The sequence below is a fragment of the Paenibacillus rigui genome, assembly GCF_002234615.1.
Lineage (GTDB): Bacteria > Bacillota > Bacilli > Paenibacillales > NBRC-103111 > Paenibacillus_S > Paenibacillus_S rigui.
Window position 1 is genome coordinate 1 of record NZ_NMQW01000053.1, and the last position, 57,671, is coordinate 57,671.

Annotated in this window: 54 protein-coding genes and 1 pseudogene (1 of these 55 running past the window's edge); 36 read left to right on the forward strand and 19 right to left on the reverse strand. The window is 49.3% G+C overall.

The window, feature by feature from the left end; all coding sequences use genetic code 11:
• Positions 1-127: 127 nt before the first annotated feature.
• On the reverse strand, positions 128-1,195 hold the full coding sequence (locus CF651_RS28125; protein WP_094018186.1) for an RNA-directed DNA polymerase: 1,068 nt from the start codon (positions 1,193-1,195) through the stop codon (positions 128-130).
• 266 nt (positions 1,196-1,461) lie between these two features.
• On the opposite strand from CF651_RS28125, the gene CF651_RS28130 reads away from it, so the two are divergent.
• From CF651_RS28130 to CF651_RS28140, 3 genes are all read left to right on the forward strand, one after another.
• Positions 1,462-2,850 carry a P-loop NTPase family protein gene (locus CF651_RS28130; protein WP_094018187.1) on the forward strand — a complete coding sequence of 463 codons (1,389 nt, stop codon included), beginning with the start codon at positions 1,462-1,464 and terminating at the stop codon, positions 2,848-2,850.
• Positions 2,851-3,041: 191 nt separating this feature from the next.
• Positions 3,042-3,875 carry a helix-turn-helix transcriptional regulator gene (locus CF651_RS28135; protein WP_094018188.1) on the forward strand — a complete coding sequence of 278 codons (834 nt, stop codon included), beginning with the start codon at positions 3,042-3,044 and terminating at the stop codon, positions 3,873-3,875.
• A 93-nt stretch (positions 3,876-3,968) separates the two neighbouring features.
• Positions 3,969-4,958 (forward strand): quinone oxidoreductase family protein, encoded by a 990-nt coding sequence (locus CF651_RS28140; protein ID WP_094018189.1) that lies wholly within the window; start codon positions 3,969-3,971, stop codon positions 4,956-4,958.
• A gap of 337 nt (positions 4,959-5,295) precedes the next feature.
• Here the strand turns inward: CF651_RS28140 and CF651_RS28145 are convergent, their stop codons facing one another.
• Both CF651_RS28145 and CF651_RS28150 read right to left on the reverse strand, forming a co-directional pair.
• Positions 5,296-5,832 (reverse strand): MOSC domain-containing protein, encoded by a 537-nt coding sequence (locus CF651_RS28145; protein ID WP_094018190.1) that lies wholly within the window; start codon positions 5,830-5,832, stop codon positions 5,296-5,298.
• Positions 5,829-6,302, reverse strand: coding sequence for a MarR family winged helix-turn-helix transcriptional regulator (locus tag CF651_RS28150; RefSeq protein WP_094018191.1), 474 nt, complete (start codon positions 6,300-6,302; stop codon positions 5,829-5,831). Before CF651_RS28150 ends, CF651_RS28145 begins: the two co-directional genes overlap by 4 nt.
• Positions 6,303-6,454: 152 nt before the next feature.
• Here CF651_RS28150 and CF651_RS28155 point away from each other — a divergent pair, with 152 nt between their 5' ends.
• A complete protein-coding gene (locus tag CF651_RS28155) occupies positions 6,455-6,877 on the forward strand; it encodes a DoxX family protein (protein WP_094018192.1) in 423 nt (140 codons plus the stop codon).
• Positions 6,870-7,070: a CDGSH iron-sulfur domain-containing protein gene (locus CF651_RS28160; protein WP_094018193.1), complete on the forward strand. Its 201-nt coding sequence runs from the start codon at positions 6,870-6,872 to the stop codon at positions 7,068-7,070. The genes CF651_RS28155 and CF651_RS28160 overlap by 8 nt, the downstream gene beginning before the upstream one ends.
• Before the next feature lie 442 nt (positions 7,071-7,512).
• On the opposite strand, the gene CF651_RS28170 is transcribed toward CF651_RS28160, so the two are convergent.
• Both CF651_RS28170 and CF651_RS28175 read right to left on the reverse strand, forming a co-directional pair.
• Positions 7,513-8,250, reverse strand: coding sequence for an SDR family oxidoreductase (locus tag CF651_RS28170; RefSeq protein ID WP_094018195.1), 738 nt, complete (start codon positions 8,248-8,250; stop codon positions 7,513-7,515).
• Between the two features lie 73 nt (positions 8,251-8,323).
• The gene (locus CF651_RS28175; protein ID WP_094018196.1) at positions 8,324-8,590 is read right to left on the reverse strand and encodes an Atu4866 domain-containing protein; all 267 of its coding nucleotides are present in this window, start codon (positions 8,588-8,590) and stop codon (positions 8,324-8,326) included.
• A gap of 216 nt (positions 8,591-8,806) precedes the next feature.
• On the opposite strand from CF651_RS28175, the gene CF651_RS28180 reads away from it, so the two are divergent.
• Positions 8,807-9,709 carry an AraC family transcriptional regulator gene (locus tag CF651_RS28180; protein ID WP_094018197.1) on the forward strand — a complete coding sequence of 301 codons (903 nt, stop codon included), beginning with the start codon at positions 8,807-8,809 and terminating at the stop codon, positions 9,707-9,709.
• A gap of 345 nt (positions 9,710-10,054) precedes the next feature.
• Here the strand turns inward: CF651_RS28180 and srtB are convergent, their stop codons facing one another.
• The 6 genes from srtB to CF651_RS28210 form a co-directional block, all read right to left on the reverse strand.
• Positions 10,055-10,834 carry a class B sortase gene (gene srtB, locus CF651_RS28185; protein WP_094018198.1) on the reverse strand — a complete coding sequence of 260 codons (780 nt, stop codon included), beginning with the start codon at positions 10,832-10,834 and terminating at the stop codon, positions 10,055-10,057.
• A 21-nt stretch (positions 10,835-10,855) separates the two neighbouring features.
• Positions 10,856-17,458, reverse strand: a complete 6,603-nt coding sequence (locus CF651_RS28190; protein WP_094018199.1) for a DUF7601 domain-containing protein — start codon at positions 17,456-17,458, stop codon at positions 10,856-10,858.
• Positions 17,459-17,868: 410 nt separating this feature from the next.
• Positions 17,869-18,204 carry a hypothetical protein gene (locus tag CF651_RS28195; protein WP_094018200.1) on the reverse strand — a complete coding sequence of 112 codons (336 nt, stop codon included), beginning with the start codon at positions 18,202-18,204 and terminating at the stop codon, positions 17,869-17,871.
• Positions 18,205-18,319: 115 nt separating this feature from the next.
• The gene (locus CF651_RS28200) at positions 18,320-18,547 is read right to left on the reverse strand and encodes an FtsX-like permease family protein (RefSeq protein ID WP_179233030.1); all 228 of its coding nucleotides are present in this window, start codon (positions 18,545-18,547) and stop codon (positions 18,320-18,322) included.
• A 307-nt stretch (positions 18,548-18,854) separates the two neighbouring features.
• Complete coding sequence (locus tag CF651_RS28205) at positions 18,855-19,841, reverse strand: alpha/beta hydrolase (RefSeq protein ID WP_245856190.1); 987 nt, start codon at positions 19,839-19,841, stop codon at positions 18,855-18,857.
• Positions 19,842-19,879: 38 nt separating this feature from the next.
• Positions 19,880-20,773 (reverse strand): MBL fold metallo-hydrolase, encoded by an 894-nt coding sequence (locus CF651_RS28210; RefSeq protein ID WP_094018201.1) that lies wholly within the window; start codon positions 20,771-20,773, stop codon positions 19,880-19,882.
• Between the two features lie 344 nt (positions 20,774-21,117).
• Between CF651_RS28210 and CF651_RS28215 the strand changes: the two genes are divergently transcribed.
• Both CF651_RS28215 and CF651_RS28220 read left to right on the forward strand, forming a co-directional pair.
• Entirely contained in the window at positions 21,118-21,660 is a 543-nt protein-coding gene (locus CF651_RS28215; protein ID WP_094018202.1) for a helix-turn-helix domain-containing protein, read from the forward strand.
• Positions 21,661-22,047: 387 nt separating this feature from the next.
• Positions 22,048-23,718 carry a histidine kinase N-terminal 7TM domain-containing diguanylate cyclase gene (locus CF651_RS28220; RefSeq protein ID WP_094018203.1) on the forward strand — a complete coding sequence of 557 codons (1,671 nt, stop codon included), beginning with the start codon at positions 22,048-22,050 and terminating at the stop codon, positions 23,716-23,718.
• Positions 23,719-24,052: 334 nt separating this feature from the next.
• On the opposite strand, the gene CF651_RS28225 is transcribed toward CF651_RS28220, so the two are convergent.
• Positions 24,053-24,436 carry a RidA family protein gene (locus CF651_RS28225; RefSeq protein WP_094018204.1) on the reverse strand — a complete coding sequence of 128 codons (384 nt, stop codon included), beginning with the start codon at positions 24,434-24,436 and terminating at the stop codon, positions 24,053-24,055.
• Between the two features lie 106 nt (positions 24,437-24,542).
• Between CF651_RS28225 and CF651_RS28230 the strand changes: the two genes are divergently transcribed.
• From CF651_RS28230 to CF651_RS28260, 7 genes are all read left to right on the forward strand, one after another.
• A complete protein-coding gene (locus CF651_RS28230; protein WP_094018205.1) occupies positions 24,543-24,884 on the forward strand; it encodes a winged helix-turn-helix transcriptional regulator in 342 nt (113 codons plus the stop codon).
• A 208-nt stretch (positions 24,885-25,092) separates the two neighbouring features.
• Positions 25,093-25,422 carry an ArsR/SmtB family transcription factor gene (locus CF651_RS28235; RefSeq protein WP_094018206.1) on the forward strand — a complete coding sequence of 110 codons (330 nt, stop codon included), beginning with the start codon at positions 25,093-25,095 and terminating at the stop codon, positions 25,420-25,422.
• The gene (locus tag CF651_RS28240; protein ID WP_094018207.1) at positions 25,419-25,838 is read left to right on the forward strand and encodes an SRPBCC family protein; all 420 of its coding nucleotides are present in this window, start codon (positions 25,419-25,421) and stop codon (positions 25,836-25,838) included. Before CF651_RS28235 ends, CF651_RS28240 begins: the two co-directional genes overlap by 4 nt.
• 73 nt (positions 25,839-25,911) lie before the next feature.
• Entirely contained in the window at positions 25,912-26,373 is a 462-nt protein-coding gene (locus tag CF651_RS28245; RefSeq protein ID WP_094018208.1) for a phage tail protein, read from the forward strand.
• Between the two features lie 146 nt (positions 26,374-26,519).
• Complete coding sequence (locus CF651_RS28250; RefSeq protein ID WP_094018209.1) at positions 26,520-26,861, forward strand: Na-translocating system protein MpsC family protein; 342 nt, start codon at positions 26,520-26,522, stop codon at positions 26,859-26,861.
• Between the two features lie 279 nt (positions 26,862-27,140).
• Positions 27,141-28,124, forward strand: coding sequence for an aromatic ring-hydroxylating oxygenase subunit alpha (locus tag CF651_RS28255; protein ID WP_094018210.1), 984 nt, complete (start codon positions 27,141-27,143; stop codon positions 28,122-28,124).
• 65 nt (positions 28,125-28,189) lie between these two features.
• Positions 28,190-29,209 carry an ABC transporter substrate-binding protein gene (locus tag CF651_RS28260; protein WP_179233032.1) on the forward strand — a complete coding sequence of 340 codons (1,020 nt, stop codon included), beginning with the start codon at positions 28,190-28,192 and terminating at the stop codon, positions 29,207-29,209.
• Between the two features lie 123 nt (positions 29,210-29,332).
• Here CF651_RS28260 and CF651_RS28265 read toward each other — a convergent pair whose 3' ends face one another.
• Positions 29,333-30,076 carry a LytR/AlgR family response regulator transcription factor gene (locus tag CF651_RS28265; RefSeq protein WP_094018212.1) on the reverse strand — a complete coding sequence of 248 codons (744 nt, stop codon included), beginning with the start codon at positions 30,074-30,076 and terminating at the stop codon, positions 29,333-29,335.
• Between the two features lie 18 nt (positions 30,077-30,094).
• On the reverse strand, positions 30,095-31,765 hold the full coding sequence (locus tag CF651_RS28270) for a LytS/YhcK type 5TM receptor domain-containing protein (RefSeq protein ID WP_094018213.1): 1,671 nt from the start codon (positions 31,763-31,765) through the stop codon (positions 30,095-30,097).
• 317 nt (positions 31,766-32,082) lie between these two features.
• Between CF651_RS28270 and CF651_RS28275 the strand changes: the two genes are divergently transcribed.
• The 5 genes and pseudogenes from CF651_RS28275 (at position 32,083) to CF651_RS28295 (ending at position 36,281) form a co-directional block, all read left to right on the forward strand.
• Positions 32,083-33,396, forward strand: coding sequence for an MFS transporter (locus CF651_RS28275; protein ID WP_094018214.1), 1,314 nt, complete (start codon positions 32,083-32,085; stop codon positions 33,394-33,396).
• 207 nt (positions 33,397-33,603) lie between these two features.
• Entirely contained in the window at positions 33,604-34,470 is an 867-nt protein-coding gene (locus CF651_RS28280) for an FRG domain-containing protein (protein WP_179233033.1), read from the forward strand.
• A 297-nt stretch (positions 34,471-34,767) separates the two neighbouring features.
• Entirely contained in the window at positions 34,768-35,562 is a 795-nt protein-coding gene (locus CF651_RS28285; RefSeq protein WP_094018216.1) for a nucleotidyltransferase domain-containing protein, read from the forward strand.
• Positions 35,563-35,603: 41 nt separating this feature from the next.
• A pseudogene (locus CF651_RS33025) lies at positions 35,604-35,774 on the forward strand (N-acyl homoserine lactonase family protein); the annotation flags it as partial.
• A 252-nt stretch (positions 35,775-36,026) separates the two neighbouring features.
• Positions 36,027-36,281, forward strand: coding sequence for an S-layer homology domain-containing protein (locus CF651_RS28295; protein WP_094018217.1), 255 nt, complete (start codon positions 36,027-36,029; stop codon positions 36,279-36,281).
• A gap of 72 nt (positions 36,282-36,353) precedes the next feature.
• Here the strand turns inward: CF651_RS28295 and CF651_RS28300 are convergent, their stop codons facing one another.
• Entirely contained in the window at positions 36,354-36,830 is a 477-nt protein-coding gene (locus CF651_RS28300) for a VOC family protein (RefSeq protein WP_094018218.1), read from the reverse strand.
• A 149-nt stretch (positions 36,831-36,979) separates the two neighbouring features.
• Here CF651_RS28300 and CF651_RS28305 point away from each other — a divergent pair, with 149 nt between their 5' ends.
• The gene (locus CF651_RS28305) at positions 36,980-37,414 is read left to right on the forward strand and encodes an Lrp/AsnC family transcriptional regulator (RefSeq protein ID WP_094018283.1); all 435 of its coding nucleotides are present in this window, start codon (positions 36,980-36,982) and stop codon (positions 37,412-37,414) included.
• Between the two features lie 48 nt (positions 37,415-37,462).
• Here the strand turns inward: CF651_RS28305 and CF651_RS28310 are convergent, their stop codons facing one another.
• Complete coding sequence (locus CF651_RS28310) at positions 37,463-38,185, reverse strand: G1 family glutamic endopeptidase (RefSeq protein WP_179233034.1); 723 nt, start codon at positions 38,183-38,185, stop codon at positions 37,463-37,465.
• 367 nt (positions 38,186-38,552) lie between these two features.
• Between CF651_RS28310 and CF651_RS28315 the strand changes: the two genes are divergently transcribed.
• Positions 38,553-38,828 carry a TM2 domain-containing protein gene (locus CF651_RS28315; RefSeq protein WP_281254525.1) on the forward strand — a complete coding sequence of 92 codons (276 nt, stop codon included), beginning with the start codon at positions 38,553-38,555 and terminating at the stop codon, positions 38,826-38,828.
• A 13-nt stretch (positions 38,829-38,841) separates the two neighbouring features.
• Positions 38,842-39,237, forward strand: a complete 396-nt coding sequence (locus tag CF651_RS28320; RefSeq protein WP_094018220.1) for an NINE protein — start codon at positions 38,842-38,844, stop codon at positions 39,235-39,237.
• A 129-nt stretch (positions 39,238-39,366) separates the two neighbouring features.
• On the opposite strand, the gene CF651_RS28325 is transcribed toward CF651_RS28320, so the two are convergent.
• Positions 39,367-40,638: an MFS transporter gene (locus CF651_RS28325; protein ID WP_094018221.1), complete on the reverse strand. Its 1,272-nt coding sequence runs from the start codon at positions 40,636-40,638 to the stop codon at positions 39,367-39,369.
• A gap of 146 nt (positions 40,639-40,784) precedes the next feature.
• On the opposite strand from CF651_RS28325, the gene CF651_RS28330 reads away from it, so the two are divergent.
• Positions 40,785-41,378: a TetR/AcrR family transcriptional regulator gene (locus CF651_RS28330; protein WP_094018222.1), complete on the forward strand. Its 594-nt coding sequence runs from the start codon at positions 40,785-40,787 to the stop codon at positions 41,376-41,378.
• A gap of 96 nt (positions 41,379-41,474) precedes the next feature.
• Here the strand turns inward: CF651_RS28330 and CF651_RS28335 are convergent, their stop codons facing one another.
• On the reverse strand, positions 41,475-44,504 hold the full coding sequence (locus CF651_RS28335) for a hybrid sensor histidine kinase/response regulator (RefSeq protein WP_245856191.1): 3,030 nt from the start codon (positions 44,502-44,504) through the stop codon (positions 41,475-41,477).
• Between the two features lie 265 nt (positions 44,505-44,769).
• Between CF651_RS28335 and CF651_RS28340 the strand changes: the two genes are divergently transcribed.
• Genes CF651_RS28340 through CF651_RS28365 form a run of 6 tightly spaced genes read left to right on the forward strand, consistent with a single transcriptional unit; the run spans position 44,770 to position 51,433 of the window.
• Positions 44,770-45,762: a beta-ketoacyl-ACP synthase III gene (locus CF651_RS28340; RefSeq protein ID WP_094018285.1), complete on the forward strand. Its 993-nt coding sequence runs from the start codon at positions 44,770-44,772 to the stop codon at positions 45,760-45,762.
• Positions 45,752-47,062, forward strand: coding sequence for an ATP-grasp domain-containing protein (locus CF651_RS28345; protein ID WP_094018224.1), 1,311 nt, complete (start codon positions 45,752-45,754; stop codon positions 47,060-47,062). Before CF651_RS28340 ends, CF651_RS28345 begins: the two co-directional genes overlap by 11 nt.
• Positions 47,059-48,060, forward strand: a complete 1,002-nt coding sequence (locus tag CF651_RS28350) for an NAD-dependent epimerase/dehydratase family protein (RefSeq protein WP_094018225.1) — start codon at positions 47,059-47,061, stop codon at positions 48,058-48,060. The genes CF651_RS28345 and CF651_RS28350 overlap by 4 nt, the downstream gene beginning before the upstream one ends.
• Complete coding sequence (locus tag CF651_RS28355) at positions 48,050-48,916, forward strand: MBL fold metallo-hydrolase (protein WP_094018226.1); 867 nt, start codon at positions 48,050-48,052, stop codon at positions 48,914-48,916. Before CF651_RS28350 ends, CF651_RS28355 begins: the two co-directional genes overlap by 11 nt.
• A complete protein-coding gene (locus CF651_RS28360) occupies positions 48,913-50,298 on the forward strand; it encodes a F390 synthetase-related protein (protein WP_342746624.1) in 1,386 nt (461 codons plus the stop codon). The genes CF651_RS28355 and CF651_RS28360 overlap by 4 nt, the downstream gene beginning before the upstream one ends.
• On the forward strand, positions 50,237-51,433 hold the full coding sequence (locus tag CF651_RS28365) for a GNAT family N-acetyltransferase (protein ID WP_245856192.1): 1,197 nt from the start codon (positions 50,237-50,239) through the stop codon (positions 51,431-51,433). The genes CF651_RS28360 and CF651_RS28365 overlap by 62 nt, the downstream gene beginning before the upstream one ends.
• An 80-nt stretch (positions 51,434-51,513) precedes the next feature.
• Here CF651_RS28365 and CF651_RS32050 read toward each other — a convergent pair whose 3' ends face one another.
• A complete protein-coding gene (locus CF651_RS32050) occupies positions 51,514-51,747 on the reverse strand; it encodes a hypothetical protein (protein WP_144029122.1) in 234 nt (77 codons plus the stop codon).
• A gap of 40 nt (positions 51,748-51,787) precedes the next feature.
• Here CF651_RS32050 and CF651_RS28370 point away from each other — a divergent pair, with 40 nt between their 5' ends.
• The 6 genes from CF651_RS28370 to CF651_RS28395 all read left to right on the forward strand — a co-directional run.
• Complete coding sequence (locus tag CF651_RS28370) at positions 51,788-52,630, forward strand: SDR family oxidoreductase (protein WP_094018227.1); 843 nt, start codon at positions 51,788-51,790, stop codon at positions 52,628-52,630.
• A gap of 481 nt (positions 52,631-53,111) precedes the next feature.
• The gene (locus CF651_RS28375) at positions 53,112-54,146 is read left to right on the forward strand and encodes a LacI family DNA-binding transcriptional regulator (RefSeq protein ID WP_094018228.1); all 1,035 of its coding nucleotides are present in this window, start codon (positions 53,112-53,114) and stop codon (positions 54,144-54,146) included.
• Between the two features lie 298 nt (positions 54,147-54,444).
• On the forward strand, positions 54,445-55,701 hold the full coding sequence (locus tag CF651_RS28380) for an ABC transporter substrate-binding protein (RefSeq protein ID WP_179233035.1): 1,257 nt from the start codon (positions 54,445-54,447) through the stop codon (positions 55,699-55,701).
• Positions 55,702-55,827: 126 nt separating this feature from the next.
• Positions 55,828-56,754: a carbohydrate ABC transporter permease gene (locus CF651_RS28385; RefSeq protein ID WP_094018230.1), complete on the forward strand. Its 927-nt coding sequence runs from the start codon at positions 55,828-55,830 to the stop codon at positions 56,752-56,754.
• Positions 56,754-57,587 carry a carbohydrate ABC transporter permease gene (locus tag CF651_RS28390; RefSeq protein WP_094018231.1) on the forward strand — a complete coding sequence of 278 codons (834 nt, stop codon included), beginning with the start codon at positions 56,754-56,756 and terminating at the stop codon, positions 57,585-57,587. Before CF651_RS28385 ends, CF651_RS28390 begins: the two co-directional genes overlap by 1 nt.
• 25 nt (positions 57,588-57,612) lie before the next feature.
• Positions 57,613-57,671, forward strand: partial view of a 2-hydroxyacid dehydrogenase gene (locus tag CF651_RS28395; protein WP_094018232.1) — the beginning only. It continues 910 nt past the right edge of the window; the window shows 59 of its 969 coding nt (coding positions 1-59); its start codon is at positions 57,613-57,615; the stop codon falls past the right edge of the window.

Genomic DNA, 57,671 nt, shown 5'->3' on the forward strand with positions numbered 1-57,671 from the left:
TATTTATTTTTAGTGTATGAATGGGGTACAGCATAAGATGTCACCGATCTATTCGGCGGCAGCCTCAGATGGGGAAAAGAGACAGTTCTTATACTTCCATTTTAATAGGTTTTGGAGTTTACACAAACTATTTTACAGACTCAGTTAAAGACTCTTGCTTGATGTGCGCATCAGTAACACTTGATTTTAAAGATTTAAACATTAATTTTAATGCGCCTTTATAGCCTTCTCTTTCTTTGTAAATACAACTGTCAATAAAGTTGTATATTCGTTTAGTCTGTTTCTTTTCGTCTTCAATATTTAGAAAATAATCAAAAAAGAAGGCTGAATTATGATCTCCTTGAAAAGGAAAGGTATCAGTTTTATTTTTTTCAACTTTTATTTTGAGATTTAATTTATTTAATTCTGTATTTAATTCTTTATAGAAATCACTCTTTTCACTTTCATCATTATATGAAAATTCATAGTCATCAACGAACCTAACATATGAGAATTTATTTAATACTTCATCTAACTTACACATATATAGCTCTGCAATTAAACGAGAAGCAAAACTACCTGTGGGTATTCCATGTGTTTCTCCTCTTTGACATCTTTGAATTAACGAATCTAATTCATTGTAGTATTTATTCTTATCGTTTTTATTTGTTTTAGCTTCGTTTTTTCCAACTAAAACCCAGGGTATTGAATGGGTATATATACTTGGGAAAAAGTTTTGAATATCAGTTTTCATTATATTTTTTTTACCAAATCTATTTTCCTCCCTTTTTTGCTTGCCTTTGTAAAAGGGAGCATGGAAGTATTTCGACAGAGATTGTTGACTTTTAGATATAATTTTGAGATATGTATCGTTATATTGATTTAAGTGTCTACAAAGACAGATATATGAGTATATATTTGGTAGTTTATATATCCTTCTTTCTGCCTCATTTTTATAAATTGACAGCTCTATAGGAACGGTGTCGCTATATGATTTGAAATTTATCGTTTTTTCAATTTCGGAATATGCTAGGGCTAGTTGATCTGTGTTGAATATTTCTTTATATACATAATTTGAGAGAATATACTCATCTTCATACTGCTCGGAGTATTTAAAGTCAAAGTAACCATATTTCAAAAGATAGTTTAAAGAAAAATACGTTTTATACTTGAATAAATACGACATTCTCTGAAAATCAATATAAACGTTATTCATTGTTCTCAACTCTCTTATTATATATTAATTAGGAATATATTAGAAATTATTTTCCTATACCACAATTATATATATCAGCAACAAATTAGAGCAATAATAACTTGCCATTTGAGCCAGCGAGGGGAACCGTCCCATAAGTGACGGCAAGTTTTGTAGGTAGGTCTTTAACAATTAACTCTCATTGTTATAGATGTATTATTTTGTACAATTTTGTAGTATTATGGTTGGTGAGAATTTTATCCAATTTATGAAAAGGTGCGGAAACTATGAAAATAAGTTTGCCATCTCGGTACGAAAGTTTAGACGAAGCGTATAGAGGTAGATTGATTCCTAATAAAGACTTACTAGACCTGATTAACAAAGCCACTAAATCAATGATGATAAGTGGAGGAATAAGATTTTTACCGCTTTACGGTGAAAGCGGTGCAGGAAAGACATCAGCGGCTCGTGAGATTAGCACTCATTTACCAAGTGCACACACCTTCTTGCTCGTAAGGGATGAAATAGAAGAACGGGAGACTCTCTTAAGTAGAATCACTCGCGAGAATGCCCATAACCCAGGAAAAATACTAATTGCAATTATTGACCAATATGAAGAGAATGTCGTTGGAAAAGAAAGAATTCCCACCCAATTTGTTGAGTATATTAGTCTTCTTGATCGTGGGGAACTTGCAGGAACCCCAATCATTTTCGTTTGGCTCACAACTAGTAGAGAATTTCAAAGGATGCTTGTAGATGCAACAAGTCGTAATAGAAGAATATTATTACATCAAAACTTCACAATAACCGGACCCAATAAACAGGAGTGGCCAAAGATAATCGATGAAACATTCAGTTTCCATAATAGTGATAATTCATTGGCAGACTATGAGATTATAGAAGAAGATATTAGGAAGATCAGTTTGGATTATCATACGATAGGTAGTGCTATGGAGGAAGTGGGGGTACTTCTAGGAGAAAGAGTATCTGATATCCAGAATTTATCAGAGTATCAAGTAATCTTAATGTGGCCTGTTTCAGATGCACTTCGGACACAACGCGTTTTACAATTTTCAAAGCCTCGTGAAGGTTATAAATTAAACTGGGAAGCTTGGTTCAGGGAACTGAATGCTGAGGACCGTGTTCAGTTACCGCTTAAAGAATTGAATCGTACTCGATTATACTTTGATGTTCGAATTATTCCAATACGTGTGGCTGACTTACATCGTCTATGTGGGGATTTAGACAATCCGGACGGGACATACGGAGATTCTTACGTAGGAAGATTTATGAGGACACATTTTTATCAAGTCGTGGCTGACAAATGGGATGAATATGAGTATACCCCACTTAAAGAGAGGGAATCCAAAAGGGCGGAAGAAGCACGAGTGTGGTATGAAGGTGTAACAACAAAGCCTACTCAATTAGGAAGAAGAATCGCAAGAGTCTTCAGATCCAGTGGCCTAGATGCAACTCATGAAGAAACGCTTACTTCAGGGTATAGCTCGGTGAGGGCAGATGTATTTATTAATCGTCCTGGAACATCGAAACCAAAAGTAATAATCGAGCTAAAGGTTTACTCTGCTGAGGCTACAATGCCATCTTCTATAAAAGATGCTATAAAAGTTACACTTAGAAGGCATGCACAATTTGCAGGTTTTTTACAAAGACAATAAAGCTAGGGGCACCTGAAAAGGTGCCCTTAAAATTTGCCGTTACAGACAGGGTGGAGAACCATACCGCAAGTAGGGCGAAATTTTTCGCAGGGTTGTGTATTACAAACTTCAGGAATAATATATTAGCAGAAAGAGCTTTGAATCTAATATAGTAGTATTAAAACGAATCTCTTTAAGCAAGGTGTGGTTAAATGGCTTTGGAAAACGAAAAGTTTAAGATACTTGGAGACTTTTTAAAATCCCGCCGAGAACGGATGAAACCGGATGGTACCGAAATGGCTAGCCGCTTTGGAAGAAGGAGAACGCCGGGATTACGTAGGGAAGAGGTTGCCCAGCTTGCGGGAGTGAGCATCACTTGGTATACCTGGCTGGAACAGGGCAGGGTTGCTTCCGTATCAAGGGAAGTCATTGAGTGCGTTGCTCGGGCCTTGCAATTATCTTCGGATGAACAGGCTCATTTGTTTCGATTGGCCGATTACGGAGGAGAGAGGAATTCTAGTCCGAACACCGGTGAAGCATATCCCGAACTTCAGACCATTATCGACCAAGTGAACTACCCGGCCATTATAGCAAATCATCGAACCGAGGTGTTGGCTTACAACCGGTTGGCAACCGAAATTATTACGGATTTCCATGCCATTCCCGCTGATGAACGAGTTATGACGCGATTAATATTTACAGATGAAAATCTGCGTGAGCAGTTGGTAAACTGGAAAGAATTCGCGGACTATACGATGGGCGTATTTCGGATGTATTATGACCAAAATGCCAGCGATCGTTGGTTTGAGGCTTTCGTCCGGAAGATGTGCCTCGAATGCGTGGAGTTTCAAACCCTATGGCGCTTGCATAATGTTCGGCAAAAGAACGCCATCCATTACACGTTTGATCATTGTGTCGCTGGACAATTGTTTTTTCAATTGAATACCTTTTCTAATATTAACGGTGATGAAAACCTGCACTGCTGTATATTTACGCCTATCGCAAATACCGTTACGGAAGCAAAGTTAGCGTTATTGCGAAAATGATCCTATTAGTCCGGATACCTGTATAAAGGGAAACTGGTTACCTTTTTAGATACGAAATATAATGATTTCATTCTTAACTAGGAGGTATTGGAGATGAAATCTATTGTAATCGATCAACCAGGCGGACCAGCAAGCCTAAAATGGTGCGAAAAGCCGGATCTGCAGCCGACCCCTGGCCTGCTTACCATTGATGTTGCCTATGCAGGTGTTGGATATTTTGAAGTATTGCTGAGCCGCGGCGAATTTATGTCGGATTTTCCAATGCCGATTACCCCCGGTCTAGAAGTTTCAGGATATGTACGTGCCATCGGGGAAGGCGTTAAGGGGTTCTACGTCGGTCAACCTGTAGCCTCTATGACGCTGCTTGATTTTAACGGGTTTGCATCTATGGCGAACGTGCGGCCGGAATTGACGGTTCCGCTAGATCAATTGGGGATGGAGCTTGACTTGGCGACAGCGGCAGCTTCAATTGTAAATCTGACGACAGCTTACTTGGCAATCAAAGATGTGTATAGAATGAGAACAGGTGACAACGTGCTTGTTCATGCGGCCGTAGGCGGTTTGGGCGGCTTTTTGGGACAGATTGCAAAACGATTGGGAGCCGGCAAAGTATTGGGAACCGTTGGAAACGCAGAGAAAGCCAAGCTTGCAGCTTCCTTCGGGTATGACGAATTATTTGTCCGGACCGATTTTGTTGAGCGGACACTAAAGGCAACGGGACAGAAAGGCGTTCACGCTGTCTTTGACCCGGTTGGGGGAAGCATGCGTAAACAAAGCTTAGAGGCGCTTCGCCCATTGGGTCAGTTGGTTGTTGTCGGAAACGCCAGCGGTGAACAGGATGTTGCGCATTCTTTTAACCAGATATGGTTTTCCAATAAACAGTCCGCTGGCTTTTCATTAGGAGGATACGCCGTAAGCAATCCTGCAGAGACCGGAAAAGCGGCGCGGGAGGCGTTAAGCATGCTGGCAAGAAAAGAGATCCATGCTGAGATTCACGGCGTGTATCCGCTGGAAAAAGCCGCCGAAGCGCTAGCGCTTTTAGAACAAAAAAACACCGTCGGCAAACTGGTTTTGCAAGTGTAAACCCAGGGATAAAGACGATAGTTTACGATAAACGATAGCGTAATAACTATAGCAACCAATAAGGAGCTGCCGCGGCATGCTCCTTACGCCTTTTCGCCGATTGACCCGTTATGCTGAACCGTATCGCACATACTGGTAAAGCGGAGATTTGAATTACGAGTGGAATCGGTTGCTTTGAACCATCAGATTTGAGCATAATACTATAGTGGAAGGAAAGCTATCGGACGATTTTCCGGAACCGCTCTGCCGGTAAGCTGATGCGCTTGTGGCGCAGGGAGCGGAATAGTACCCAAAGCGATTGAGGCAAGTCCGCTAGTGGTGATCTTCATGCTGAGAGCTAAAGAAATACAATCGTGTCGCCTTCCGAAATCCGGCCTTCCCTCTCCACGGAACAAACGATGCCTCTCGACTTTTTAGCAGCAGGCACAAATTTTTGACTAAGCCCGCTCTGATTATAAATTTTTTCAATCACCCTTCCGGGTCCAATGCAGGGCAGGTTCTCCCCTTCACAGATCAATCCCGTTCCATCCGGAAATATCAACCTGGTCCCTTGTTGTAGTTCTGTAAGCTTCTCAAATCCGCTAATGATAATATTGGCCCCTAGCCACTCCGGCTTTATTTCAGGGAGATCCAGTCTATTGGCAATGTACTCACATTCCTCTTTCGAAACGATACTGATTTGACGTCTGTTGGCAATCAGCACACCTCGAGGATAAATTTTTTGCCTGGAATCCGCAGGACGTAACAGGCCATAATGGCGATCTCCCGGAATCCCCCCTAATTCAATCTGAATATATGGCACGGAGCGAGTAACGAATGTTGTCGGGTCTTCAGCCACCATTACCCTTTCAACTGCAGCGCTACTTTCTCTCATGATTCTTTTCCCTCTTTTTCCTGCGAAGATTGCAGCTCATTATAGATTAAGCCTAAAGAACGTGTCAGAATCTCTACTTCCTCATCGGATAAAGAGGCAGCAAAATACTGCTTGATCCCCCTTGCATATATAGGCCAAGCTTTACGCAGCTGGTTTTCACCTTCATCCGTGAGAACAGCATATGCTCCCCGCCGGTCCTCTTCGCTTTTTTCTCTTTGAATCAATCCTTCGCGCTCCAGTCGGTCGATCATCCTTGTTAAGCCGCTTTTACTCAAGACGACCTTCCGATTTAATTCTGAAAAACGAAGCCTGCGATCGGGTGCCTCAAACAAAGCGATCAGAACATCGTATGTGGTCAGCGGGACTTTCTTCTGGGCTGCCAAATCACGCTCAATGAATTCTATGATTTTGGCATGTGCTTTTATAAACAACCGCCAAGCAGTCAACTCTTTTTCCGATAACTTATCCATCGTCCATCCCCCATTCGTTAAAAACAATATAAATCATTTTTGTTGTATGATCAACAAATATTTGTTGACTGCGCAACTAAACGATGTTATATTTAGTTGCGCAGTCAATTGTTGATTTTGAAACAATTTATTAAAGGGGGTTGATTTTTCAAATGTACAGCATGAGTTTTTACGCCAATACCGTTCTCCGCATATTGACGGGAGTCATTTTTTTCATGCATGGGAGATTCAAATTAGTATGGGGTTATTCCAATTTGTCGGAATGGTTGCATGGTCAGGGATTTCCACTGGCAGCATTTTTCGCTCATGTACTCCCGTGGATTGAACTGCTTGGAGGCATCATCATGATCATTGGAATCGGTTCGCGATATCTAGCCATCCTATTTAGTCTTATTCTTCTGACCGCCTTATTTAAGGTGAAGCTCGCCGTCGGTTTCATCTCGAGTAAGGACACTGGCTATGAATTCGACCTACTACTGCTGGTCGCCTGTTTGCATGTAGCCGTGACCAGCACGAATTCGCTCAAACAAGTTTGGATGACTTCTCATAAAGGAGGTGAAATGAAACATGTCTAAAGTAAAAATTACAAAGTACGATGAAGGACCTTTTGTCATTCAAGGGAGCTTCGAACTGGTTGATGGAAGTGGGAACACTTTTCAAACCAGCGATACGATAGCCGTTTGCCGCTGCGGACAATCAAAGACACAGCCATTTTGCGATGCTACTCATAAAACATGCGGATTCAGAGAAGCTTCTTCCGCCCAATAATCATAACTCTCTGCCTTTAGATGAACCGAACCTCATGGCACAAAAAAACGTGATGATCCCTTCATAAAGTTAAGGAATCATCACGTTTTTATTCGTTGCCAGCTGGAAATGCAAGCGGACCTCAATGGAGCTATCGTGTCACGACAAGCTCCTTCCTAACTTTTCGCCGATAAACCCATTAAGCTGAACCGTATCACAAATAATGGTGAAAATTGGCGGATTACATCGGCTGGATTGAACCGGAAGATATAGTTGCTTTATTGGATAGGGTGGATCTGAACTATCAAGGATGGGCGAATTATCCGGCTTCTGTTATGATGGGAATCACAGACCGGCCGGAACTATCCGAGGTTCTAAACGAGTTTTTGCGCAACCGACCTCAAGATAGCCCGCGCCTCAACCGCTTTGGAACGGTAGATCAGTGGGTTCAATGGAAATAACATCAGGCAAGCTGGGCTGTAGGCCGGACGACAAGCTCGTTCACATCGACGTCTGCCGGCTGCTCTATCGCATAAGCAATGGCACGGGCTATGGCGGCAGCTGGGAGGGCGTCGCGGCGGTACAATTTCATCATTTCCTTGGCTTCGTCGTCTGAAATGCTCTCAGCGAGCTCGGACTCCGTCACACCGGGAGAAACGAGCGTTACCCGGATGCTGCTACCAACCTCCTGCCGTAAACCTTCCGTGATGGCACAAACGGCGTATTTGGTCGCACAATATACTGCCGCCGTCGGCGAGACTGCGTAGGCACCGATGGAAGCCACGTTGATGATGTGACCGGATTGTTGCTCTTTCATAACGGGGAGACCCGCAGCAATGCCGTGAAGAACCCCACGGATATTGACGTCGATCATTCGGTTCCATTCGTCGACTTTCAAAGCTGCCAAAGGGGAGAGAGGCATCACACCGGCATTGTTCACGACCACATCGACACGACCAAACCGGCTTTGCGCCAAGTGGATGCTTGCCTGCATCTGACCGATATTTGTAACGTCCAGCTGTTGATATGCAACGGAACCTCCTTCGGCCTCAATGAGGGATGCCAGAGCTTCCAGTCTTTCCACGCGTCTGGCCCCAATGACGACATGGGCTCCCCGGCTGGCGAGAAGCTTCGCCGCTGCTTCACCGATTCCACTACTTGCTCCTGTAATCAAAACTACTTTTCCATTAATTTCAGACATTAAAATTTCTCCTTTTGAAATGGATTCAATCTAGTCTATCTCATTAAAATAATTCCATGACCCATGATGAAAATTACGACTTCCCGCTATTTTCACGGTACAGAACCATGCCGGCATGGTAGAGTACCGAATCGCGGAAATCGCCGTCCGCTGTAAACCCTGTATCATCCACATAGTCGATATGGTCGCCTACGATGGTATATCTGCCTTGGTAAGCGCTCTTCCGATTTCCACGTGCTTCGTCATACCGCCCGTTCGGCAGCAGTTCATGCCGGATGTAACCGTCTTTTGTCACCCACATGCCGACATAAGGATGGGATTGTTCGCTTTGAGTACTCATTGAATATTCTCCTTCCATTTGTGATGCTGGACTGAATCTTGCCCTGTCACTCGTTTCCTGCGGTCAGGACCTCCGTGCCGTGTACCACATTTCATACATGTTCATTATCGTTTTTCCGGGAAGCAATGCGGTAGCCGGATCATACACGATGATTGCCTAATCCTCCAGAAAAGGATAAAGTTAAGTCAATCTTATGGATAAAAAGGGGAGAAAAGGATGGATGAATGGTTCGAGAAACAAAAGAGAGAAATGCTGCGGATCATCGGGAAGTTTACACCGGAGGACGGTACGCATGATACGGAAGTTCCCGGTTTGCGCTTGATTCGTTCTTCACGGTTATCTGAGCCGGTATACTCTGTCTATGAGCCTTCCCTTTGCGTCGTGGCACAGGGTTCCAAGGTGGTCATGCTAGGACAAGAGCTGTATCAGTATGACCCGAGCAGCTATTTAACCGCATCGGTACATTTACCGATTACAGGTCAAGTGATGGAGGCTTCGAATGAAACGCCGTATTTAAGTATGCAGATCCTTTTTGATATGAGCCAAATTCTTGATGTCATTCAGGCATCCGGCGATGTCATCCGATCAAGAACTGAGACCAGCCGGGGGTTGAGGGTGAGCCGGGTAAGCGATACGCTTCTGGATGCTGTGCTGCGGCTTCTGAAATTGGTCGAAACGCCGCGGGATATCCCGGTGCTTGCGCCTTATGCTATGCGGGAAATCATTTACCGGGTGCTTCAGAACGAAAACAGCGCATCACTAATGCAATTTGCAGTTGTCGGAAGCCATGCACAGCGAATCGCGGGGGTCGTTGAGAAGCTTAATCGCGACTTTGCCCAACCTCTGCGCGTAGATGAATTGGCAGCGGAGGCCAGTATGAGCGCTTCGTCATTGTACGATTATTTTAAGGAAGTCACAGGGATGAGCCCGATCCAGTTCCAAAAGCAAATCCGTTTGCAAGAGGCACGACGGCTACTCCTCTCTGGATCGATCGATGCGGCGGAAGCAGCGTTTCAGGTCGGGTATGAGAGCCCGTCGCAATTTAGCAGGGAATATGCACGGATGTTTGGGATGCCGCCGATCCGGGACATACACCGATTGCGGGGCTCTATTGTTTGACAAAATGACGGTTTCGGCGAGGTCAGGGTGAAAGACTTGGATGCACAATACTGCGGAATAATATTCTGTCATTCCGTGTGGGATTTTGTGTAGAGCATGACGGAGGGATTAACCGCCTCAACAACCAACTTTTCGAAACGATGCAGCGAAGCGTCCTACAGTAAAAGCGGATCGTACAATCGTTTCTGTAGCTGAGACAAAAGAAAACACAGATAACCATTGCATTATCTCATGGGGAAAGAACGTACCGTTGTATGGGATTCGGTTATCAATAGCACGAACGCTGGGAATCAAGTCATTATCGGTTTAGGGGAAATTACGGAGAGAGACTCAGATAATACAGCATCATTTGCGTTTTCGGGCGACCACCGCTAACCGACCGTTTTCGGTTGAGTATTCGCACGTAGACAGTACTATAAGCTTGTCGCCATACTGGGCTGTTATGCCCGTGTCATAAAGAGCGAGTTGCTTGATGTTCTGCATATACGAATCAAACTCAGCGGATGTTCCAACCTTCTCAATCTGGTAGTATTTAAAAACATTGTCCGATTTGCGATAAACTTTGGAGAGAATAACGGCTACGATCTCGTATTCTTCCTTTTCATAAAGCGTACTGAACTGGAGCGTAACATGCTCCTTATAATAGCTTTCATTCTTGTACTTCATCAAATCTGTAAACATAAAGCCGCTTTTCATATGATGTCCGTGAATCAGTAAAATGTCTGAATCGTTTATCCGACTGTGTACGTCCAAAAAGGGAAGTCCGTTTTTGCTCTCTTTTTTATCAAAATCATGATTGAGATAGTATTGCGCATCCTGTGGGTTCTGCATGATCGGATAATCAATTCGGGTGCCGTCAATCTTCAACCAACCGATGATGTCCGGGTTTCTCCCGTAAAGCTCTTGAAACTCGGGAAGCATGACCGGCTCATGCGTGTTCGTGGAAAATGGCGAGGGCGTTACAGTGCCCTCGCCTGTGTCTGATTCTGTTTTCAGGCCTGTTTTTAGTTCTTTCATTTGCTGCTGCGCATCATAATCTTGCTGAAGAATTCTCGCAATAGAGAAGAAAGAAAAAACTAACAGGAGAATGGAAAAGGCGATAAGAATCTTTTTGGTTTTGCTCATCATCTTACCGCCTTTCCCTGGTTACTGAATGTACTTCTTCTTCTTGCTATTTGGCAGACAGAACCCGATTGTAATCAAGGACATCAGTACCAAAGCCATATAGAAGGCTAGCGATATGCTATTATCGCCTGTTTTCGGGACATCGTCCAGCTCGTTGTCACTGTTGCCGTTGTCGGCCCCGTTGTTGCTGTTGCCGTTGTCGGTTCCGTTGTTGCCATTGTCGGCCCCGTTGTTGCTGTTGCCGGCTCCGTTATTGCTGTTGCCGGAACCGTTGTTGCCGTTGTCGGCCCCGTTGTTGCTGTTGCCGGAACCGTTGTTGCTGTTGCCGGCCCCGTTGTTGCTGTTGCCGGCTCCGTTATTGCTGTTGCCGGAACCGTTGTTGCTGTTGCCGGAACCGTTGTTGCCGTTGTCGGAACCGTTGTTGCCGTTGTCGGCCCCGTTGTTGCCGTTGTCGGAACCGTTGTTGCTGTTGCCGGAACCGTTGTTGCCGTTGTCGGAACCGTTGTTGCTGTTGCCGGCCCCGTTGTTGCTGTTGCCGGCTCCGTTATTGCCGTTGTCGGCCCCGTTGTTGCTGTTGCCGGCCCCGTTATTGCTGTTGCCGGCTCCGTTATTGCTGTTGCCGGCCCCGTTATTGCTGTTGCCGGCCCCGTTGTTGCTGTTGCCGGAACCGTTATTGCTGTTGCCGGCCCCGTTGTTGCTGTTGCCGGCCCCGTTGTTTCCGTTGTCGGAACCGCTGTTGTCGTTGTCGGAACCGCTGTTGCCGTTGCCGGAACCTGTTTCCCGCGTCAATTGTACATCGTAACGTACGATGTCGGTTCCAACATTAATCGTTGCACTCGTATGCATCACGTACCCGGCTTTGGTTACAACCAGATAGTAATCTGTGTCCGGGAACACCATATACGCATATGCGCCGGTTCCGTCGCTGTTCTGGCTTGGGCTGGCATTATCATTCGGAGCAAAGCCTGGAATCGCAGGCAACGTTACTTTCGTGCCTGGCACGATGCCATTCGCCTTGTTCCTCGGCGTATCCGCATAATACAGCGTCACTTCAGCACCTTCGATTGTTGCGCCAGTGGTTGCGTCCGTAATTATGCCATACGGGTCAACAAGCCCCTGCGAAATATTCAATTCGCCGTTCGCTGCCACGGTCAGCTTCGAATCCCGAATGAGTGTCAGCTCTTTGCCCGGATTAAATTCATAACGCACTTCCATCGTGTATGCTCCTGTAGACAAGCCGTCCACAAGGAAAGTGCCGTTAGATTGCACATCGAACGCTTTCGGAACTCCGTTATCTTCAAGATAGTTGCCATGCGCATCCTTTAAATAAATATGCAACTTGCCCGCGAAAGCATTGTTGAGCAGCACGGATTTCCCATCTGACTGCTTAAAGAGCATGACGCCCACAGCTGTAATTTCCGCTGGAACCGCTTCGCCCTCAGTCACGCCGCCGTCAATCTTTGCTTTTTGCGCGAAGGTAATTGGTGTCGGGCTTCCGTTAATGTTGACCATTTGCGTAAAGTTTACAGTATAGCTTCCACCTGGTGGAACGGCGAGGAAATACGCTCCATTCTCATCGGTCGTAATCGTGTGCAACTCGTTCGTGTCATCGTTTTTCACCGTAACGGTAGCATTGGGAATGACTTTACCCGTCGTGTTGTTCCGAAGCACCCCTGTAATTGCCGCAGGCATGGCGGTTACGGTCGTAGAGGCGGTTGCATCTCCATCACTCGTACTGGTCGTCTTCGACGTGATCGTGTGCTGCTTGGGAGCTGTTTCGGTCAATAGCGGCGGTGTATAAGGAATGACCGCCTTTCCTTCCGAATCGGTTGTTGCAGTTACAACCGAGTTATCCGGCAGTGTGAGGACAATTTCTCTGCCCACAACCGGCTTCCCGTCGTGGTCGATCAGTGTAGCCGTAATCTTCGAAGGTGTTTTGCCGTCGCCAGGAACAATCGCGGGATTTGCTGTCAGCGTCAGTGTGCTGGATAAATACCGCGTATTGACGAAGCGTGCCTCGGCTATCTTCTTCTCCACAATTGTACCCGTATGCACCAAAGTCTCAGGGTCAGTCGTGTAACCGTCAGACGTATAATCCGTCTGGGAGACGGTATAAGTACCGCCTTGAAGAATTTGGCTGGCGTCAAAGATGGCAGTCTCTCCGTGCTTGAGGGAGATCGTCCCGCTTGATTGGATCGTTCTCGTCTCGTTCGTGCCGTCGATTTTCGTATATGTGTACATATACTCCTTGCTTGGATCTACACCATCAAACTTCACGGTGTACGTAAACAGCTTGTCCATCTCTCCGCCGTTGCCTGCCACCGTCTGACCGATCAGCAGACCTCCGTACACCATCCGTGTGTTGACGAATGACACTTTAGCGTCTTCGCCATCAGCGATAGTCCCGGAAGACTTCCATTCCGGCAAATTCACCACATATTCGTCTGCCGTATAGTCATTCTCGGTCACGGTGTAGACCGTACCCTTCGATATACCGGCAATGACGATGTTCTCTCCATGTTTGAGCGCGAACTTGCCGCCTGATTGGATCGTTCCTGTCTCGCTCGTGCCGTCGATTTTCGTATACGTATACGAATACTGCTTGCCGGGATCTGCGTCATCGAATTTCACGGTGTATGTAAACAGCTTGTCCATCTCTCCGCCGTTACCTGCCACCGTCTGACTGACCGTCAGTTGGCCGTCGAGATACTTGGCATTGACATAATGCGCGTCGACAGTACTGCTCTTCACAATTTTGCCCGTACGCGTCAAATCCGCCGGATTGGTTATATAGCCGTTACTTGTATAATCGTCCTGAACGATCGTGTAGATGATGCCGTCAGGGATGCCCTTGAAGGTTACGACATTTCCGCCTTTTAGCGTAATCGTTCCGCCGTTCGCCACAGTGCCAAGCTTTGTACCGGAAGCATCGTAATAGTCATAAGACTTGCCGTTGCTAAAAGTAACCTTGTAGCTAAAGTCCTTTGTCGAGTCCGCGGCTTTCCCTTCAAGCTGCATATCCAGCTTCAAATCGCCGGTCTCCCACACAGGGGTTGGCACAACTAACGGTTTGGTTGAAGTCACGAGTTCGCCACCAACAAAGACTGGGCTGTCTTTCACGTTGGCAACGCGCACCGGATAAACCGTTGTGGTGGGCAGATAAGTATTCTCGTCAATATAGGTCTGCTTCAGCTGGTAGAGCCCCGGCGTAGGGATCAGCAACGTCAGCCTGCCGTTTGCATCTGTGATTCCTTTGATGGGTTTACCCTGCTGATCCTTCGCCGCTGTTACGCCGTCGGCTTCATACAGTGTGATCTCAACGCCTATCAGCGGCTTGTTTGCGGGATCAACCTTTAGGATATACAACACACCGTTGGACCCCGCGCTGCCGCTTACATCATTGGCATCCAACGTGCTTTCGCTGCTTGCCATGATAGCCGGCAGGCTGTCATCGCCTAACAGCTCGATTTTGTTGCCGACTTTTCCCGGAGACATTCCGCTCGACTCGGTCTGGTAGACGAACTGGTAGAATTGGTTCGGGTCCTTTATCTTGAAGATCAGCTTTGTGGGATTGCCTGCAGATTTTTGCATCTCCACCTTGACCTCAGGGTCTGGGCCAGTTAAATCCAGTGCAGCGCCCACCCTTTCTAGCGCTCCGCTCGCGGTTATCTTGGCACGATAAACCGCCATATCGGGCGGGGTAAGGGAAGGGTTGCCGTTCTCATCCTCGCGCAGCTTCAACCCTGCCCCGAGAGTGTCCTGCAAATAGACGCCATCCTTCATCGCGAAGGACGGGGCGTAGTTCACCGTCCATTCCTGAATGCCCGGGGCAGGCTTGGTCGCCGATTTCCCCAGCGGACTAAGGGGAACGATCACCTTGCGACTTTCAGCAATCACTTTCTCAACGTCGCCCCACTTGATCTTCAACTCGGCGGTATTAAAACCCTCATGCTTCGTCTTGCCTGCCATGAAGTCGGCGTTCATCGCCTCCGCCGTTGGTCTTGCCTTCACCAGAATGACGTAAGGGCTTTCCAGCTTGGTGAAGGAGAAGGTGCCTACGTTATCCTTGGCAGAGAAGCTGACCACATGGTGCGGATCGTTTGGCTCAATCACCTTAACAATAGAATTAATCTGTTTACCATAATCAGCAATATTCCGTAAACCCTCGTAAAGCTCATAGTCCTTCCCATTTTCTTCAGAAAACTTAACGAACTCCCATCCTGCGGGCAAGGTATCCACCAGTTTGATGTCCGTTGCCACACGATTGACGCCGGTCATCTGGTCGGTTTTCAGTCCAGGTATATTGACTGCCAGCCGGAAGGTCACCGTCTTGGTCACCCGATCATATGCCGCAATCGTCCATGCCTCATTGCTATCGTCCCGAATGTAGCTGCCGACGTTATTGGGTTTAACATTTTCAGGCGTACCATCTGCTTTCAGGGGGATCGATGCAAAGAGCATTTCCTTATTGAGCATCCTTGAGAAAACTTGAGGATAGGCATCACCATTGCCCAAAAAGGTATTGCCGCTAAACAAGTAAGCACGGTTATGGCGGTATGGCTGCCCACCCGTGTACTGCCCCGCGAAGTCGTTCGGGTTAGTCATGAACGAACGGAAGGTGAAGGATGCTGACGTATCTTTGAATCCTGTAACCTTAAGTAAATCCGCCACCGTCTTGCCGCCTTGAGTCAAAGGGATGACCTCTAAGGTCAAGCCGGCATCGCCCTTAAAGGAGTCGGCCTGATACTGCTGCCATGTATTCCCGTAAAGCTTCTTGCTAATCTCAGTTAAAACCTGGTTGCTGACCTGACTATTCTCATCTACCTTAGTGATGTCAAAGGAGGCATCATACCTCAGTAGGTCGTACACCGCCAAATTCGGGTCTTCATACTGCGGTGTTACATTCACATTCCAAGTGATAGCGGCGATGTCGTAGTCGTTCACACTGCCCGAAACATTATAGCTGGCGCTGCCGCTCTTTGTGATACTATGAGCTCCTACGGTGACCGTTGCATAATCACTCACGGTGTTGGGTTCGTTTCCCATAGTTGCATCGTTGTTCTGTAAGCCACCTGGAGGATCTTCCAGGGACCAGTTGGCGCGAGCGCGATTGGTGAAGGTGCTGTCGCTCACTACCTTAGACACAATGACCAGCCGAACGGCATCATTGACCGTGCCAAAGGAATATATACTCTTTGTTCCTTCATCCGGATCAATCGGCGTGCTCGTAGTGGACCAGTTACTCGTGCCTGTATCCCACTGCTGATAGGCAGCCGATTCGAAGCTCAGCCCAGTCGGCAGTGCATCGGTGATGGTAAAGCTCTTTAACCCCTGCTTGTGGTAATTTTTATTGACATCGATGGTCCATGTTACAAGGGTATCATTCCCTTGCTTACTCACAGCCCCGTATTTCTGAATCCAGTCGGGATAGATGTTGATACGGTAAGATCCTGCCTCGACCAATAATTTCTCGTCCGTATCCTTCAATTGAGCTGTAGTATCCAGTTTTTGACCACCATCATTTCCGGGGACAGTATGGTACTCATAGTAGTAAAGTCCCTTGGGAATCCATGTTTTGAAAGTAATGGTCGCCTTGCTTCTGGATGCTTCTGGAGTGGACGCGTCAGGGAAGGTGTAGGACAGCGCACCGTTTGCGTAAACCGGCGTCGCCGACTGCCCATCGACCGTGAACGAACCTTCCACGTAGGCGCCTGCAGCGTTGGTATTCTGGAGGCCCTTTTCGCTAAGGTTATCATAGAACGTCTTCCCGTCCAGCGGCAGCGGAATGGTGTTATCGTCCCGGTCAAAGGCTGCGACATCCACCTTCCACGTGATTGTCCCATTTACAAACGATGTTCCGTTCAGATTAACATAGGAATACTGAGACGGTTTCGTAATGTCCTGAGGGGTTATCGCGATTGTGTATTTGGGCGTCAGCGCCGGGTTATCGATGAGGTAGTTCGCACCGAATATTTGTGTTGCTGCTTGCGCACCGTAACCCACACCCGACACATCCGCTTTTGCAGTGGACGATAGGTTGATTAGTACGTCTTTTTTTGCACCGTTAAAAAACGTGTCATCGCCATCAAAGGTAATGGTAATGGTGGTTGCGGTAAACGCAACGGTTGCAATTTTCAGCCCCCCCAGCATGATATCCTTGCTGCCTGTTGCCGTCAGATTTACCATGGGGAAATAAGTGGCTTTGTCAAAAATCACCTTGTCGTTCTTCAAGATAATTGATTCAGGTGCAGCGCTTTGATTGTCGCCAAACACCGGCACCTTGATGTTACTCAGAGTCAGGGTGAATGGCTGTCTGCCTTGGATGATGCCGCCGGTGTTAACAGCTTTGCTATCTTGCACCACCTCAAGCGAAAAGGTTGTATTAGCCCCCTTAAGCACCGCCGTTTTGTCTGCTGGATTGGACTCCAAAGTCTTCAAGGTGGCAGCCTCTGGCGCAGCATACACTGCCGTATGTACCGACGGTTCGCTTGCTACTGCCGTCTCTGAATTGCCTGGCGCGCTATCCGCGTTTGCAGTAGCAGAGAACGCCATCGTCTGCAAGACAAGCAAAACAGCTAGGCAGCAAGATAGCAAAGATTTGCTTACACTGCGTTTTCGTTTCATTGCAAAAATTCCCCTCCGTTTCCAAAAATCTTTATCGACAGCAAGATCATATGCCCAATATAGCGCACAAGCGAATAAATACAGGCTATTTGCTTGATCCAGCGGCCCTCCACATCATCGAATTCTTGCGAACTTCCAGATGAGTGAAAATAAGTGCCGTGGGCGTGTAGGCCGTTGATCAGTGCTTAGTAGCTTTCTCCTCCTCTCCCTCGACAATTTTCGTAGGATATGCTGTAAAATGACAAGATACGTCAAGTTTATACAGCACACGTCATCATTTTATTGCATCGATCTATACAAAATCTAAACAACCACTCAACAAGTGTGAAACTCATTTCTTCTACATCGTCAAGAAGCGATTGAGCGATGTCAGTCTTTCTAAAAGCTGAACGAAAAACAAAGAAGATTGCTTAACCTGCCTGCTTATCGAGGTGGTTGGCAATCTTCTTGACGTTCTCGTATCTAATTGAAAAGGACGTTTCCAATTGTGCATCGGGTCCCGATCCCTGATCTTCCTCCCCATGCACATGCAAATATTGCTCGCCATCCTGCGACAAAATCGTAACGTGTCCGATAGCGCCTAAATAAGGCTGCAGATCGGTGATCGGTTCAGCCGTTTGATCGTCGTGGAACGAAAAGGTTAGAGTCAGCTGCTGGTTGACCGCAAGCTGACCAAAGGAAAGCTTTACCCTTTTCCTGTCAAAGACTTTATCCAGGCTTGCATCCGGGACTGCCGGCATAGGCATCGCGCTATCTCCTTCGATGTTAAAGCTTGAAACCAGGCTTACGCCTATACCGAATAATCCAATGCCCAGAAGAATGATCTAGGATACGCCAAACTGATAGCTTAGTGAATGAATCTCAAGTAACCTTGAAGTGATATAGATCAGCTGAATTCCAAAGATACAGCCAACCAGGCTGGCTGCGATCCCAATGCCCGAAGCCTTCCAGCACGATCATTCCGACCACTTGCCGGTGTGTGATCCCAACCGCCCGCATCATCCCGATCTCGCGGATCCGCTCCATAATATTGAACAGCAGCGTATTCGTAATTCCCAAACCGGAAATTACAATCGATGTTTGGGTCACACCGATTGGTGCCAATCCAAAAAATAAAGGTTGTTGCAATAACCTTCATATCTGACTGTAGATATAGGGATGAATCATGCTTATTCATTCGCGGCTCTTTATTTTAATTTCGTAAAATTTGTTATTATCGAGGATATCGGCGCGCCAAATACAAAGGAGCCAAGCATGAACAGGCCGCTTAGCTCCTTTTTCATTTCAAATATTAACTTTTTTCAATGGTACGATCTGTCTCACTCTTCTATAAATAGTTACTTATGAGACAGCCTCTTCTTGAATTCGAGGAGTGTTATTTCATACTCTAGTAGAATTACTTCGCGGGACTGTATTCCTCATCAAGAAACTGCTGCACAACCTGGAAGACCTGAAGTCTGTTCTTCTCAAGCATGACCATATGCGTTCCTTCTCCGATTTCGGCCCAACGTTTATAAGGAGCTTCTGTTATTTCAGAAAATAACTCCTTTGCCGAATCGATCGGAACATCGACATCCCATTCTGCGTGAACCAAGAGGACAGGAACCATTATATCTTTAGGCTCATAGAACTTTTTCCCTAAAGCCCAATATTCTCTGACATCTTGTATCGGACCATTAGTAGCCTGAATACTTGGAGGTGTGCGCGTCTGACTCGAGGGGTCGGAAGCAATCGTCGCGTCCACCCACTTCTCGAACCAACCTTCCGGAAGGAGGCCATCCCTCTTATCCTCCGGAGCACCGTTTAACCATCTTGCCTTCATATGTCCGGCTGGAACGTGACGGTATGATCCAATCGGACCACCGGGATCGAGTGGAATTGGCCTCGAGCTCACCCATTGGGGTGCTACCAGCACAAGCTTATTCACATTGTTATTATTCTTGCTGGTGTATGCCCCTGCCACTGTTCCGCCCCAGGACATCCCGAACACATTGATCTTGGACAAATTGTTCCGTTTCAATATAAAATCAACCGCAGTACCAAAATCTCGAACACCCGTTTCAGTTCGAACAAGCGGAGGATTGTGATCAGAATGCTGTTCCATCTCGGGCGGGCGGGTCGATCCACCATATCCGCGCACATTTACCGCATATACATCATAGCCTTGGCTGGCAATGAAATCCAAGAAGCTAAAGCCGTCGAGTTCGACATCGAATAAACTTTCGAATGGATAGGTTGCACCGTGAACCATCAATATCGTCCGTTCTGCAGAAAAGCTTTCACTGGAATTCAAGCGTTTATTCCTGACCAGCAGTTCAATGCCCGGAGTATCGCTGGCAATCTTAAAATCCTCCGTCACAATGTTTCCATTAGTTAACTTCATGGTTATGTTCCTCATGTTTCACCTGCCAGTTCTCCTCATTACTCATAGCGCCACTTGAAGCCGTCTCCATCCCGACTCACATAACCTGCCGAACTGCCAGGAAAATGCGTGCCGAGATAAAGGACGTTGCGATCCGCTGCGTAGGCAAGCGCCCAAAGGCGCGATTCACGTGCTTGTTCGTCGATTTCGCAGAAACAGGAGTTCCATTCTGGACGATATACCTGGATCGGATGATGCATAACATCGGAGGCGAAGAAAGCCTCTTCCCCACGTGATGTCACACTAATCGACATTTGACCGATACTATGGCCCGGTGATGGAATGAACTTGATTCCTTCAAGATATTCTCCGCCCTCGGGGCCGATGTATTCGGCTAATCCCGCTTGAATAATCGGAAGAACACTTTCCTCGAAGGCATTTATACTCGGATTATTTGCTTCGTTATTAGTACCCAGACTATCGTAGTAGTTTTCCTCCGTTTTCGGAAAAACGTATTTGGCATTCGGGAAAGTTGGAACCCATTTGCCGTCAACCAGTTTTGTGTTCCAACCGACATGATCATAGTGGAGATGCGTCAGTAAAACGTAATCCACGTCCTCAGGGGCTACACCAGCTTCTTTCAACCATTGGATATAGGGCAGCTGGAGATTGGCCAGACCGGTACTAGCGGGCAGGTTTTTATCATTTCCTATAGCCGTGTCTATCAAAATCGTATGCTTGGGAGTTTTTACAATCCAAGTTCCGATCGTAATGATGACATGCTCTAGATCCTCTTCCATACTTCCTTGAACTAACCAGTCTTTATGCTGTTCCAAAATGGACGGATCCCAATCGGGAATTAAGCCCTTCGCGGTAAATCCGTTTGTTTCCAATTCGTTTAAGCGTCTGATTGTGACGTCCCCTACCTTATAGATCTTTGAACCCAGTGCCATAATTGTTTCCCCTCCACTATTATCTATTATCAAATATTATCTCTACGCAGGTAGAGACATGCAGCACGTTCTTCTCCTTAGAGCGAAAATTACGCTAACAACGAATATTACATTTATCATATCTGAGAATTTTCGTCATTTGACTGAAGACAATGCTTGCTAGCCCGGGATCTAGCGTTGCATCAACCTTGATATAAATACTAATGTAATCATGGTCACAGATCAACGTTTTTAGAACGTAATTAAATATCCGGTTCAAACGCTTGTAAAAGCACAATATTTTACATACAATAAGGTTAAAATTTCGCTGTCAGCGTAAAAGAAGTAAAGGAGAGAAAATTAATATGAATTCAATAGGTGATTCCATCCGCAAAGCAAGAAAAAAGCAAAAGTTAACTCTCCGTGATGTGTCCGAAGCAGCCTCAATCTCGTTGTCGTTTCTCAGCGAGATTGAGCGGGATAAGGCCAATCCCTCCATGAGCGTACTAAAACGGATCGGTAATGCATTGCAAATTAATTTCAGGGATTTACTAGCAAACGATGAACGAAGCCTTGTCGTAAGAAAAAACGAACGAAATCCTCTCGTTCAATCCGAAGGCTCTAGGATTTCCTGGTATGCGCTTAGTCAGGGAAACAGCAACAAGATGGGCCCGCTCTGGGGGGTACTTGAAGAAGGTGGCGCTTCTGGGGAGATCGGAGTGGGTCACAGTGAAGGGGAAGAATTTACTTTTGTAGTTTCAGGGAAATTGGAAATTTATATCGGCAATGATCGTTATGTTCTAGAAGAAGGAGATAGCATCTACTATGATGCTACCATCCCTCATCGCTATAAAAATATCTGGAAGGGTGAAACCATACTGCTTTCCGTCTCGACGCCCCCGTTCTGATTAAGTTAAGCGCAAATTTCGTCTTTAGAGTGATACGCTGCTTAGAAAGCGACTCTTCCGCCAATATAGCCAGACGTCCGGCGGTGCCTCCAAATTAGAAAGGGGCCTTAGCCTTGTCTATACACATTACCGCATATTTAAGCTCGCCGCGGCGAATTTAAAGGCAGGGGAAACCTTTCTGGTTAGCGGAGCCACCGGCATCACGATGTAATCGTTTCAACGCAACTCAACCTTTCAGGCTCGTTATACTTAGAAAAAAACCATTCTGGGTTGGGGTATTCCCTATAGTCAACATAGATTAATAACTGTAGAATTAAGAGGAGGTGGGTCTGAAGTAGCACAAACTGGGCAGGCTGAATTGACTACATAAACGTTAAGTGGTGAAATATGGGGATATCAACCTGGTTGGATCTTGTCTTATTATTCCTTTTGTTTGTATTATTTGCCTATGTATTTGTGACTGTTACCATAACCAACTTGCATAAGGCTTATTTCGCGTTCCACTTTTTGATGATGCTGTGGCCGCTCTGCCAGTTTGCGATTCAGACGGCGGCCAATCCGTCGCTGCAGCTATTTTATCTGAACATTGCGTTTGTGGGTTGTTCGCTGATCGGCATCGGGTGGCTTGTATTTACGTTGTTCCTGATCGGGAGATCGGACATGCTGCGGAGTAAAATAATGACGATCCTGTGTGTGCCTGCGCTATTGGCTGCCCTTGGCGTAGTTGTCAATCCGTACGGCATATTCGTCCAACCCATACACGGGGGTTACATCCAACGAGCGTATGGGCCGCTATTTTGGTTTATCATAACCATCTTGTTGGCCTATCTGTTCATTTCGGTCTATCTGATGCTGCAAACGATAGCGTCAGCAAGATCACCCCGTATTCAAAGTCAGGTCCGGCTTGTAGTCAAAGGGATTATGGTGTTGATTGTATGTGCGTTATCGGACATTTTGCTCAATGTGGTGTTAGCCCCATGGTTGCCGGTCATTCCGGGATTGACTTCAGGCGGTATTCTCCTCTCGGATATCATCTTTATCATTGCCATTTGCCGTGATAAAGTCTTGGATCTCATTACCATTGCGCATCAGAAGGTGATCGATACGATCGGTCGGGGCATCCTAGTGCTGGATGAGAATGAGACCATCGTTGAAATCAACCAGTCGATGCGTGCTTATGTCGATCTGCAGCTTGGTGATCGCTTCGAGATCGCAACCTTCCTTTCCCGGAGCCGCTCGGAAAGTGATAAGGAGTCATTTTTACAATTTTATCGGCGTCGGATGCTAGAGAGTGTGGAAATAGAAATTACGCTGGATACAAGCGACCGGTGTCATGGCATCCTTCATGCAGCTCCTATCATGGTGAACAGTATTTGGATAGGCCGTACGATCATGTTTCAGGATGTAAGCGAGCTGCGCCAGTTAGTGGAAGAGAAGAAGCGTCAGAATATCATTTTGCAGGAACGGAATCAAGAGTTGCTTATGATACAAGAGGAGCTTTATCAAACCAACCGAAAGCTCGAACAGCAAGTGATCACGGACAGCTTGACCGGTTGTTACAACCGGCATTATTTGACACGACAGTTGGAGCATGAAGTCGTTGAGCATGTAAGGTCCAACACTCCATTTTCCATTATTCTGTTGGACATAGACTACTTTAAACAAGTCAACGACCGTTATGGACATTTGGCAGGCGATGAGGTCATTTGCAGTACTGTGGAGACGATCAGGCGCAATCTGAGAAAGACTGACATTCTGGCTCGGTACGGCGGGGAAGAATTTATTATTTATTTGCCAGGTACGAATCGATCTCAGGCTGCGATGTTAGCAGAGCAGGTGAAAGCCGCTGTCGAATCGAGTAAGGTGAGTATTCCCAATGAAGCCCAGCTTTTATCAATCACGATCAGCTTGGGGCTGCTGACGATCGATACATTTGCGGATAAAGTCTTGGAAAATGCAAGAGGTTATTTGACCGAATTGTTTAAAAAGGTGGACGAGGCTTTATATCAGGCAAAGGAAGAGGGGCGCAACCGGATCGTCAGTAGAGCGCCGGATTAATTTACATATATGACGTAAATATGTCTTTTATATGCCAGTTGGATGTTTCAAATTTGTATGGGTTAGTCGAAACTTGCTGAATGTGGCATGCCGTAAAGGATCCGATTCATATCATCTTGCCAGCTCCTGCCTGCACTACTGGGCCGGAGCTATTTGATGTTCAGTGTGTCCTGAAGAATGGGGACAACATCAACGTGACCGGCTTTGGTGCTGTTTCAATTGAAAGTCCCCTGACTCTTGAGGGATATTGAACTATATTGAACTCGAACTATCATTAGCGGCCGCGCCTATCCGAAGCCCGGCCGCCTCTGTTGTCCCGGTCGCGGTGGCCGAGTTAGTCCGTATGTGCGACCGCGCTTATTTCAATCAATTGCTCAGGGGACGCAAGATATGTCACGCCGATGAGACTGCCGGCTGGCCGGTGCTGCCCCACGTATTCCTTGAACTGCCGGATGACCGGCTCAGTATGTTCTTGAGCGTTTGTCAAATAGATCTCCACATAAGCGAGGTTCGACCTCGTGGCATCAAATTCCGCCAGCACGCGGTCGAGGTTTTCCAGCGTTTGCCGGGTCTGTGCCTCTATATCGCCTACGCCCACGAACGCGCCCTCCGCGTCGTGTGCGAATTGCCCCGAAATGTAGATAGTTCCGTTTACGGAATAACCCTGGGTGATGCCGTGATCCCAAAGATCGTGATTGTAGCTCTTAATAGTAGTCATTTTTTTCTCTCCTTTACTTAAAGTAAGGTTAGTATAGAATGAAAGCATATAAAAGAATAGTACGCACTTTATTGATAGGTACTACCAGAAAGGATAGTGTAAAAATATGAGTATGGCTGAATACAAAGGTAAAGTTAAGAAGATTCAAGATACACCTTTTGGTTATACATTGTCAGTCATTGGCGGTAAGTGGAAAATGGTTATCATTTACCTCCTGGCAGAAAACCAACCGGTTCGCTTCAATGATCTGAAAAGACAGATAGGAGCTATTACTTATAAGACATTGAGTTCACAGCTTAAGGAATTGGAAGCGGATGGTATGGTGAACCGGAAGGAGTATCCACAAGTTCCCCCTAAAGTCGAGTACAGTCTCACAAATAAAGCGGAAACACTATTACCCGTGTTGGAAGAGCTATGTGAATGGGGAGTAAAAAATCAAAATAAATAAATTAAATCGCATCAAGGGGATTAGAGTAAGTACGGAGGAACAGGAAAATGTAGGTGTTCAGGAACGATGCTTTTTTTATAATTTCGCGATATTTTTATGCAGAGGTTAATAACGATGTTGACACGACACCGATAGGTGTCATATAATAAAAGCGACACCATATAGTGTTGAATAGGGTATAACAGGGAAATACTTAGGGGATGGTGTTGTGAGCGAGAAAAACCAGCTGCGGGACGTGTTTGACGCCATTGCAGATCCGACTAGGCGCCGACTCATACGTCTGTTATCAGAGGCAAAGGAGATACCGTTACATGAATTAGCGATACAGTTTCAGATGGGTCGTACAGCGGTATCCAAACATTTGACCATCCTTAAAGAGGCAGGACTGGTACTTGACCGCAAAGTCGGCAGGGAAACACTATTTAGACTCAATGCTGCTCCGCTTAGAGAAATTCAAGATTGGGTAGCCTTCTACAGCAAGTTCTGGAACGCGAATTTAACACGCTTGAACCAACTATTAGAGGAGGAAGAAGAATGAGCTTGATGTTAACTTTGGATTTTCAGTATACAACAACGATGGAGAAGCTTTGGTCTGCTTTGACCGATTCAAGCAAGCTGGCCAAGTGGGTGGCCAACATCCATACCGGTGAGGCGATGGAAAACGATTTTAAGCCTGTCGTAGGACACCGTTTTCAGTTCCGTACGCAGCCAAACGAATGGTGGGATGGCATTATCGAGGGGGAAGTGCTTATCGTAGAAGCGCCGAACCGGTTGTCTTATACGTGGGTTAGCGGAGGGGAACAGCACACGATTACATGGACGCTGCAGCAAATAGGGAACGGACAAGTTAATCTTCATCTCGAACAAACGGGGCTCTCCAACGATCAGGCGCTCAATGGAGCCAAGTATGGCTGGAGTACATGGTGTGGCAATCTTGAACAGGTCGTGGCTTAGTCCCGATAGGGAGGAAAAAACGGCAGTGCCTTTGTAGGGTAAAGAGGTGTTCAAAAGACAGGGAGGAATGAAAATGTCGTATATTGTTGATTTTAAAAATGTATCTGTGGTTGGTTTAGAGTCTTCACCCGTTGCAGAAGCGCTAGCTGGTTTACGTGCTAATGAAGCGCGTTATTTTATGAACAAATATAAGCATCAATTTACAGTTGTGCCAGCAAGTGAAAGTCAGGAGACCCTTGATTATGTAAACCGAGTATTGAAAGAGCGTAATATTGAGTTTGCGGCCAAGCCTTTAGAAACATCGCGTTTTCAAGTGGAGAATATTAAATTTGCCTACGTATTTTATGAGGATGGGCTTGCGATCAATGTCATGTATACGGTGGATGACCCTAAGAAGCGGGCCGTTGGCTTTAAGCTTTCCGAGGGGATGGAGGTACCGCAGGAGCTAGAGGGGAAGTTTAAGTTTGCTAGGCAGAAGTCTGCATTAGCTGGAACGATTCGGGGCTCGTTTTTTGTAATTAAAGGGGAATATTAAGATAGATGTGGGCTTATTTTATGTTAGTTAAGTTAACATCAATTTGCTTTTTATAAGCCCTTGGAACAGATAAATGACATATAAGTTGACATCGCCGCCTGGCGTATGTTATTGTGACTAAAAGGTAGTGAGAAGGTGACCACCCTATGGATCTGTCCTTTAAAAAGCAGCTCTTTATCCTCTACAACGAAATTAATAAAGAAATTTATAGTATGGGTGTACAGAGTCAGAAGATCTACAGCATTGAGAATCAAGTTCTGATTTTGGCTAAAATAAGCCGTTCCCCCCTATTTTCGATGTTAGGTGAAGAAGAGCGAGGACTTGTCTCATCCCTGGACGCCGTGTTAACGTCGAAGTTTAAGCAGCGGTTAAAAGAAAAGTTAGAATCGACGTTTGATCTAAAGGTAACTGCCTTGTTTAAAGACTATGATCCAGGTACGGAGTCTTCCAGTACCGTCATTTGTTTTGATCGATTGGTAGCGAAATAATATCGTTTGTTGAAAAAGCGAAGCGTTCGTTTTTTTCAGCAACCATTTCACTTCGGACGCTTAGCATCCGTTTTACGGAGGGTAAGAGCCGTAGTATTTAGAAGAGTGATCTTCTATTACTACGGCTCTTTTCTGTTTATATAGGCTTCATTTGCAAAGGAGGAGGGCTGGTGAAAAATATGCATACTGGACTCATTCAATATTGATAGGAGTTAGGCGCCGGTATTTATGGGTGAAACGATGAAACGATTGAGAAAGCGAAAGTGAGGGGGAAAATGAATGAAGCATATGATGGAGATGGATCCTGTGCTCGCCAATGAGTGGTTTGTAGTCATGAAAAGCGAAGAGCTGCGCGAGGACCCCAAGCAAGTTGTGATCATGGGAGAAAGGGTGGTCGTTTTTCGCACCCGGAAGGGCATTTATGCTTTTAAGGATCTCTGCATTCATCGGGGTTGCGCTCTTTCCATAGGCAAAGTAGCCGACGATAATATCGTCTGTCCCTACCATGGATGGAAGTTTAACTCGCAAGGTCAATGTGTTGATATTCCGGCTCAAAAGAAAGGAACGCCCATCCCGCTAAAGGCCAAGGCTATTAAGTATTTGTGTGAAGAAAAGTATGGATTGGTCTGGGTTTGCATAGGGGATCCGCAATATCCGATTCCGAAGTTCGATGAGTTTTCTAAAGAGGGCTATATAAGTTATGTCAATGGCCCTTTCAAGATTAAATCGAGCGGGCCGAGAATCATCGAAAATTTTCTGGATTTTACCCACCTGATGTGGGTTCATCAAGGGATTTTAAGTGAGACTCATTACTCTGAAGTACCGGGTTATCAGGTTCGTGAGATCGAGGGGCAGCTGATAACAGATGAGGTCGTGATTTACGAATATGAGAGTCCTCCTTCGAGGGAGATTGTTCCCGTAACCTATGTAAAAATCGCCATGCGGCCATTAATCGGTTTTTTAAGAAAAAGTACGCCTTCCGGTGAAAAAAATTGCATTATGCTGGCAGCTTTCCCGTTAGATCATGAAACGTCGATTGTCTATAAAATCCATGCTCAAAATTTTAACCTGCAAATGGATGTCTCCCAAATCAGTCCGGCGAACGATATTGTGATGCAGCAAGATATCGTGATCCTGGAAAACGTAAAGCCCGAGGAGCTGCCGCTCGATTTACAGGTTGAACTGAGCCTGAAATCGGATCAAATGTCTATCGCCTATCGCAAGTGGCTGTTAGCGCTTGGTGTTACCATGGGAACGGCTTGATGGGGTCGGAGTTGGCTCGAGAGGAGTTCGAGAAGTGCAAAAACATTTTAATTGGGGGGAAATGTATGCGTAAATCAGTGGGTATCCTTTGTTTAATTTTCGTGCTTTTTATAGTCAATGGCTGTGGAGCTTCAAGTGATAAAAGGGTAACCGGTAGTCTTGATCACAAGGCACCGGCAGTGGCAAATGAAACCAAGAAGCCTGTTCAACTTACGCAGGTGACAAGCTTTTTCCCTGGTCCGGATTTTGCCGGCATTTACGCTGCCAAAAAGAAAAACATTTATGAAAAAGCGGGTTTGGATGTAACGGTTCAACCCGGAGGTCCTGAAGTTTCAGCGGTGCAAGTGGTTGCGTCCGGTAAAGCGCAAATTGGCATTGCACAAGCTTATGACGTGCTGTTGGCTAGAGATCAGGGCACTCCGCTTGTTGCGATTTTTACTACCTATCAGCATAGTCCGCGTGTATTAGTGTTTCATAAAGGACAGCCGATCAAAGGCTTTGGCGACCTGAATGGGCGGGAGGCGTATATTGGACCGGGTCAAGTCTATTGGGATTACCTGACTAAGAAGTATGCCTTGGACAAAGTGAAAATGTTGAAATATACGGGTTCGTTGGCCAATTTCGCCTATTCCAAAGAAGCTGTTGTGCAAGGATTTTTGATGAACGAGCCTATCGAATTGAAGCTCCAAAGCATGGAAACGGATTATTTGTTAGTTTCAGACTCGGGATTTGACCCGTATTCCAATGTTCTTTTTACAACAGAAAAATATTTAAAGGATAATCCGGAAACCGTACAAAACTATTTGAAAGCTACCATCGAGGGTTGGAACTACTACTATGCAAATACGGAAGAAATCAATGCATACTTGAAAGAGCTGAATCCGGGAGCGTCATTAGAACGCATGAAGTTAGCCGTAGAGCCTATGAAGGACTTGATCTATGGCGGCGATGCCGCTGGTAAAGGGATGGGATACATGAGTAAGCAGCGATGGGAGGAGCTAAGGGATCAATTGCTTGATCTGGGGATTATTAAGAAGAAAGAAAACATCGAGGATGCATTTACAGTCAAGCATCTTCCTAAGTAAATGACATACACATGATGATTGATGAAAGAGCGTTAACCTTCGGGTTAGCGCCCTTTTTCTGTAGGGGTATGGTGAACTATATTATAGCCCGGAAGCAGCCTCAGTCTTCAAACCACGCTGCCCTTACAAATTCATTATGCTGCGAAACGCTTTCATTTTCCCCCTGCTTATGGGGATCTCCGTCTGGTTGCTGTCGTTCATTTTGACCAAATAGGTGTGGTTGAACCAGGGGATGATTTCCTTGATCTGTTTCACATTCACCATATAATTTCGGTGGCTTCTGAAAAAGGCGTGGGAGCCCTTCAAAATATGTTCCAATTCATTCATGGATAGATCGCTTTTGTCGATGCTGTCGCTGGTAGCGATAAATAAATCTTTGTCTCGCACAAAGGCAAACAAAATGTCCTGTATATGGACTGGAATTAGCTTGGTCTGTCTCCGGATACAGATGTGCTCTCCCTGGAACGGTACCGCCGCGGCATAGTTTAGATGATCTGGCTTGTGAAGCAGTGTCATAACTTTCTGAATCGCCTCGTCAAGCTTTGATTCCTCAATCGGCTTTGTCAAATAGCCAACGGCCGGTGTGGCAAATGCCTCCAGCGCATGCTCGTGAAAAGCGGTGGAAAAGATAATGAGTGGAGGCTTGGACACCTGGTTCAACTGACGGGCAAACTCCAGACCGCTCATGCCGGGCATGTGAATATCAAGAAACAATAAATCAGGCTCGGATTGAATGACATCGGTCAGGGCTTTTATTGCATTGAAATGAATGGCAGTGACTTCGATCTCAACATATTTCTTTAGCAAGAATTCCAATTCGGAACAAATAGCCGGCTCATCGTCGACAATCATCGTTTTCAACAACACGGCGATTTCACATCCTGATCAAATATTGGATAAAGGAGCTAACAAGGATACGGTCGTTCCCAAGCCAGGCTTGCTTGCGATCGTGAGGCCGTATTGCTTGCCATAAATCGATTGCAGCCTTTGATGGACGTTGGAGATACCGATTCCTTCCGAGTGGCGGCTCAAGATGTCGGTCAGCCGATCTTCACTCATGCCAACCCCGTTGTCTTCAATGCTAATGCTCACTTCGTTGCCAAACGGTTCGATTCGAATCGTAAGCCGGCAATCGTGAAGGCTAGGAAATAAACCATGGTGAATAGCGTTTTCAACAAGGGGCTGCAGGATTAAAATGGGTACCTGTCGTCCCAGCAAAGATGGATCAATCTCCATATCCACCTCGAGTCGGTTGGCAAATCTGATTTTTTCGATCTCCAAATAAGAGCGAATGCCATCCAGTTCTTCCTGTAAGCTATGGAAGTTCCCTTTATGCTGTAGATTGCGCCGGAAAATGTCGCTTAGATTGCCAATCAGATTGCGGGCCAGCCCCGGGTCTGTCCGGCAATAGGACTTGATGGTTCCCAGCGTGTTGAACAGAAAATGGGGATTGATTTGCGCCTGCAGCGCATTCAGTTCCGCTTGCTGCCGCATTTTGGTCTGGCGCTCGATCTCCGCCAGCTCCATTTGGACCGATAACAGATCGGCCAGACCGTCCAGCAATTTCAGGTTCGTCCGGGACGCTTTGGCGGAGCATCTTTTTAAGTAAAACTGCAACGTGCCAATCGGTTCGTTGTTGTGGTATAAAGGCGCTCCGACGACCGATTTTAGACGAAGCGAGTCGGGAATGACAACAGGCTTGTCTCGTTTAATGATCTGCTTCTCAGCAAGAACGGCTTCCGCTACCTCGGCGCAAAGCTTTTCTTTGTCCTTGTACAGTTCCAGGCCGTGGCCTTTGGCGCTCAGCAATTTGCTATATTCGGTAATGGCAACAGCATCCACCTTGGCTATTTCATGAATGATTTCGGCCGTTCTGGCCGCCGATTGTTCATTCAGCCCTGCCCGCAGATGGGGCAATGTCCGGCTTGCAATCGTTAGCGCGAGATTGGCACCTGAAGCTCCGGATTCGTCTTGCACGAATTTCAAATTCCAAAACACAAGAGTGAACATCAACAGACCTGCGATGGTAACGATCGTGGTTGGAATCACGATTTTCATTTCCAGCTCGATTGCCGCGGATAAAGGTCTGGCCAGCAGCAGAACCATTCCTTTTTGGATCAGCTCGGCTGTTATGCCAACGAGTACAATATGTTGCCACTTTAAACGGGATAGATTTCTCTTTGTGCTGACGAAGCCGCCCAAAAGACCTGCTGTCACTGTCGAGATGGCGCAGGCCAAGGCGGTAAATCCGCCCATGGAATAGCGGTGGATGCCCCCAATGAGGCCGGTCAATAAACCGACGACAGGTCCTCCGATCAGCCCTCCCATGACGGCTCCCACAATTCGCGTATTGGCGATGGCATCGTGAATCCGAATTCCTTGCTCGGTTCCCAGCACGGAAAGGAAGCCGAACAGCGCAGAGAGGATGATTATGCGCCTCCAGCCGTTTTTCCCATACACCATATTTCGAAAGTAGTCCAGCTGACCCAGGATGAGGGAGATGGCCGCAATTTCGGATATATTTTCAAAAAGTCTGAAAAGCATGGTAAACGACATGAAACTCCACCCCTTATGTAAAGGGTATTTCGATTCGGCACATTAGTCAATGTAACTTGGATGGGAATAAGGCAATTCAGATGCCATTTATGCACGTTCAGGACAAACTGTTGGAGACAACGCGGCAAAACGTTCTACAATAAATGTTGTCTAAAGGAATTGAATCCAATCGCAGAAGGGAATGGAAACGCTTTCTAATTTAATAATTGTTCTTCTCATTGGGAATAAGAAACAAAAGGACAGGATTTCATTTGCAAGCGATTTCGATATCTTTATTGCGCTAAGATCGGGATACTATCAAGGAGGGTACATTTATCATGCAAGCAACGGATCGTGAAAGAAAGCGTCGCATTACAAGCAACATTATAAAAGGTTCCAGCGGGAACCTGATTGAATGGTACGATTGGTACGTGTATGCGGCGTTTGCTGTGTATTTTTCGTCCCAGTTTTTCCCGAAAGGGGATGCGACGAGCCAGCTGCTCAATACCGCAGGCGTATTTGCCATCGGTTTTTTGATGCGGCCATTCGGCAGCCTGATTCTAGGCCGCTATGCCGACCGTTACGGGCGACGGGCCGCACTGACGCTCTCTGTCAGCATTATGGCCGGCGGTTCCCTGATCATTGCCGTCACGCCAAACTATCACACCATCGGTGTGGTTGCCCCGATCATTCTTGTTGTGGCTCGGCTGCTCCAGGGGCTGTCCCTCGGCGGAGAATACGGGACATCGGCTACTTACTTGTCCGAGATGGCTGCCAGCGGGCGCCGCGGATACTACTCCAGCTTCCAGTACGTCACATTGATCAGCGGTCAGTTGGTGGCGCTTGGCGTGCAAATTATTTTACAGCAAATCCTCGATGAAAAAGCTATGATGTTATGGGGCTGGCGCATTCCTTTCGTGATCGGTGCCTGCGGCGCCTTTATCGTCCTGTGGCTGCGCCGCAGCATGGATGAATCGGAACAGTATACCAAGATGGATAAGACAAGCCGGTCTAAGGCTGGTACGCTTCGCGAGTTGATGAAGCATCGGAAAGCGGTGCTGACCGTTGTCGGTCTGACTCTTGGCGGAACGCTTGCCTTCAATACCTACACCACTTACTTGCAGAAATTTATGGTGAACTCCGTAGGTATGGGGAAAGAGACCGTCAGTTGGATCAACTTTATCGCCCTGCTCGTGTTCGTGGTCTTGCAGCCTCTTGCCGGCATGCTGTCCGACCGGATCGGACGGCGTCCGCTGTTGATTTTCTTTGGTATTTTCGGAACGTTGTACACCGTCCCTATGTTCCTATTTATGCAGAATACCCACAGCCCCTATGTAGCGTTCCTGCTGATGATGGGTGGTCTGTTTATTGTGACGGCTTATACTTCTATTAACGCGATCGTAAAGGCTGAACTGTTCCCGACAGAAATTCGCGCTTTGGGCGTCGGTTTCCCCTACGGATTGACGGTGGCTATTTTCGGGGGAACTGCTGAATACATTGCGCTTTATTGTAAAAGCATCGGCGCGGAGTCGCTCTTCTTTTACTACGTCGCCGGCTGTATTGCCATCAGTCTGATTGTCTACTGGTTCATGGGGGATACGTCGAGGACATCTAAAATTGAAGCAGAACAGATGGCTGCAGAAGGCAAATAATTATATTATCCGGAACAAATAGTTTCCCACTTATACAACCCTTACTAAGGGGAGCTGCCGTAACCAGGGCAAGCTCCTCTTCATTTTTTGCCGCTAGACCCGTTGAAGCGGAGCCGTTTCACACCCTTGAATAAAATTTTGAACGTCACCTCCCTGGGCATACGCGCATATTTTGTGATGTATATACCTTTAGGAGGAACGCCTATCATGCAGAAGAAAGCAAGGATTGCCGAGTCCCAGAGTAATGGAATTTTTACAATACGCGGAATCAACAGCGTAGAAAAATACTTAAAGGCCGTGGATCAAATATCTGAAAGGGTGTGCCCTCCCAATGAGCCGAAATCGTGTGAGCTTTGGTTTCGAGGGGTGAAGAGCACGACGTTTCATTTGCAGCCGAGCATTGCCAGAGGGCTAGGGGCGCAGGCGGAAGTTGTGTATTTATCCAAATTCCGGTCCCTTGCTTACCCTTACTTGGATCGGGTCCCTTATTTCCCCTACGCCGAGGATGAAAACTCATACTGGGGCTGGCTCTTCCTCATGCAGCACTATGGCGTGCCCACCCGCCTACTGGATTGGTCACGGGAAGCGCTGGTTGCGCTGCTGTTTGCACTGGGCGTACCGGTTAGCCCGGAAGAACGAGACAATGATAAGGTCGTCTGGCTACTGGACCCAGTCACGCTGAACAAATCCTTCAGCTTCTATAACTTCCTCAAGCCCGGCTATATTCCCAACGTGACGGAACCCGCCTTCACCGCGCGCTTCGGCCCGAACGCCAAGAACGATAACGTGAAGGCTGCCGCTGCTATCGGCCCGCTTAACAATCCGCGGATCATCAAGCAGGCCGGAACCTTTACCGTATTTCCCAAGACTCCGAAAATTGTCGGGCTGGATCAGCTGCCGGACAGCGCCAACTATTTATATAAAATCGTTATCGATAAAAACTTCCGTGAGGATATGAGTAACCAGCTGTTCCATTACGGTCTGACGGAAAACGATTTGTTCCCGGGAATCGAGAGCGTAGCGGTGGATATCAAGAATGAGATTGATGCCGAAGGACTGAGTGATCCCAAATAGCGAGTTTCCAACTTGGCCGAAAAACAAACAAAGCCACTCCCTATAGTGACCCGGCACCCTCTATGTAGACACGGCAAGCGATTTAAGGAGACCTGTTATTGGCGACTTGGTTCGTTTTTTTGCAATTTACATGCAGAATAGCATGCTTGCTGACATGAGAAGAAGATTCAGGAATACCAGCGTCCCGTCGAAATTCAAATGTATTTACACGACGCATCGCACATTGACAGGACGCTGCAGCCTTTGGTAAACTGGCGTAATACCCATTTTATGGGTCAAATGTAAGAGGTGCTCAATATGATGCTTCCTATTCACGAACAGTTTATCGAAAAAGTAAAAGAGAAGTTCATCCGGGATGACCGGTTAATCGGGCTGCTTGCCGGCGGCTCGATTATGACAGGCGAAATGGACGAGTATAGCGATCTGGATCTGATCGTCGTGTATCGGACCGCTTATCGGGAAGAGATCATGAACGAGCGGCTGAACATAGCGGAGCAGCCGGGAGGTCTGCTCTCTGCTTTTACGGGGGAGCATGTCGGTGAGCCACGGCTGATCATCTGCTTGTACGGTCCACCACCGCTTCATATTGATTACAAGTTCGTTTCACTGGAGGAACTGGAGCACCGCATAGAGAATCCCCTCGTGCTCTGGGAACGGGGGACGGAAATCAGTGAGATACTTCATCGAACGCAGCCGCATCATCCTGATCTCGATCCTCAATGGATCGAGGACCGGTTTTGGGTATGGGTACATTATGGGGCAACGAAGCTGGGGAGAGGCGAATGGTTCGAATTGATCGATCTGTTGGCCTTTATCCGCAGCACGGTGCTCGGGCCGCTCATTTTGGCCGAAAATGGGCAACTTCCTAGAGGCGTAAGGAGATTGGAGCAGTATGTCCCGGCTGCGGTCGCAGAACTAGAGGAAACCGTCCCCGCACACAATTCCGGGAGCTGCTACCGCTCGCTTCATGCGTCCATTTGCATATATCGCCGCCTTCGCCGAAATGTGGCCAACCTAGTGCATAGAGAAGAGGCTGAGAAGGCATCGATAGCCTTCCTGGATCAGGTGTATGCCTCGATAGCCCGGGCCTAACTATAAGGCTGCAATCATTAAATGGGAGTGGCGGAAGATACCATGGCCCGCCAGTCAAGCTGCCGGGCATTATTTATGATTCGCGCGGCTACCGAAACGGGGCCGAAATAATCCGCACTTTGGCTGCCTGAACAAATTCACAAGTGTGGTTCGGACATGATATGAATCAATTCAAACAATTCCGCAAATCAACCCAAGGATACTATGAATAAGAAGAGGCTTTTCGCAAGCATGATGGAGCTGCGAGAAGCCTTCTTTTTTTCGTTATTGCCGAACTGACGCCAAGGTTACGGGTAATCAGCTTGGGCTCTGGCTGAAAATTCAGGTGATGAGGGGGCTTGGCAAACCGAGTCGGCCATGTAGGATTTTGTGAATTTTTGTCGAAATAATATTGGTTCAATCAATGATCGGTATACGGGAGGGGTGCAAGATCTAAAACCCCTGATCGCAATGTACGCGCGGAGATGGTGACCATTTTTGCCCGTATACTGGACCTTAGTCTGCTGGCAAAAAATACTTCGGCTAACTTTACAGATGTTGATATTGACTACTGGGCTAAGGATGGTATTCAACAAGCTGCAGCCGCCCATCTGGTTCCAGGGGCAACTGACGCTAAGTTTGAACCTAATAACAATGCCACTCGCGCTGAAGCGGTAGCCATCATGATCCGTGCATTGGAGAGTGACGGCTCGATCAAGGAACTTATCCAAGGGTTGTAAAAGAATAGGACAAGTGAAGAAACACACAGCCAAGGCTGCTTTGAAATCCAAATCGAAGCAGCCTTGTTGTTATCATTTGCAATGCTCCTCATGCTTCTCTTTCGCAGACATGTCAAAATCAACATCCTCAATAAATTCTATCACTTCCCCATTCGGACTATGAATGACAGCATTCCTTATGACAAGCGGCGGTTCGCCAAGAGAAAGGGAATCGGGCTCGATATAAGGCTTTGCTCCCTTAGCAAGCGCTTTTTGAAACATTTCATCTACATTTTCTACATAGAAGGCGAAGTGTAATAACGCTCCATAAGCTACATCATGTTCAGAGGATGATTTCCTTCCTTGGGCGGGAATGACCGCTTCATGATCAAAGATTTCAATACAGGTCCTTTGGTCAGGTGAAATCAACATGCAGGCTTCTTTGATTTGGAAGGATGGCAGGGTCCAATGATGGCCTATCCTAAATCCCAGAACGTCCGTATAAAATGCAATCGTTGCCTTGTAATCCTTGGCTTGAATGGCTACATGAGAAAGGCCTTTTACGCTCATCTATAATCACTCCTCATTGAACTTGAGTTTATTATAGTGATCATCAAGCCTAAAATACATGCGGATAATAAGGATTTTGTAGTATGATGATGATTGAAATTAAGGCATTTTGGAAGATTAGCCTTATTTTGATCAGGGGGTATTTATATATGGAACAGCTCATCGATGACGTGGATAAAAAGATCATGCAATTACTTCAACATAATGCAAGAATGCCTATTTCCCAAATCAGTAAAGAGGTTTCCATGTCCCAGCCGTCCGTTAAAGAACGGATGATCAAGCTGGAAGAGAAAGGGGTCATTTCCGGATATACGGCGAAATTCCATTTACCGGCTCTGAATCGAGGGACGACCACCTTTATTTTACTAAAAACGGAGCATTGCCAAGAGCTCGTTGATTTTTGCATGGATAGACGGGAAGTGACCGATTTATTTCGTATCAGCGGGGAATATAACTATCTCATTAAGGTACAAACGGCAACCATCGAGGAGCTAGAGGAGCTTCAAGATTCCCTTATCAAGCTTGGGCCTTCGAAGTCTCATATTAGTATGAAAAACATATTAGAACACCGGGTTTTGCTCTAAATTCATGTTGCGGGCAGCCTGTCTGCGCATGTGATGAAGAACGGCTGATTATTTCGATTTTGGCGGCGATGGCGTTTTCGAGCCATAGGCGACGAAGAACCCGTCCTTTGTCCTGTTTGGAAGCGAAGGGGTGGAAACGACACCTTTATTTTGAATCATAACGCCTCGATTGCCGGGCTTTAGAAGAGGGTTCTTGCGATTGACCCGGCACCTGCTGAATGGGAATTTGTTATATCTCGCCAGTCGGGTGATTTCCCCGTCGATAGAAGGAGCCTCCATAATCCATTCCGCTGTAGAAGCGGGTCCATTGTACTTGGTCACCTTGCGGAAGGTCCAGCCTTTCGTTTTATTGGATAGGATGATTAACCATTGGTTCGTGCCGCATCTTTTAGAGATTCTGGCGTACATCAGATCATTGGGGGAGACAGGAAACCGAATTTTAGTTTCAGGCGCCGGCAAAATTTCCCACCAGGCATAATAAACCGCTTTGCCTTTCACGTAATCTTGCTCCGTTCCCGTTTGAATCAACGAATTATTACCGAATCCATCGATTCCAACCCATGTCGAGGAATATTTGTTTGTTTTACTGGGCCTTACCTTAGGAACTCTCCAGTATCCGGAAACACTGCGGTACGCATTTCTTTTTGCCTTCTTGATGGCATAGCCGGACCAATTTCCTGATGTCCATCCCAGGGCCGCTTTTGGATACGCTCTTACCTTGGATGAAGCTGGCTTGAACGGAGCAGACCCTTTTCTTACCTTTCGCGTCAAACTGTCCACCACCTTTTTTGTCTTTACTTATCAGGCTATTCAAACGGTGAAGGAGTGGAAACGGACACCTGCCGCAGAGCTACCCCATCGTATCCGACGGGAGACGGATGGAAGGGTGGTGAAGCAGGCAGCGTTCTGGTGAAAATTGTAGAAAATGGAGGAAGGCTAAACCGATAAAAATAGGTCCAAGGGACGGGAAATCAGCTGCCTTCATGAAAATTTATACAAAAATTATCAAATATTTCTTTAAAACATAGAAAATCCATTATATAATAGACCCATTATCTAGAAATGGGGTCGAATTATGTCATCACTTTTGCAAAAACAAAACCTAACAACAGAACAGCTTCAACTACTTGCTTCCGAGATGAGCAAGAAACAAAAATCAGGCGGAGTTGCTTGGTTGCTTTGGTTCTTTACAGGCGGGATCGGGGGTCATCGATTCTATCTGGGCCGAATCGGAACAGGGGTTGCCATGCTGCTTACGCTCGGCGGATTAGGGATCTGGACATTGGTTGACTTGTTTTTGATGTCCGGAATGATTAAGAGCACGAACGAGAGCATCGAGAATGAGATCCTCTCTGAGATTCGTTTGCTCAGCCAAGCCAAAGCTAACACAGAAGTGGCTGCAGGTCGGGAATAACGAGTAGAGCCTGATGGATAATTTAAAATTATTACGTACTTTAACTCTGGAAGAGTTGGGAATACTAGAGGCGGAATCACAGAAGAAGATGAAATCCAAGGATGTCGCTTGGGGCCTTTGGACAGGCCTGCACTTCATCGGTGCACACCGCTTTTATACAAATAATCATTTGTACGCAAGCTTCATGTTAGCGACGAGCTTAATCCCGAGTATCGCTATTTTCCTTCTTGCGGTATATACCGAATTGGAAGGGTTCAGTTACTTCATGTTGTGGTTCTTTATTTCCATACTGATTGGCTCCTTTCTTTGGGGCTGGGTTGATGCTTTTTTCCTGAACAAACGGATAGAAGAGATCAACCTTGAACAGGAACGCATCATTATCCATCGAATCAAAGGAATGGAATCCTAATCAGCACTTCTAAACACAACCCGTCTGTTTCCAGAGGGTTGTGTTTTTTTGTTTTGGAACAACGCCGATGAAGATCGGGTGTCGGAAATACGCGGGGAATATCTGCGGGAGGCTTCCACCAGGATGCAGTCAGGCACTGGCCTCCGGATGCATGGCTCGTTGGGTGCTTCGCTTCCGGGTCTTTCGGGTCTTCCGGGTCGTATATAAAAAGAAATAACCGAATGCCACAAGGGTGCATATCACGATATCCATACCGATTAACGCTTGATAATGATGGAAGTAATCGAACGAAACGCCCCCTATAAACGCCCCCAGAATACCGCCCCCTTGGTGAAAAAGAAGGAGCCAGCCGGTCTGCTTGCCTTTTCCGCCTGCATATTCATTAACGATGAGCAGCCCGCCCGGAATGGCGCTTAAATAGGTGATGCCGAAGGCGAAGGCGAAAATCACCGGGGACCATCCGAGGTGCATAAAGAGAAGGGAAAATCCCGCAATCCGAATGCCGTACAACAGGGTCATCATCCCCAGCTTATTGACCCGGTCCAGCAAATAACCGAAAATCAACGACCCGACGATCTCCATCATCCCCAGCACACTCATTGAAAGGGCAATGGTGCCAGGCGCTACGTTCGCCGATTGATGAATGGCAGCTAGGTTCATTTCGACGGTGCCCATGTTAAAGCCGCAGGCGAACAAGGCGCCTGCAACGACCGGAAGGATCGGCAGATGCATGGCGAACCCGGAGCGAATCCGGGCTTGCTCCTGTACGTCTCCAGCCTTGGCTGCGGCCGCATCAGAAGCTTTGTCCTCAAGCTGCTCCTTCCATGATGCGCTCCTGATACCAAACCAGATGACCGGCAGCGTAACGACGATCCCGAGTATAAATGCGGCAAGAAATGCATCCTTCCAGGTCAGCCAGCTCTCGGACACGAAGATGGGGGTGCTGATCGCTAGCCCCAGGGAGGAAGCGCTCGCCAGCAATCCGGTCGCCTTGGCCCGGTGATGCCGAAACCAATCGAAAATCAGGATATAGGTCGTCGATGTCCCGATCCCGACAAAGCCCGAGATGATCCCGTATCCGACAAAGAAAAGAATAGAATGATGACCGAATACGACGGTCCCCGTCCCCAGGATTCCGATGAATGAGCTCAGGAGCATGACTTTCTTAGGGCCGTACCGGTCCACGAGCCAACCGCCTAACGGAGCGCATAGGGCGGCGATCAACAAGTTGGTGGACCAGGCCATCGAAATAAATCCTCTGCTGATCTGTAAATCGTGAGCGATTTGCACTTGAAAAAAAGCCATGATAAACCGTGTCAGCGCCCCGATGAATCCAATGATCCAGAGAGAGGCCAATCCTATCCATGCCTGCTTTGATTCCTTAAACCAGGTCGTCTCCACCCGCATTCCTCCAGTATGGTTTGAATAAATAAATAAAAGATACCGATCGGTATCTTTACTATAGCACGATCGTATTCCTTTTTGAAAGCCTTATTTCCTTTGGTATAATGAAAGGAATCATTTTAAACGCAAAGGGGAGAATGCACATGCCAAAGGGAGAAAACACCCGCAAGCGTATTATCGCCAAGTCAGCCGAGCTGTTTAACCAGAAAGGCTATGCAGGCTCATCCTTATCCGACATTACGGAGCTAACGGGCATCAAGAAGGGCGGCATTTACCGCCACTTTGCCAGCAAGGATGAAATTGCCCTTGAGGCGTACAGCTATGCGGGCGGTGTCGTGGGGCGAGCCATCCAAGAGGCGCTTGAACGGGAAGCTACGGCGATGGGCAAGCTGCTTGTTTTTTTGAAGGTGTATGAGAACGTTGTCGAAGCGCCTCCTTTTGTAGGAGGCTGTCCTCTGCTCAACCTGGCTACCGAAAGCGATGACGGTCATCCCATCTTACGCGAAAGAGCCCGGAAAGGCTTAACAGGCACTCTGGATCAGATGAAATCCATTATTTTGGAGGGCGTTCAATCCGGTGAATTCAAGTCGGACCTGGACATCGATGCACTAGCGACCTTGACCTTGTCCATTATGGAAGGCGGCATTATGATCAGTAAGCTGGACGGGGATAATCGGCATATGCAGATGAATATGGAGAGTCTTATCGCTTATTTCAAAGCCGTGTGCTTGCGCTAAAATAAGAAAAGGACGGCCCCGTAACCGCCGAATTTGGCAAGAGGGGGACGGCGAGTACAAATAAAGCCCTGTCGCTTGGGACAGGGCTTTCTATTCTTATGCCTTCCTCTGATCTGGAATGACAAAGGACACGGCCGTTCCTTCGTTGGGCTTGCTCGTAATAGACAGCCCTTGGCCGTACAATTGGGTCAACCGGCGGTTCGTATTGGCAAGCCCGATCCCGCCCTTTCCCTTTATGGTTGGACTCAGCAGATGAGCCGCCTGTTCCGGCTCCATCCCTATCCCGTTATCCTGGACCTCGATCAGCGTGAAGCCGTCCTGACGGGCAATCCGAAGGCGGACTGTACCACCGATGCTTCGGCTGAGAAGACCGTGCTTCACGGCATTTTCAATCAGCGGCTGGATCGAAAGCGGAGGGAGACGCAGGCTGAGCTCGGGCTCCACCTCCCAGACGACGGACAGCCTGTCCCGGAAACGCTCTTTTTCAATATACAAATACGCTTCCACCAGCTCCAGCTCATGGGATAGCTCGACCAGCTCCCCTGTATTGAGGTAATCAAAGCTGATCCGCAAAAAAGAGGTAAAGGCATCGCCCAGTTGCTTCATTCTTTCCGTATCAATATCGCTTAGCGCCATAAGAGAGTTCAGCGTGTTGAACAGAAAATGGGGATGGATCTGTGCTTGCAGATAGGCCGCCTCCATGCGTAATCGTTCATTGAAGGATTGCTTCAGCGATGTCAATGCCCGGATACGGTACTTCAGCTCCAGTGCATCCACCGGCTTGGTAACGTAATCGTTGGCTCCCGCGGCGAACCCGGTATAAATATCGGCAGGCTGGCTGCGGGCAGTCAGCAGCAAGACCGGAAGCTCGGACACGGAGTATTGCTCCCTTACCCTCTGAGTCAGCTCATAGCCGGACATATGCGGCATCATGACATCGGCTATCAGTAAATCCCATTGCTGTGTACCTAGCAAATCCAGTACCTCACGGGCTGAATGGGCTGTTGTGATGTGATAAGGCTCCGTGGATAGCATACTGACAAGCACATTCAGGTTGACGGGATCGTCGTCCACGGCCAGAATATTCACCCGCTGCGCGTTCAAAAGCGGTGGCATGAGTACAGTCGCCGCCACTTCGCCAACTGCGGAGTTCGAGGCGAATAGCCCGGCCGACAGCTCCTCCGCACGAACCGTAGCCGCATCGTGAGGAGAAGATGCTGGTGATAATGAGGTACTAGATGCATCCGCTAAAGGCAGCCTGAAGCTGAAAGCGGAGCCTTTCCCCAGTTCGGAGCGAACGGTAATTGCGCCCCCATGCAGCTCGACCAGCTGCTTGCATATGCTTAGCCCCAGTCCAATCCCTCTGCCATCGTGTATTCCATAAGTCCCTTGTTCATAAGGCAGGAACACCCGCTTCTGCGTTTCTTCATCCATACCTACCCCTGTATCCGAGACGTAAATGACGGCATGTCCGTCATGAGTTTCCGCAGAAACGGTGATGCTTCCTTCTTCCGTGTATTTGAGCGCATTGTGCAGCAGATTATACAAAATTTGAACGAGCCTTTTCTCATCGGCCATGACCGGCGGCATGGTGGCGGCAATTTCCATGTGCAGCTGGATAGGCTTTCCCTCCGTCATAAATCTGAGCATCATGATGACACCGGGAACGATCGATTGAATGTTTAAAGGCTCCTGGCGGAGCACAATCCGGTGTTCCTGAAGCCGCACAACATCGAGAAGGTCCCCCAGCATATGGGCCATGCGGCGGCTGATGGTGATCAGCAGCTCCATGTCCTTAACGCTCTTCGCCTGCATCTTCTCTTTCTCTTTCATTACGACGTTCTCCGCGATATTCATAATGCCATGCAGCGGTGTTCTCAGCTCATGGGAGGTGTTCGCCAGGAATTGATCCTTCAGCTTGTCGGCCCTCGTCAGCTGTTCGTTGAGCCTGGAGATTTGCCTGGAATTACGGAAATATTTTTTGAACCAATAAGCGGAAAAGCCGGTGATTGCCACAATGATATCGATCGGATAGTAAACGGTCGTCACATCTTTTGCGGACTCTACGATGCTCCATGTAAAATTGGAGGTGATGCCTGCTGCGGAAATAAGCAGGTAAACGATATCTTTGTCGGGCTGCCGGAAGATGAACGTGCCCACGACATAGATGAACCAGGCAAAGCCCAGCAAATAGATGGCGTGAAACAGGTTCCAGTTCACGACGGTATTCACCCACGTAACGGGTGCGGCAATCAGGAAGGCCGTAAAGGCAACGATCACTACAGTATAAGCCTGCAGCCGCACATTTCGCACAGGCTCGGAAGCAAACCGCTTAAAGAGAAGAAGAATAAATAAATTTTGCCACAGGAGCGAGATGAGCCGGATTTTTACCGCCCATGCGTAATTGATCGGCAGCCACAGCTGCAGCACGTTATCATGCCCTATCAATATGGCTATGCCCACGCTTAGCGTTAATAGAGCCGTAATGAACAAGGTTCGTTCCTGGGGATTAAATACGTATAGGATAAAAGCATACAAACCGTGAAGCAGCAAAATGAGAAAGATAGTCATTTGAAATCCGATGGAATACCAGCGAACGTAATCGATGGCCGCTTGCGAGCCGAAGCGAAGGGAGCGCAGGAGACCCCCGTTGGAAGGATCCTCATAGTTGGCCACCCGAATAAGCAAATCGAGCTCCGTTGTGCCCTCTACCGCATACGAAGCGGTGAAGGAAATATTTTTGGCCTTGTTTTCTTCAGCGCTCGTACCCAGTGTGCCCATTCCTCCGAACACGACCCCGTTGATATCCAGCCCCGAGGCGGCCTGGATTCCTTGAAGCCAGAAGGCGGCGGGCGCCGTCAGCGGATCGGTCAGAATGCGCAGCCGATACGTTCCGTACCCATACGAGGATCCGGAATCCTGATGCAGCACATTTCCCCAGTCACCCGGGACCTGAATCGGCTGGAATTGCTCTTCCTCCGACGGCAGGCTCTGACGGGAAATGAATTTTCCCGGTGCAAACTGCCACTCCCCATCCAAAAAGAACGAAGGGGATTTCTCCAAGTCTTTGCCGCGGAGGTCGAGTACGCCGTTGACGGGTCGAGGACTGTCGGCTGTATAAAACATCCCCGCCCATAACCACCGAAGACCTTGGAGAGCGCCAAGAAAGAGAAGAATGAGCAAAACATATTTGATTGTGGTTTTATTAATTACATTCCTCGTCATCATGCGGACAAATTCGACATCCCCGGTGCATATTCCTTCATGCTTTCTATGTCCTTCATAGCGTATATTGACGAAAATAGGGGTACTAGCGCAACTTAGTACTAGGAATTATTCTCCATTGCTATACAATGAGAATGACACAATGCTTAGCATAACGGAGGAGAACATGGCACTGAGAGTGAGAATTGCGGGGACCGGCACTTATTTGCCGGAGTGTCTTATAACGGATGCGGAGATGGACGCGAGGCTTCAGGTGAAGCCCGGCTGGGTGAACAAGAAGACCAATGTCGTGAAGCGGCATTTTATACAAAATGAAACGGCTTCCCGGATGGGGGCGAAGGCGGCACGGCGGGCGCTGGATGCGGCAGGGCTTGAATTTGCACAGATCGACTGCCTGGTGTGTACGAGCGCTACGATGGAGCAGCCAATTCCATGCACGGCTTCCTTGATTCAGAAGGCTTTAGGGCAGGAGCAGTCGGGTGTGCCCTCATTTGACGTCAATTCCACTTGCTTAAGCTTTGTCGCGGGACTGGACATGATGTCTTATATGGTGCACGCCGGGCGATACCGAAGGGTACTGCTCATCGCGACGGAGGTAGCGTCCAAGGGACTGAATTGGCAGCAAAAAGAAAGCGCGGCGCTGTTCGGTGACGGAGCCGCCGCCGTCGTCATTGAACGTTCGGAGGACGACTGTTCCCGTATTTTGCATGCGGCGATGGAAACGTACAGCAGCGGGGCTCATTATTCCGAAATCCGGGGGGGCGGCAGCGCGATGCATGCCAGCAAGTATACGGAAGCGACGGCTGCGGACTATTTGTTCGACATGAACGGAGAGGCGATTTTCCGGATGGCCTCCAAGCTGCTGCCGGATTTTCTGCAGGGGATGCTTGGGGCGACCGGGAGCCGGATCGGCGATTACCGCCTGGTTATTCCGCATCAGGGCAGCGCGATGGCGATGAGGCTGCTCCGCAGGAAGCTAGGGATCGCGGAAGAGCAGCTCATGTACATTACGCCGGACCATGGCAACACAATCGCGGCCTCCATCCCGATGGGGCTGCACGAGGCGATCCGTCAAGGACGCATCCAACGCGGCGACCGGGTGCTGCTGCTCGGGACGTCGGCCGGATTTTCGATGGGAGGCATCGATTTTGTATACTGAGCGGCGGGCTGCCGAGGCGAAGCGGCAGGATCCAACGCCACGGGGCGGGATCCAGGTGGAGCCACAGCCTAACGTCCGGGAGAAGGTGCGGGGCAGCAAGGTGCTTCTAACCGGCGGCCGGGCTCCCGCGGCTCTGGAAATGGCACGCCTGCTGGCTGCCGCAGGCTGTGAGGTAATCGCTGCGGAAAGTGCAGCGCATCATCTTTGCCGCGTTTCGCGGGCGGTGAAACGAAGCTACCGCGTACCGGGGCCTGCTGAGGACCCGGCCTCTTTTATAGCGGCGCTTGAAGCTGTGATCCGGCAGGAGGCGATCGATTGGCTGATTCCGACCTGCGAGGAGCTGTATTTCATTGCGGCCGGATACGAACGGCTGAGTCAGCAGTGCCGCGTGTTCACGGCACCGCTTGCGCAGCTGCGCAAGCTGCACAGCAAGTGGCATTTTATCCGCAGCGCCGAACATCATGGCTTCTCCGTGCCGAAGACGGTACGGATTCAATCGGCGGCACAATGGCAGGAGCTCGTGCATTCCGGCTGTCTGGAGGACATGCTGGCCGGAGGAGGGTGCGTACTGAAGCCGGAATATTCGCGGTTCGCTGCCAAGGTTCGCATGGTGAAGAGCAGGAAGGAGCTGCTGGCTTCGGTCTCGGAGCTGCAGGCTCCCCTAAGCTTCCCATGCTACCCGTGGGTAGCCCAGCAATACATTGCAGGCCGGGAGATCTGTACTTACAGCATCGCACACCAGGGGAGGCTGACCGCACATGCGGCTTATGCCTCGCAATATGCGGTGAATGGCGGGGCGAACGTCTATTTTGAACCGCTGGACCATCCGGCTGTGCGGGAATGGGTGTCACGTTATACCGCGCTGGAGGAGTTTCACGGGCAGATCGCATTTGATTTCATCGAGACGGATGATGGCAGGCTGTACCCTATTGAGTGCAATCCAAGAACAACGAGCGGCCTGCATCTGTTGGCAGGGGAGCTGGGGCTGGCTTCCGCGCTGCTGGCTCCTGAAGCGTTAGGCTCTGCCGATGTGGTGCAGCCCTCGCAGGGCGTGAGCTCCATGCTGGCGGTGCCTATGCTTGCCATCGGCTTGTCAGGCGGCGTGTCTTGGGCAGCTGCACCCGCATGGCTGCGCAAATGGCTCCGGGCCAAGGATGTGACCTTCCGCTGGCTCGACCCGCGGCCGAGTCTGGAGCAGCTGCCGATGCTGCTGGATATGCGGCGGACAGCGGTCAGGCGGGGGCTGAGCCTGATTGAGGCGTCGACCTGCGATATTGAATGGAATGGATGTGAATTATGAAGGCGTTAGTTACCGGCGGGACCGGGTTTCTGGGCCGCAGGCTGGCTGTTCGGCTTCGCGATGCGGGCTGGGAAGTCACGGCGATGGCCAGACAGGATGGCCCTCGGGACATGCTTCATGCGGAGGGGATTCGGTTCCTGCAGAGGGATTTGCGCAGCAGCGAGCAGGTTAACGAGGCATGCGCCGGACACGATGCGGTGTTTCACTGCGGGGCCCGGTCCGCGTCCTGGGGGATGTACCGGGACTTCTACGAGACCAATGTCAAAGGCACGGAGCATGTCATCGGGGGCTGCATCCGGCATGGCGTCGAACGGCTCATCCACGTTTCGACGCCGAGCGTCTGCTTCGGCTCCGCGCACCGGCTGAACGTGCGCGAGACAGATCCGCTGCCTGCCCGTCAGGCGAGCCCGTACGCGGCGACGAAACTGCTCGCGGAGGAAGCGGTACAGCGGGCCGCTGCGAACGGGCTGGGCGCCGTGGTAATCCGGCCCCGGGCGATATTCGGGCCCGGGGATACGTCGATCCTGCCCCGCCTGATTGCAGCCAATGCGCAGCGGGGCGTTCCCCTAATCGATAAGGGATCTGCCTTAATCGATTTGACGTATGTGGACAATGTGGTGGATGCCCTGCTGCTGTGCCAACAAGCGCCAGCGCATTGCAATGGGCGCATTTATCATATAACGAACGGGGAGCCTATGCCTTTTGCCGAGGCGGCGGAACGGCTTTTCCGTTCATTGGGGCAGCCACTCCGGGCGAAGCCGCTGCCTTTTGCTGCTGCGTATGCCGCTGCCTTCCTGATGGAGGCCGCGGCCCGTCTGCTGCCCGGCGATCGGGAGCCGATGCTGACAAGGGCGGTTGCCGGGATGATCGGCCGCAGCCAGACACTGGATATTAGCGCAGCCCGGCGTGACCTGGGGTACCATCCGGGGGTTAGCATAGATGAAGGGCTGAATGCATATGCAGCCTGGTGGAGGGAGCGTGGCCGACATGGGTCCTAGATTGGAGCCGGCCAGAAAAGTGAAGCTGCATCTGTTCGCCGCCGGATACTGCACGCATCCGGAATGGGTGACCCTTCGCGGCGGCGGGTTGGCAGTTATCCGGATTCCGGCTATCTTCGCCTGCATCGAGCATCCGGAGGCGGGCGTGCTGCTGTGGGATACCGGGTATGCCCCTCGTTTCCTTGAGGAAACGACGCGGCTGCCGAACCGGCTCTACCGGATGACGACGCCGGTCGGGATTGGAAGCGAAGACAGTGCTGTCCGGCAGCTGGCGGACATAGGCATTCGGCCGGAGCAGGTGAAAGGAATCATCATTTCGCATTTCCATGCGGATCATATCGCTGGCCTGAAGGACTTTCCCGAGGCGCTGTTTTACTACGCGGCGGAGGCTTACGAGCGAGTGTGCCGCCTTCGCGGCCTGGCCGCGCTGCGGCGTGCGTTCCTGCCGGGACTGCTGCCTGACGATTTCCTGCAGCGCTCCCGCATCATTGATCCGTGCAAGAGGGTCGCCCTTCCTGCCGCCTACCCGTTTACACACGGCCTGGATGTGCTGGGCGACGGCAGTCTGCTGGCTGTTCCGCTGCCGGGCCATGCGGATGGCCAGATTGGTCTGCTCCTCTCTACGGCGCTGCGGGACTACCTGCTGTGCGCCGACGCCGTATGGTCCAGCGCCGCCTACCGAGAGAACCGGCCGCCGCACCCGCTGGCAGGACTCATTATGCCGAGCCGTCGGCAGTATAAGGAAAGCTTCGAGCGGCTGGTTCAGCTGCACCGGCAGGTGCCGGAGCTGCGCATCCTTCCTTCCCACTGCCCGGAAGTGTGGGAAACCGAGGTCAAGGGGGGAGCGGAGCTGTGAAGCTGCCGGATACTTGGCATATCGTGTGGCATTATATGCTGACGCTCTATAGACAGCGTTGGGTGCTGCGCGACCGTCGTCGCCTGGAAGCGTGGCAGGAGAAGCGGATACGGCGGCAGGTGCGGAGCGTGCGGGCGCAGTCCGCTTTTTACCGGGCATGGTGGGCAGAGCGGCCTGAGGACGCCTGGCGATCATACCCTGTCATCGATAAAAGCGTGATGATGGAGCACCTCGATCAGCTGAATACCGCAAGGATCGGGAAGCAGGAAGCCATGGAGCTTGCGGTGGAGGCGGAGCGCACGCGGGAGTTCACCCCGACGATCGGGGAGGTGACGGTCGGCTTGTCCTCGGGCACATCGGGCCATAGGGGGCTGTTCCTTGTCAGCCGCCGGGAACGGCTGGCATGGGCCGGCACGGTGCTCGCCAAAATATTGCCGGGACCGCTGCTCGGCCGCCACCGGATCGCCTTCTTCCTGAGGGCGAACAGCAATTTGTACGGCTCGGTCGGGAGCCGGCGCATTCAGTTTCAGTTTTACGATTTGCTCGATCCGATAGAAGAGCATGTGGCACGGCTTTGCGGGCAGCAGCCGAGCCTGCTGGTTGCCCCGGCCTCTATGCTCCGCCTGCTGGCGGATATGAAGCGTGCGGGGCGCCTGCCGCTTCACCCGCAGAAGCTGGTCTCGGTGGCCGAGGTGCTCGATCCGCTCGACCGCCGGATCATCGAGGGGGCCTTCGGCCAACCGGTGCATCAGGTGTACCAGTGTACCGAGGGCTTTTTGGCGGCCACTTGCGCTCATGGGACACTGCATTTGAACGAAGATATCGTCTATGTGCAAAAAGAATATGTTGACCGCGATGCCGGCAGGTTCGTCCCGATCCTTACAGATTTCTCCCGAACGACCCAGCCTATCGTCCGGTACCGGCTCAATGACCTGCTGACGGAGCGCAGGGAGCCTTGTCCTTGTGGATCTCCGTTAACGGCCATTGAACGCATCGAGGGCCGTTGTGACGATATTTTCGCCTTTCGGGCGGCAGGCGGAGACCGGTTGATCCCTATATTTCCCGACTTCATCACCCGGGCTCTGCTGGCTGCCTCTCCCGAGATAACCGCGTATCATGCGGTTCTTCATGCCCCGGACCGGCTGGTTGTCGCCTTGGAGATCGACGATACCTGCAGGGATGCGGCACAGGCGGCTGTGGTGAAGTCCCTTCAAGCTTTATGCGAGCGAACGGGAACTGTGCTGCCGGCTGTCGACTTTGAAGCATACCGCCATGTATCGGGGGAACGAAAGCTGCGCCGTGTAGAAAGGAGGTTTACCCTTGATTCCGAATGGGTCCTTGAATGTAACAAAGAACGCGAAGGCAAATGTGCATTGGGCTGATCGGGAATCGGTTGGAGACTTTCCGTGGCCGGCTGCAGAGGACGGGGCCTACGCGAAGCGTTTTTTACTGCCCCTGCTGGAGCATTCTGCGGCGTTCTTCATTGCAAATATCCGGACAAGGCTGTATGTGCTCCGTACGGGGGAGCATGTGCTGCCCGTGACGGTGAACGAGGAGGAATACGACAATTCCTACGTCTGTTCCCCTTACACGCACTATGTCAGCTATGCGAAGCAGGAATTGTATTTGATTGAATCCCGGTTGGCCCGGCGGGTGTTTTCGGGTTTGTTGACCGTTATGGGCGGGCTGTTCCGGGCGGGCCAGTTCAACCGGACGGTTCACGCCAATAATTGGCTGGTATCTACCAATCTGTACCCCTCCTGCACTTCAGAGGAGCTGCGGGCGGTCACGGAGCTGCTGCTGGAACGGTTTCCGGACCATGCGCTTGTGTACCGTTCGCTCAATCGAACAACCCATGCGGAGCTGATCGACTCGCTGCAGCGGGAAGGGTTCCGGTTGGTACCGAGCCGGCAAATCTACTTCCTGGAGCCGTCAAATCCGGCTCGAATGAATGCCAAAGCCCGCTGGCTGGTGAAGCGGGATTACGGGCTGCTCGCGTCGAATCAATATGAAGTGCTGGAGCACGAGGAGCTGCGGGTGACCGATGTGCCGCGTCTCGCGGAGCTGTACCGGCTGCTCTATCTGGATAAATATTCGTACGATAACCCGCAGTTCGGCGAGCGTTTTTTTGAATTGGCTTTGCGGGAAAGGCTGCTGCATTTCCAGGCGCTGCGCAGTACCGTGACAGGCCGGATCGACGCGGTTCTCGGGTATTTTTGCCGGAACGGGGTCATGACGACGCCGGTATTCGGCTACGATACGTCGCTGCCGCAGGAGCTTGGCCTCTATCGGATGCTGTCCGCGGTGCTGATCAAGCAGGCCCGCAGTAACGGGCATTTGCTTCACGAAAGCTCCGGCGCCGCCCAATTCAAGCGCAACCGCGGTGCTGTTGCGGATATCGAATACAGCGCGGTCTATGATGCCCATCTGCCGTGGCATCGTAGAGCGGGCTGGGCTTTTTTGCAGGTGGTTTTGAATCGGGTCGGCGTTCCGCTGCTGCAGAAATATAAGCTGTAGCTGTCGTACGGCTTAACCGCCGTGGGGTTTGACCGACCGCCATACAATGCGGCAGCACGCGCCGGGGATTCGTGTGCTTATCATGCGGCGCCATACCGCGTGTTGGGAGCTTGAAGGGGACTGCCACTGCATGACGGGACGAAGGCAGCCCACGCTGCTGCGCAAGCGAAGGATACGTCGGATGCGGTGCTGCGTTGTTCCGCTTTGCCTTGATCGGCAAGGGCACCATGCTGCTTCCGGTATAAGGAATGCGATGCCTGGAGTCCTGTAGGGGAACCATCGGTCGCAATAGACCTATGGGACCTGTACTGCATCCGCTTCCCCGACGTTGAATATAGAGGAGAGATTATCCGTATGGAACAAGCACACAAAGTCGCTCTGGTCACCGGCGCTTCAAGCGGCTTCGGACTTCTGACGTCCATCGCCCTGGCCAAGCAAGGCTATCACGTCATTGCAGCCATGCGCAATCCGGACAAGCGCGGACTGCTGCTGGAGCAGGCCGGACAGGCGGGTGTAGCGGGACGCCTGGAGGTAGCGCGCATGGATGTTACGGATCATGAAACGATTCATGCGGTTGTAGAGGGGATGGTCCGGAAGCACGGCCGCATCGATGCCTTGATTAACAATGCAGGCTATGCGGCCGGAGGGTTTGTCGAGGATGTGCCGATGGACGTGTGGAGAGCGCAGCTGGAGACAAATGTGTTCGGGGTGATCGCCGCGACGAAGGCGGTGCTGCCGCAGATGCGCAGGCAGGGCTTCGGCTATATTGTCAATGTAAGCAGCGTGAGCGGGCTTATGGCCTTTCCCGGCTATGCCCCCTACAGCACATCCAAATTCGCAGTCGAGGGCTTCAGCGAGGCGCTCCGGCTGGAGATGAAGCCTTTTGGCGTCCAGGTTGTCCTCGTGGAGCCCGGGGCTTACCGGACCGATATTTGGCACAAAGGGTTCGAATCAATCTCTGCCCCGGAGGCGTCTCCTTATCGGGTTTTGCTGAAGAAAGTTCTGGACTACTCCAGACAGACGTCCGAAACCGCCCCGGACCCAGGGGAAGTCGCCCGCCGGATTGCCGCCATCCTCGGCTCCTCCCGTCCGAAGCTAAGATATATCTCAGGCAAGGGTGTAAAGCTCGCTGTCTGGGGCAGAACGCTGCTGCCCTGGAGCTGGTACGAGGCCGTGGTTCTGAGGTTTCTGAAATAAGGCCGGATTCCTGACGGATAACCGGGGATAGGATGCCCGGGTCAGCTTCCGGCTACCGGCTAAGGATAGGCCAGATCGGTTGGGCTTATCCGTTGCAAATGAGCCGATACGTCGATCCCTGATGCGCGAAACAGCGCAGGCAGGGCTTTTTGCTTTTATACCATATAGGAAAGTATAAGTTTTCGAAACGAAAGCCTGCTTTCCTATTGGCGATAAAACCCACAGGGCGGTCGCGCAACTTTGAGAGGCCTCGCTTGAGGGTTTTCTCACACCGCAAAAGGGATCTATACAAGGCCCCTTGATTCAACCGGAATCATAAGGAAATTCCCCCTGCGGCTAACAAAGCTGGGCCCGCGACCCATAAATGATGTACGTAAATCAGAAATTTATGAAAACAATCATGAAAACGTTGACATGAAATTTGCCGGTTGTTATGATATAACCGAAATACAAAATTTTTTAGAGTAGGCAGTGGGTTGGAATGGATCAAAGCAAGCGGTTAACCGTTAAAGAAATGGCAAAGCATATCGGCGTTTCCGTAGCTACCCTGGATCGCGTATTGAACAACAGGGGGAACGTCAAGCCTGCAACCTATCAGAAGGTCATGGATAAGATCAAGGAGCTGAACTACACGCCTAACAAGTCGGCCAGCTTTTTATCGCGCAAGAACGAGTACTCCATGGCGATTGTATTCCCGGAGCTGCCTGAATATTTCTGGACGCAGGTGGAGAGAGGCGTGCAGATTGCGATGGAGGAGTTTCGTGATTACGGCCTTCACGTGCATATTATCCGTTCGGAGAAGTACGATCTTGAGCGGCAGAAGGAAACGGTCATGAAGCTGATCGAATCCGGCAGCTATGATGCGATTGCAGTTTCGCCGAACGATCCGCAGGAAATGGCCGACATCATTGACCATGGAGTGGATCAGGGCGTAGCCATTTGCACCTTTAACAGCGATTCGCCGCTCAGCAAGCGGTTGTTCTATGTCGGCTGCGATTACCGGATAGCGGGAAGGCTGGCTGCGGATATGCTGTGCAAGCTGATCGGGTCGAAAACCAGAGTCGGACTGATTATGTCCTATACCAATTTCCAGATGCAGCAGAAAATTACCGGATTTCGTGAGGTGGTGGCCGAGTACGATCATATCGAGCTGGTCGGACCGCTCAAGCTGCAGCAGGAGGATTATGAATCGCTGGATACGTTCATTGATTATTTCCGGCAGGTGGATGGCATTTATGTGTCCAGTGCCAAGCTGAACGTCATTGCCAGGCATGTGGCGGATGCGAATTTATCCAAGCCTATCGCTTTGATCGGGCACGATATGACGGAGGAGATTTATCAGTATTTGCGCAAAGGGACCGTTACGGCGACCATATGCCAGGATCCTGTAAATCAAGGCTATCTCACGGTGAAGTCGATGTTCGATTATCTGGTTTCCGGCGAGAAGGTAAATGAGAAGGAAAACATAACCAAGCTGGAGCTGGCTACCAAGGAAAACGCGCGCTATTATATTTAGCCCTTAGCCCGAGGGAAAGGGCGCGTTTTCTCCAATATGAAACCCCTTTCTTACAAGTCGAAATGCGATCCATTCCGTGCAATCGTCTACCTTGACTAAGCGCGCCATCTTGAAAGACGGCGAAGCCGTTTATCCTTGTGTGTAGCGCGCAGCTTGGGGTTCTATAAGCTAAAATGATGTACGTACATCACTTTATGGTGCTTTAATTGAGGTGACAATGCCGCGTGATTTACTGACTGCGAGGAAACGTAGCGGCAATGCATATTGATTTCTAAATTTTATGAGGGGGAAGTATCCAATGAACAAAAATGTTAAGAAGCTTACGCTAGCCGCCGCAGCTATGTCTCTCCTGCTGACAGCCTGCGCGCCGTCAGGCGAAGCGCCTAAGTCGAATTCGGCCAATGGGCAAGCAGGCGGTGATAAGGTGACCATCCAGTGGTGGGATTCCATGACGAGCGAAGCAACACAGGGAGCTCTGAAGAAAATAATTGCCGATTACGAGACAGCTCACCCGAATGTCAAAATTGAGCGAACCTTCGTTTCCTTCGCCGATATCAAAAATAAGCTGCTGCTGGGCGCAGCCGGCAACCAAATGCCGGACATCGTCTGGATCGATAATCCGGACCATCAAGCGTTTGCTGCCGCAGGCATTCTAGCTGATATTTCGAATGAGGTCAAAGCGTGGGGCCAAGCGGACAAGTACTTCGAAGGCCCGTGGTCCTCAACGATGTACAAAGGTAAAAACTACGGCGTACCGATCGGCAGTAACGATCTTGCCTTGTATTATAACGTCGATATGCTGAAGGCTGCTGGTGTAAATCCGCCGAAAACGTGGGCTGAATTGCTCGATGCCGCCAAAAAGCTGACGAAGCAGGATGTATACGGTTTCTCGATGACGGCCGTCAAAACGGAGGAAGGCACATTCCAATTCCTGCCGCTCATGTATCAAGCCGGCTCCGATATTCCGAACTTTAACAGTCAAGGAACCATTGATGCCGCCAATCTGTTGAAGAACATGGCTTCCAACGGCTATATGTCCAAGGAAGTCATCAACCAGAAGCAGTCCGATACGGTTGTTCAATTTTCCACGGGTAAAGTAGCCATGATGATCAACGGTACGTGGCAAATTCCGCTGCTAAGAAAAGAAGGCAAAGTAAATTGGGATGTTGTAGAGCTGCCTGTCAATAAGCAGGGCGGAACGATTCTCGGTGGCGAGAACTGGGCGATTACAGCCGCTTCCAAGCATAAAGACGTCGCCTTTGATGTCATCAAATTCGCGAACGAGCCGGACCGCTTGAAAACCTTCTTGAAAGCCGCAGGCCGGCTTCCAGCGCGTTCCGATTACTTGAACGATCCTTTCTGGCAGGAAGATAAGCAGCTTAAAGTGTTCGCCGATGCGATGAAGGTGGCCAAAGCCCGCGCTTACGGCCCGAACTATCCAAAAATTTCCGAAGCGATCCAAATGATGATGCAGGAAGTGATTACGGGTGCGAAGACGCCGGAAGCAGCCGTGAAGGATGCGGATGCCAAAATAAAGCCGAACCTGCAGCAGTAAGGGAAAGAGCGACATAGCGATATCCTTTCCTTGCATACCGCATTGGATGGATATCGCATCATTCAATAGGAGAAAGGGGATACGGCACAACCGTATCCCCCTAATTTGGGAAACAGGGGTGGAGAGATGAAGTCCCAAAGTATAGACGGAAGCTACAGGGGCCATCGGGGCGGCAAATGGTTTTCCACGTGGAACAATTATTTATTTGTTCTGCCTGCTCTGGTATTTATGGCTGTATTTATCATTTATCCGATTTTGTATAACCTCGTGCTCAGCTTTCAGGATGTGAACGTGTACAACCTGAAGGGAGAGCATCATTTTATCGGTCTGAGCAACTACATTAAGTCCCTAAAGGACGAAGTCTTCTATATTTCAACGAAAAATTCGATTGTTTTTACGATCGTCAGCATCTTCTTTCAATTCGCGATCGGCTTTGCGCTAGCGCTATTTTTCAATATGAAATTCCCGGGGCGCAACTTGTTCCGTTCCTTAATGCTGCTTGCCTGGATGCTGCCTGTCGTCATTACGGGCACGGTGTTTCAATGGATGATGTCCGGCGATTACGGGGTCATCAACTATTTTCTGCAAGCGTTAGGCATAATCGATAAGCCCGTAAATTGGCTGAGTGAGGGAAGCACGGCGCTGCTCGGTACGATTGTCGCGAACATTTGGACCGGAATTCCGTTCAACATGATTATTCTGCTCTCCGGACTGCAGACACTGCCTACGCAGCTGTATGAAGCGGCGAAGCTGGATGGCGCCAACCGCTTTCTTCAATTTAGGCACATCACGCTGCCGCTCATGAGACCGACGATTCTGGTTCTTCTCATGCTGGGCATTATTTATACATTCAAGGTGTTCGATCTGATCTTCATCATGACGGCGGGCGGACCGGTGACCTCTTCGACGGTGCTGCCGATTTATGCGTACCAGCTTTCCTTCACGACGTTTGAGTTCAGCCAGGGAGCGGCGGTATCGATGATTATGTTCGTGCTGCTGATCCTTGTAGCTGTCGTGTACTTGAGAATGTCGAACAAGGAGGAGGTTCACTAATGGAAGAGTCCAGATGGAAAACGTCCGGTGCGACGCTTATCGCGGTCTTGTTCATGATCGTCTTCCTGTTCCCGGTGTACTGGATGGTCAAAACGTCCGTCACGCCGATTACCGAGCTGTATCATAACCCGCCGCATCTGCTTCCGGTGAAGGCGACATTCGATTCCTACATCAACAACTTCGTCCGCAACCGCGATATGATCGGCTACATCGGCAACAGTATCATCATTGCCACAGGCACGATGCTGCTTTCACTTGTGCTGGCGGTACCTGCCGCTTATGCGCTTGCGCGTCTGACGATCAAAGGAAAATCGATCATCATGATCTTGCTGCTGTCGATTCAGATGCTGCCGGGAATTATGATGGCGATGCCCTTGTACATTATGTTTTCCAAGGTCGGGCTGACCGATAATTTTGCCGGCTTGATCTTTGCGGATTTGATTCATGCGCTGCCGTTCGCGATTATTACGCTGCGCCCGTTTTTCCTGAGCTTGCCGGGGGGACTGGAGGAGGCGGCGATGATCGACGGCTGCAACAAGTTTACGTCGTTTACCCAAATTATTTTACCGCTGGTTACGCCGGGGCTGCTGACGGTCGCCGTATTCTGCTTCTTGTTCGGCTGGGGCGACTTTATCTTCGCGCTGACGCTCACATCAGGCAATGCCGTCCGCCCGCTGACGCTTGGCTTGTACCGGTTTATCGGCCAGTATGGCACCGAGTGGAACAACCTGATGGCGGTAGCTACCCTCGCGGCTCTGCCGATTATTATCATTTTTGTCTCGATGCAAAAATATGTGGTCGGCGGCATTACAGCCGGTTCCATGAAGGATTAATAGACCTGGAGGGAGGGACCGTTGGATGAAACCGTGTGTATATATCGCAAGAAATTTGCCTGAAGAAGTAAAGACGTACTTGGC

Excerpts from the sequence above, each read along its gene's own strand:
- CF651_RS28125 (WP_094018186.1), bottom strand. The coding sequence starts at position 1,195 with ATGAATAACGTTTATATTGATTTTCAGAGAATGTCGTATTTATTCAAG.
- CF651_RS28130 (WP_094018187.1), top strand. The coding sequence starts at position 1,462 with ATGAAAATAAGTTTGCCATCTCGGTACGAAAGTTTAGACGAAGCGTAT.
- CF651_RS28135 (WP_094018188.1), top strand. The coding sequence starts at position 3,042 with ATGGCTTTGGAAAACGAAAAGTTTAAGATACTTGGAGACTTTTTAAAA.
- CF651_RS28140 (WP_094018189.1), top strand. The coding sequence starts at position 3,969 with ATGAAATCTATTGTAATCGATCAACCAGGCGGACCAGCAAGCCTAAAA.
- CF651_RS28145 (WP_094018190.1), bottom strand. The coding sequence starts at position 5,832 with ATGAGAGAAAGTAGCGCTGCAGTTGAAAGGGTAATGGTGGCTGAAGAC.
- CF651_RS28150 (WP_094018191.1), bottom strand. The coding sequence starts at position 6,302 with ATGGATAAGTTATCGGAAAAAGAGTTGACTGCTTGGCGGTTGTTTATA.
- CF651_RS28155 (WP_094018192.1), top strand. The coding sequence starts at position 6,455 with ATGTACAGCATGAGTTTTTACGCCAATACCGTTCTCCGCATATTGACG.
- CF651_RS28160 (WP_094018193.1), top strand. The coding sequence starts at position 6,870 with ATGTCTAAAGTAAAAATTACAAAGTACGATGAAGGACCTTTTGTCATT.
- CF651_RS28170 (WP_094018195.1), bottom strand. The coding sequence starts at position 8,250 with ATGTCTGAAATTAATGGAAAAGTAGTTTTGATTACAGGAGCAAGTAGT.
- CF651_RS28175 (WP_094018196.1), bottom strand. The coding sequence starts at position 8,590 with ATGAGTACTCAAAGCGAACAATCCCATCCTTATGTCGGCATGTGGGTG.
- CF651_RS28180 (WP_094018197.1), top strand. The coding sequence starts at position 8,807 with ATGGATGAATGGTTCGAGAAACAAAAGAGAGAAATGCTGCGGATCATC.
- srtB (WP_094018198.1), bottom strand. The coding sequence starts at position 10,834 with ATGAGCAAAACCAAAAAGATTCTTATCGCCTTTTCCATTCTCCTGTTA.
- CF651_RS28190 (WP_094018199.1), bottom strand. The coding sequence starts at position 17,458 with ATGAAACGAAAACGCAGTGTAAGCAAATCTTTGCTATCTTGCTGCCTA.
- CF651_RS28195 (WP_094018200.1), bottom strand. The coding sequence starts at position 18,204 with ATGCCTATGCCGGCAGTCCCGGATGCAAGCCTGGATAAAGTCTTTGAC.
- CF651_RS28205 (WP_245856190.1), bottom strand. The coding sequence starts at position 19,841 with ATGAAGTTAACTAATGGAAACATTGTGACGGAGGATTTTAAGATTGCC.
- CF651_RS28210 (WP_094018201.1), bottom strand. The coding sequence starts at position 20,773 with ATGGCACTGGGTTCAAAGATCTATAAGGTAGGGGACGTCACAATCAGA.
- CF651_RS28215 (WP_094018202.1), top strand. The coding sequence starts at position 21,118 with ATGAATTCAATAGGTGATTCCATCCGCAAAGCAAGAAAAAAGCAAAAG.
- CF651_RS28220 (WP_094018203.1), top strand. The coding sequence starts at position 22,048 with ATGGGGATATCAACCTGGTTGGATCTTGTCTTATTATTCCTTTTGTTT.
- CF651_RS28225 (WP_094018204.1), bottom strand. The coding sequence starts at position 24,436 with ATGACTACTATTAAGAGCTACAATCACGATCTTTGGGATCACGGCATC.
- CF651_RS28230 (WP_094018205.1), top strand. The coding sequence starts at position 24,543 with ATGAGTATGGCTGAATACAAAGGTAAAGTTAAGAAGATTCAAGATACA.
- CF651_RS28240 (WP_094018207.1), top strand. The coding sequence starts at position 25,419 with ATGAGCTTGATGTTAACTTTGGATTTTCAGTATACAACAACGATGGAG.
- CF651_RS28245 (WP_094018208.1), top strand. The coding sequence starts at position 25,912 with ATGTCGTATATTGTTGATTTTAAAAATGTATCTGTGGTTGGTTTAGAG.
- CF651_RS28250 (WP_094018209.1), top strand. The coding sequence starts at position 26,520 with ATGGATCTGTCCTTTAAAAAGCAGCTCTTTATCCTCTACAACGAAATT.
- CF651_RS28255 (WP_094018210.1), top strand. The coding sequence starts at position 27,141 with ATGAAGCATATGATGGAGATGGATCCTGTGCTCGCCAATGAGTGGTTT.
- CF651_RS28260 (WP_179233032.1), top strand. The coding sequence starts at position 28,190 with ATGCGTAAATCAGTGGGTATCCTTTGTTTAATTTTCGTGCTTTTTATA.
- CF651_RS28270 (WP_094018213.1), bottom strand. The coding sequence starts at position 31,765 with ATGTCGTTTACCATGCTTTTCAGACTTTTTGAAAATATATCCGAAATT.
- CF651_RS28275 (WP_094018214.1), top strand. The coding sequence starts at position 32,083 with ATGCAAGCAACGGATCGTGAAAGAAAGCGTCGCATTACAAGCAACATT.
- CF651_RS28280 (WP_179233033.1), top strand. The coding sequence starts at position 33,604 with ATGCAGAAGAAAGCAAGGATTGCCGAGTCCCAGAGTAATGGAATTTTT.
- CF651_RS28285 (WP_094018216.1), top strand. The coding sequence starts at position 34,768 with ATGATGCTTCCTATTCACGAACAGTTTATCGAAAAAGTAAAAGAGAAG.
- CF651_RS28295 (WP_094018217.1), top strand. The coding sequence starts at position 36,027 with ATGGTGACCATTTTTGCCCGTATACTGGACCTTAGTCTGCTGGCAAAA.
- CF651_RS28300 (WP_094018218.1), bottom strand. The coding sequence starts at position 36,830 with ATGAGCGTAAAAGGCCTTTCTCATGTAGCCATTCAAGCCAAGGATTAC.
- CF651_RS28305 (WP_094018283.1), top strand. The coding sequence starts at position 36,980 with ATGGAACAGCTCATCGATGACGTGGATAAAAAGATCATGCAATTACTT.
- CF651_RS28315 (WP_281254525.1), top strand. The coding sequence starts at position 38,553 with ATGAGCAAGAAACAAAAATCAGGCGGAGTTGCTTGGTTGCTTTGGTTC.
- CF651_RS28320 (WP_094018220.1), top strand. The coding sequence starts at position 38,842 with ATGGATAATTTAAAATTATTACGTACTTTAACTCTGGAAGAGTTGGGA.
- CF651_RS28330 (WP_094018222.1), top strand. The coding sequence starts at position 40,785 with ATGCCAAAGGGAGAAAACACCCGCAAGCGTATTATCGCCAAGTCAGCC.
- CF651_RS28335 (WP_245856191.1), bottom strand. The coding sequence starts at position 44,504 with ATGTTTTATACAGCCGACAGTCCTCGACCCGTCAACGGCGTACTCGAC.
- CF651_RS28340 (WP_094018285.1), top strand. The coding sequence starts at position 44,770 with ATGGCACTGAGAGTGAGAATTGCGGGGACCGGCACTTATTTGCCGGAG.
- CF651_RS28350 (WP_094018225.1), top strand. The coding sequence starts at position 47,059 with ATGAAGGCGTTAGTTACCGGCGGGACCGGGTTTCTGGGCCGCAGGCTG.
- CF651_RS28355 (WP_094018226.1), top strand. The coding sequence starts at position 48,050 with ATGGGTCCTAGATTGGAGCCGGCCAGAAAAGTGAAGCTGCATCTGTTC.
- CF651_RS32050 (WP_144029122.1), bottom strand. The coding sequence starts at position 51,747 with ATGCAGTACAGGTCCCATAGGTCTATTGCGACCGATGGTTCCCCTACA.
- CF651_RS28370 (WP_094018227.1), top strand. The coding sequence starts at position 51,788 with ATGGAACAAGCACACAAAGTCGCTCTGGTCACCGGCGCTTCAAGCGGC.
- CF651_RS28375 (WP_094018228.1), top strand. The coding sequence starts at position 53,112 with ATGGATCAAAGCAAGCGGTTAACCGTTAAAGAAATGGCAAAGCATATC.
- CF651_RS28380 (WP_179233035.1), top strand. The coding sequence starts at position 54,445 with ATGAACAAAAATGTTAAGAAGCTTACGCTAGCCGCCGCAGCTATGTCT.
- CF651_RS28385 (WP_094018230.1), top strand. The coding sequence starts at position 55,828 with ATGAAGTCCCAAAGTATAGACGGAAGCTACAGGGGCCATCGGGGCGGC.
- CF651_RS28390 (WP_094018231.1), top strand. The coding sequence starts at position 56,754 with ATGGAAGAGTCCAGATGGAAAACGTCCGGTGCGACGCTTATCGCGGTC.